This window comes from Hydrocarboniphaga daqingensis, from assembly GCF_900129825.1.
Taxonomy (GTDB): Bacteria; Pseudomonadota; Gammaproteobacteria; order Nevskiales; family Nevskiaceae; genus Hydrocarboniphaga; species Hydrocarboniphaga daqingensis.
In genome coordinates this window covers 1-54,002 of sequence record NZ_FQWZ01000003.1, presented here as the reverse complement: position 1 = coordinate 54,002, position 54,002 = coordinate 1, and the positions used below count along the sequence as shown (strand labels likewise).

Below are 54,002 nucleotides of genomic sequence, written 5' to 3'. Positions count from 1 at the left end.
CACATGGCTCATTCCGCAGACGCCCTCACCCGGCGCGCGCTGCGCGCCGGCCTCTCCCGGGGGGAGAGGCAAGCTTGGGGCTGCTCATGGAACAGGCGGGAATGGGCAATCAGGCGCCAGTTTCCCCTCTCCCTCCGGGAGAGGGGCCAGGGGCGAGGGCGTTGGGGGCTCAGACTGAGTTCGATACTCAGACGCCCTCACCCGGGGGGAGAGGCAAGCGGGGGCGGCCGTGGGACGGGCGGGGCAGGAGTTAAATGCCCTGCTCGGGCCAGTGCCGATGGTTCAGCACTTGGCCGTCGGCGCGCACCTGGCGCACGCGCTCCAGATCGACGGTCGCATAGACCCAGCCGGGCTGGTCGAGCGTGCCGGCGGCGACGATGCCGTCATCAGGAAAGCCGCGATCCGGTGGCCCGTAGACGCCAGCGGCCCCGACATTGACGTCGACGGCCGGCGACCAATCGAGCGTGCCCACCAGCGGCGACAGCAGCACGTAGCACTGCGATTCGAGCGCGCGCGCCGCTGCCGCGACGCGGACGCGGTGATAGCCGGCCGCCGCGTCGGTGCATGACGGCACCAACAGCAGCTCGGCGCCCTGCTCGACCTGCTGACGCACCAGCAGCGGAAACTCCGAGTCGTAGCAGATCGCCACGCCAATACAGCCCAGTTCGGTGTCGAACACGCGCAGCGGCTCGCCTCGGTCGATGTGCCAGACCTCGCGCTCGAAGCGGGTCATGATCTGCTTGTCCTGGTATGCAGTGCGGCCATCGGGATAGCAGAACCACGCACGATTGCAGTAGCGTCCATCGTCAAGCCGCCACGGAAAGCTGCCGGCCAGCAGATGCACGGCGTGGCGCTGCGCCAACTCGCAGTGCAGCGCCAGGTAGTCGTCGCGATAGCGCTGCAGCGCGTCGAGCTGGCCGTGTAGATCACTGCGCAGCGGCTCGCCGAGCAAGGCGGCCAGCGACATCGATGCGTATTCGGGAAACACCAGCAGACGTGCGCCCTGTGCGGCGGCCTCGGCGACCCACTGCGTCAGCGTGGCTTGCACATCGGCCCAGTGCCGCGGCGTCGCCACCGGATACGCAGCCGTGGCCACCGTGTAGCGCCGCAGCGCGGTGCTCATGACGGCGGCAACTCGCGCGACCAGAACGTCATCGTCTTGGCCGTGGATTGGGTCTGGCCAATGTCGGGCCACGAGAACTTCGTCTGCATCGCCGGCAGCCGCTGATAGCCGCGTCGCGCCCAGAACGCGTCGTTGCCGGCATAGCCGGGCGGACGCCGCGGATCATCGGCCGCACGCTCGACCGCGCAGAACGCACACAAAGTCAGCCCATGCAGTCGCGCGTGCGCTTCACGTTCGGTAAAAAAAGCCACGCCAATGCCACGGCCGCGATACGCCGGCAGCAGCACCGATTCGCCGAAGTAGTCGATCCGCGAGCGGTCCATCTGCTGGTCGACGAAAGGCTGCTGCATGTCGTCGGGCGCATCGGCCAGCGGCAGACAGGTCGAGGCACCGACGCACTGGTCACCATCCCAAACCAGCACTGCCAAGCTGCGCGGACACTGCACATAGGCTTGCAGGTACTGCGCTTCGTACTCGGCGGTGCCTTCGTACAGATACGGCCAGTCGCGGAACACGCGGATGCGCAGCGCGGCCAGCGCGTCGATCTGCGTTGCGATCGCCTCGCCACCGAGCCGCTGCAGCCGCAAGCCCTGCATCTACGCGCCCACCTGCCGCAGCCAGTCCTGCAGGTTGTAGTAGTTGCTGATCCGCGCCACCTGGCCATTGCGGATTTCGAAGAACGCGCCGGCCGGCAAGCGGTAGGTCTGGCCGGTGGCCGGCGGCAGACCGTCGTCGGTGGCCTTGTAGGTGCCGAGCACGACGAATTCCGCTGCTGCGCGCGATCCGTCGGCGTTGGTGGTGATCGACACGTCGACGATCTGCTCGCTGTAGCTGCGGTCCATCCGCTGCAGGAACGCGCGGAACGCCTCGCGGCCGATCTCGCGGCCGCCCTGGTTGATGTCGTGGACGACGTCGTCGCTGAGCAAGCTCAGAAAGCCGTCCCAGTCCTGCGCGTTGAAGCGCGCGTAGTAGGTCTGCAGCAGTTGCTCGGTGGTGGTGTTCATCGCCGGCCCCGAATCAGTAGACGACGACGCCGCGGATCGATTCGCCGCGCGCCATCAAGTCGAAGCCATGGTTGATCTGCTCCAGCGGCATCACGTGCGTGATCAGCGGATCGATGCTGATTTTGCCGTCCATGTACCAGTCGACGATCTTGGGCACGTCGGAGCGGCCGCGGGCGCCGCCGAACGCGGTGCCCTGCCAGCGCCGGCCGGTGACCAGCTGAAACGGCCTCGTGCTGATCTCCTGCCCAGCCGCCGCAACACCGATGATCGTCGACACGCCCCAGCCACGGTGGCAGCACTCCAGCGCCTGACGCATCAGCGTGGTGTTGCCGACGCACTCGAAGCTGTAGTCGGCGCCGCCGCCGGTCAGCTCGATCAAGTGGGCGACGACGTCGCCTTCGATCTCCTTGGGATTGACGAAATGCGTCATGCCGAACTGGCGCGCCATCGCCTCGCGCTCAGGGTTGATGTCGACGCCGATGATCTTGTCGGCGCCGACCATGCGCGCGCCCTGGATCACGTTCAGGCCGATGCCGCCGAGACCGAACACGACGACGTTGGCGCCAGCTTCGACCTTGGCCGTGAACAGCACCGCGCCGATGCCGGTGGTGACACCGCAACCGATGTAGCAAACCTTGTCGAACGGCGCGTCGTCGCGGATCTTGGCCAGCGCGATCTCCGGCATCACCGTGTAGTTGGCGAACGTCGAGCAGCCCATGTAGTGGTACACCGGCTTGCCCTGGAACGAGAAGCGGCTGGTGCCGTCGGGCATCAAGCCCTTGCCCTGGGTCGCGCGGATCGCGGTGCAAAGGTTGGTTTTGTGGCTCGTGCAGCTTTTGCACTCGCGGCATTCGGGCGTGTACAGCGGGATCACGTGGTCGCCCTTTTTCAGGTGACGCACGCCGGGGCCGACATCGACGACGATGCCAGCGCCCTCGTGGCCGAGAATCGCCGGGAAAATGCCTTCCGGATCGGCGCCCGACAGCGTGTACTTGTCGGTGTGGCACAGGCCGGTGGCCTTGATTTCGACCAACACCTCGCCATAGCGCGGACCATCGAGCTGAACGGTCTCAATCACCAGCGGTTTGCCAGCCTCAAAGGCAACGGCAGCGCGAACATCCATCGGGTTCTCCATCAGGAATTCAACGAAGGCCCGTATCACGGGCCGAGGGGGCGTCGGGTTCTCACCTCATCGGACGAAGCGGCTGCACCGGCGCGTTCCTATGGTAGCTGGTAAGTCCGACTCACTTAAGTGCAAACCATGGCCGACGATCAGCGTTACCCCACCGAGCGTGTCAGCGTGCAGCAGGCGTTTTCGGGCCTGTCGAACCAGGAAGTCGAAATCCTCGACAACGCCGACCGCTTCGCCCAAGCCGAGATCTATCCGCTGGCGTCCGAAATGGACGACAACGAGTCCTGGCCCAAAGACATCTTCCCGAAGATGGGCGCCACGGGTTACTTCGGCATCACCGCGCCGGAGAACTATGGCGGCTCGGGCATGGACGTGTTCACGTCGGGCCTGATCCTGCAGGCGTTCTCGCGCTGGAACCATGCGCTGGCGCTGGCCTGGGTCGCGCACGAGAACCTGTGCATGAACAACATTCTGCGCAACGGCAACGAAGCGCAGCGGCAGAAGTATCTGCCGGGCATGAACCGCGGCGAGCTGATCGGCGCGTTGGGCCTGACCGAGCCGGGCGCCGGCTCCGACGCGCTGGGTTCGATGCGCACCACGGCGCATCGCGACGGCGATCACTACGTGCTCAACGGCAGCAAGATCTACATCACCAACGGCCCGATCGCCGACGTGCTGCTGGTCTATGCCAAGACCAACAAGGACCTGGGCGCCAAGGGCATCAGCGCGTTCATCGTCGAAAAGAACATGCCGGGTTTCAAGGTGGCGCAGAAGCTCAACAAGATGGGCTTCCGCGGCAGCCAGACCGGCGAGTTGGTGTTCGACAACTGCCGCGTGCCGGTCGCCAACCTGGTCGGCGAAGAGAACAAGGGCGTGCGCATCGTGATGTCGGGCCTGGATCTGGAGCGCGCGATGATCTCGCCGATCTGCCTGGGCATCGCCGAACGCGCGCTGCAGCTGTCGATCGACTATGCCAAGCAGCGCAAGCAGTTCGGCAAGCCGATCGCACACTTCCAGATGGTGCAGTCGATGATCGCCGACATGTACACCTGGGTTGAATCGATGCGCGTGTTCACCTATCAGGTGCTGCGCGCCTGCAACGACGTCAGCGAAGAAGAAGCCGGACGTGGCGAAATCCACAAGCTGACCGCCGCCGGCGTGCTGTACGTGGCCGAAACCACGAACAAGGTGCTGAACCACGCGATGCAGGTCCACGGCGGCAGCGGCTACATCTGGGAAAGCGAGATGAACCGCCTGTATCGCTCGATCAAGCTGCTCGAAATCGGCGCTGGCACCAGCGAAGTCCGCAAGATGATCATCGCCGGCGAACTGCTGGATCTTTGATGAGCCCGACCGACGCACTGGACCCGAACGCACCGGAAGCCTTGTGGAGCGCCGATACCGTCTACCGCTCTGACCTGTTCGCCGGCAAGGTGGCGATGGTCAGTGGTGGCGGTAGCGGCATCGGCCGCGCCACCGCGCTGCTGTTCGCGCGACTCGGCGCGCGCGTTGCGATCTGCGGCCGCACCGCCGACAAGCTCGAGCGCGTGGCTGCGTTCGCGCGCGAGCGCGGCGCGACGATGATCGCGGTGCCGACCAATGTGCGCGAGCCCGAGCAGGTCGACGCGCTGTTCAAGCGCATCCACGACGAGTTCGGCCGGCTCGACTACACGGTGAACAATGCCGGCGGCCAGTTCCCGCAGAGCGCGATCGACTACGCGCCCAAGGGCTGGAATGCGGTCATCAACAACAACCTCAACGGCACCTGGTACATGATGCAGCGCGCTGCGCAGTACTGGCGCGACACCGGCACGCCGGGCTCGATCTGCAACATCGCCGTGGTCATCGAGCGCGGCATGCCGGGCGTGGCGCACACGGTCGCAGCACGCGCCGGCATCATCGGCGCCACGCGCACGGTCGCCGTCGAATGGGCGCCGCTGAACATCCGCGTCAACTGCGTTGCACCGGGGCTGACCGCAACCGAAGGGCTCGATGTCTACCCGCCGGAAGCACGCAAGGAATTCCCGCGTGCCAACCCGATGAAACGCCCCGGCACCGCGATGGAAATCGCCGAAGCCTGCGTTTATCTGTCGGCAAGCTCCGGCAGCTTCATCACCGGCGAAGTGCTGACCGTCGACGGTGGCGGCAAGCTCTGGGGCGAGTTGTGGACGGCTGGGCGGCCGGATTACTTCCGGATCGAAGACTCGCCGTCACCATAGTGGGAGCGCGTCGTCGGCGACGCTGACGACGCACACCACCCGCGCCCGGTGAGCCGCGGCGCGCTCCACCGAGTCGCTCTCGGTTCAGGCATCCCTGCGTAAAGTCGAGCTCACGCCATTACGGCGCGACGACTTTGCGCGGGTGCATTGCCGCATCCGCGCCAGACCAAGGAGCGGTCCGGCGATGTCTGACGGCAGCCAGTCGGGGCTCGGTTTCGCCCCGCGCATCTATTACCTGCACCCGCTGATCGCCGGTCCGCTGTCGCAATGGCCGGCTCATTTCGAACGCATCGCCGCGCTGGGCTTCGATCATGTGCTGTTGCCGTCGGTGTTCGCGCCGGGCCGCACGATCTGGCTGATCGACGACGAAAACCTGCTGCATCCGGCGCTGGCCGACGGCACTGACGCCGACGCGATACGCGGCTTGCGCCGCCTCACCTCAGATGCGCGTCGCGCCGGGCTCGACGTACTGCTCGACGCGATGATCGACCGTAGCGCGACGAACGGCCGCATCGCGCGCGAGCATCCCGACTGGTTCGAGCACGACACCACGCTCGATGCTGCCGCCGATTCGCAGCGCCCGCTGGCCTGGCAAGGCGCGCGAGCGCTGCGCCTCGACGACGCCGAGGTCGCGGCACAGGTCGCTGAGGACTGGCATCGACGCATCCTGCAGTGGTGCGAGGCCGGCGTCAGTGGCGTCTGCGTGCAGACGCCGCAGCGACTGCCGCGCGCCTTGATGCAGACCGTGATGGACCGCGTGCAACAGCGGCACCGGTGCCGGTTTCTGGCGGCAACCACCGGCGTACCGCAAAACCAACTGCCGATGCTGGCCGGCTTAGGCTACGACGCCGTGTTCGGATCCAGCGCCTGGTGGGATTTCCGCAGCGACTGGTTGCTGACCGAACATCAGCAGCTGTCGCGGATCGCGCCGGTCATTGCCTCGTGTGAAGCGCCGTTCGAGCCACGAGGCACTCGGCACCGGGCCACGCTGGACCTTGCATCGCGCGCGGCACGTCGTGCGCTACGCCTCGCAGTCGGCAGCGGTTGTGGATGGCTGATGCCGATCGGCTTCGAATATGGCGCGCTCGACCCCTTGTCGCCATGCCATGGCTCGCCCGACGACTGGCGCCGCCTGCGGCACGACGCGCTGTTTGATCTGAGCGACGAAATCCGCCGACTGAATCAGTGGCTCGCCCGCGAGCCGCGACTGCGCCAGCCGGCGCAGCTGTGGCCGCTGATGGGCGTCGGCGGCCGCGTCACCGCGCTGCTGCGCTGCGACCAAGACCCGCGACAGGCCGACGATGCGCTGCTGATGGCGATCAACGCCGATCTGGAGCACGACGTGCCGCTGTCGCCGGCATCGTTGCTGGGGGCCCAAGCGGGCGGTCTGTCGAAGCTGCTCGGCGACGATGGCGAGCTGTCACTGCAGCAGACCATCACGCTCGATGGCGGCGACCTGCGCTATTTCCGCTTGGCGCGACAGGCTGCAATCGCCAGCACAGCAGCGAGCCGCGCGCGCCGCCTCGTCGAGCAGGCGGTCAAAGCACCGCGCGTCGTGATCGAGGCGATCACACCGGCCGTCGACGGCGGTGAGTTCGCGGTCAAGCGCGTCGTCGGCGATACGATCGACGTGCAGGCCGACGTGTTCATGGACGGCCATGATCACGTCGCCGCACTGCTGTTGTGGCGCCCGGCCGACGAAGCGCAGTGGCACGAGGTCGCGATGCAGCCGCTAGGCAATGATCGCTGGACCGCCGCGTTTACCGTGACGCGCCTCGGTCGCCACCTGTACACGGTCGAAGCCTGGCGCGATGACTGGGCCAGCTACCGGCATGAGATCCATCAGAAGCATCACGCCCGGCTCGCGATCGGCGTGGAGCTGCAACAAGGCTTGCATAAACTCGAGCAAGCCGCGGCACGCAGCACCGGCGACACCGCGCAAGCCTTGCAGGCGCTACACGATGCACTGCTCGACGCCGACGATGCGCAGCGCTACACGCGCCTCATTGCCGACGACACCACCGCGCTGATGCGGGCTGCGGACACCCGCGCCTTCGCAGCGCGCCACGAGCCGGCACTGGCGGTGGAGGTCGAGCCGCCCAGCGCGCGCTATGCCAGCTGGTATGAGTTGTTTCCGCGCTCGATGAGCTTCGATGCCCAGCGTCACGGCACCTTCATCGACGTGATCGCGCAATTGCCGCGGATCCGCGACATGGGCTTCGATGTGCTGTATTTCCCGCCGATCCATCCGATCGGCCGTATCCATCGCAAGGGCCGCAACAACGCGCTGATGGCCAGCGCCGACGATCCCGGCAGCCCGTACGCGATCGGCGCATCCGAAGGCGGCTTCGACGCGGTCGATCCCCGCCTCGGCACGCTGGATGACTTCGACCAACTGCATCGGGCCGCACGCGATCACGGCCTGCAGCTGGCGCTGGACTTTGCCGTGCAGTGCTCACCCGATCATCCCTGGCTCAAGCAGCATCCGGAATGGTTTGCCTGGCGGCCCGACGGCACGATTCAGTACGCGGAGAACCCGCCGAAGAAGTACGAAGACATCGTCAACGTCGACTTCTATGCCGACGGTGCGATGCCGTCACTATGGCTGGCACTGCGCGATGCAGTGCGCTTCTGGTGCGAGCGTGGCGTGCGCTTGTTCCGCGTCGACAATCCGCACACCAAACCGCTGCCGTTCTGGCGCTGGATGATCGCCGACATTCGCAGCCGCTACCCGGATGCGGTGTTCCTGGCTGAAGCCTTCACGCGGCCCAAGCTGATGCGCCGTCTGGCCAAGGTCGGCTACTCGCAGTCGTACACCTACTTCACGTGGCGCAACACCAAGGCGGAGCTGACCGAGTATCTGAGCGAGTTGAACGACACGGCGATGCGCGAATACTTCCGTCCGCATTTCTTCGTCAACACGCCGGATATCAACCCGCTGTTTCTGCAGCACGGCGGCCGGGCCGGCTTTTTGATCCGCGCGGCGCTGGCCGCGACGCTGTCGGGCTTGTGGGGCGTCTATAGCGGCTTTGAGCTGTGCGAAGCCGCAGCGCTGCCAGGACGCGAGGAATACCAGGACTCGGAGAAGTATCAGATCCGCGTCTGGGACTGGCAGCGGCCGGGCCACATCACGCGCGAAATCACGCTGCTCAACCGCATCCGTCGTTTGAACCCCGCATTGCAGACCCACTTGGGCTTGAACTTCCTGCCGTGTTCGAACGATCAGGTGCTGTACTTCAGCAAGGCCACCGCCGATCGCCACAACGTGCTGCTGATCGCCGTGAGCCTCGACCCGCATCAGGCGCAGACGATGGACTTCGAGATTCCGCTGTGGGATTTCGGCTTGCCCGACGACGGTCGGCTCACCGTCGACGATCTGGTCAACGAGCAGCACTTCCTCTGGCACGGCAAGCATCAGCAGTGGCGGCTGACACCGCAGCAGCCGTTTGCGATCTGGCGCATCCGCACGCCATGACGCCCTGCCCCACCGATGTCATGACAGGAGCACGCGATGGCCGATGATCCGCGCCCCGCGCAGCACGACGCGCCCAAGCCCCGAACCCGGCGGCGCAAGCCGTCGACGCTCAGCGACGATCCGCAATGGTATCGCGACGCGGTGATCTACCAGGTGCACGTCAAGTCGTTTTTCGATTCCAACGACGACGGCATCGGCGATTTTCGCGGCTTGATCGGCAAGCTCGACTACATCGCCGACCTGGGCGTCGACACGGTATGGGTGCTGCCGTTCTATCCCAGCCCGCGACGTGATGACGGCTATGACATCGCCGAGTATCGCGGCGTACACGCCGACTATGGCGACATGGGCGATGCGCGCGATTTCATCGCTGAAGCGCACAAGCGCGGCTTGAGAGTCATCACCGAATTGGTGATCAACCATACGTCGGATCAACATCCCTGGTTCCAGCGCGCGCGTCATGCCAAGCCGGGCTCGGCGGCGCGCGACTTCTACGTGTGGTCTGACACGGATCAGAAGTACACGGAGACGCGGATCATCTTCTGCGACACCGAGAAGTCCAACTGGACCTGGGACCCCGTCGCCAATGCCTACTTCTGGCATCGCTTCTATTCCCACCAACCGGACTTGAACTTCGACAATCCCGCCGTGCTCAAGGCGGTGATCGGTGTGATGCGCCACTGGCTGGATCTGGGCGTCGATGGCCTGCGGCTCGATGCCGTGCCGTACCTGATCGAACGCGATGGCACCAGCAACGAAAATCTACCGGAGACGCACCGGATCCTGAAGATGATCCGCAAGGTCATCGACGAGGAGTATCCGAACCGGATGCTGCTCGCCGAGGCCAATATGTGGCCCGAAGACGTGCAGGAGTATTTCGGCGGCAGCGCCGCCGACGAATGCCACATGGCGTTCCACTTTCCGTTGATGCCGCGGATGTACATGGCCATCGCGCAAGAAGACCGCTTTCCGATCATCGACATCATGCGGCAGACGCCGGACATCCCCGAGCACTGCCAATGGGCGATCTTCTTGCGCAATCACGACGAGCTGACGCTGGAGATGGTCACCGACCGCGAGCGCGATTACCTGTGGGCGACCTACGCCACCGAGCGTCGCGCGCGGCTCAATCTCGGCATCCGTCGCCGCTTGGCGCCGCTGCTGGAGCGCGACCGTCGCCGCATCGAGCTGATGAACTCACTGCTGCTGTCGATGCCGGGCACGCCGGTGATCTACTACGGCGACGAGATCGGCATGGGCGACAACATCCACCTGGGCGATCGAGACGGCGTGCGCACGCCGATGCAGTGGACGCCCGATCGCAACGGCGGCTTCTCCCGCGCCGACCCCGAACGCATGGTGCTGCCGGTGCTGCAAGGCTCGCTGTATGGCTTTGAAGTGGTCAACGTCGAGTCGCAGTCGCGCGACCCGCACAGCTTGTTGAACTGGATGCGTCGCATGCTGGCCGTGCGTCGTCGTCACCAGTCGTTCGGTCGCGGGGCGATTCGCTTTCTGCGACCGACGAATCGCAAGATCCTCGCCTACCTGCGCTGCCATCAAGGTGAGACGCTGCTGTGCGTCGCCAACTTGTCGCGCGCTGCACAAGCGGTTGAATTGGACTTGTCGAGCTTCGCCGGCCGTACGCCGGTCGAGTTGCTCGGCGGCACCGCATTTCCTCCGATCGGCCAGCTCAGCTACTTGCTGACGCTGCCGCCGTACGGCTTCTACTGGTTCTCGATTTCGTCGGACGAGCGTTTGCAGATCGTCGGCGAGCGCCCGCCGGAAGCGCTGCCGGAGCTGGTGACGTTCGTGCTGCGCGACGGGCCGGCCGAGATTCTCGACGGCCGACTACGCGGCATTCTGGAAGGCGAAGTGTTGCCCGCCTATTTGCCGATGCGGCGCTGGTTTGCGGCCAAGGATCGCGCATTGGTGTCGGCTCACGTCGCCTATGCGGCACCGCTGCCGGGCAGTGACGTGGCGATGGCCGAAATCGACGTGCAACTCGGCAATGGTGAACACGAACGCTACACGCTGCCGGTCGGCATCGTCTGGGACGAGCCCACGCTGGCGGCCTTGCCGCAGCAGCTGGCACTGGCACGTGTGCGCCGCGGCCGTCGCATCGGCTACCTGACCGATGCGTTCGTCGTCGATGCGTTGGCGCGACGCGTGATCGCGCACCTGCACAGCGGCGTTCCGGTGCCGACTCCGCAAGGGGATCTGCAGTTTCGCGCGACATCGGCATTGGCGGCGCTGAACTTGGCCGACGATGCGCCGATTCAATGGCTGTCGGCTGAGCAGTCGAACAGCTCGCTGACAATCAACGACCAGGCCGTTATCAAGCTGGTGCGGCGCGTGGCGCCGGGTGTTCACCCCGAGACGGAGATGACGCGCTATCTGACGCAACGGGGCTATGCCAATACGGCGCCGCTGCTCGGCGATGTGGTGCGTGTCGACGAGCACGGCGACGAATACACGCTGATGATCGTGCAGGGCTATCTGTACAACGAAGGCGACGCCTGGCGCTGGGTCACCGACTACCTGCAACGGCATGTCAACGAGTTCAGCATCGGCAGCCAGGACAGCAGCGACGGCATCGAGAGTGTCGTGCAGCGCTACGCGGCCTTCACCGGCAATATCGGTCAACGCCTCGCTGAACTGCATCAGGTACTGGCACAGCCGACCGACGATGCCGACTTTGCACCCGAGCCCGCGCAGCCAGATGACTTCGCGCTTTGGGCCGACGACACCGCGCAGCAACTCGGCATCGCGCTCGACCTGCTCGCGGCGCGACGCGAATGGCCGGACGATGCGACGCGGACACGCGCTGGCGTGTTGGTGTCGCAGCGCGACGCGATCCTGCACGCGGTGCGCCGCGTGGCGTCCTTGCGCGGCCACGCCTTACGTACGCGCATCCATGGCGACTTTCATCTGGGCCAGGTGCTGGTATCCAAGGGCGACAGCTACATCATCGACTTCGAAGGCGAACCCAAGCGTGCGCTGGCAGAACGGCGGCGCAAGACGACGCCGCTGCGCGACGTCGCCGGTCTGCTGCGCTCGCTGGACTATGCGGTAGCGTCGGTCGCCGGGCTTGACCTGCGCAGCGATGCCGCGCGGCCAGTGGATGCCTCGCGCGATCGCGCCCAGGGTTTGCTGGCGCGATTCGCAGTCGAAGGCGAAGCGGCCTTCATGGCGCGATACCGTGAGGTCAGCCGCGCCAGCGCAACACCGATCGCCTCGTCCGAGGTCGCCGATGCCTTGCTGGATTTATTCGTGCTGCACAAGGCCGCCTACGAGGTCGGCTACGAAGCCGCCAATCGCCCTGGCTGGATCGGCCTGCCGGTGCGCGGGCTGTCGCAATGTGTCGAGCGCCTGTTGGCGCGATCGTCCGGAGCGTGAACGATGGCCGGCAGCTGATCGATCGCAGCGGCAGGCCAGCCCAAACCGGTCCGCCGCACGACGACGTCGTCTACGGCGACGGTCGCGGATCGCTGCGCAGGAACTGCTCGATCTCGTCGACGCGCGCGTCGGCATCGCGATAGCCGATCGCGATCAGCTCGCGCGTGAACGCCGAGTCGAACAGCAGATAGCTGAGCAGGTCGGCGCTCTGCGCATCGGGCGTGCCCAAGCCTTCCATCGCCAGGCGGATCGTGCGCGGCATCCGGTGCGACAGCGTCTTGGCGACGACGGCGAGGTCTTCGGACGGCGCGATGCTCAACGGGCTGACGATGCGCATCGGCTCGCTGACTTCGACCGCCGCCGCCTTGCGCGACAGCGCTTGATAGGCGCCGATCAGCTCATTCATCCGCGCCAGATGCTCGAGGTCGGCGTCGAGATGGTCGAGGAAGATCGCGTTGAGGAACACGCCGCAGATCTGCGACAACGGCGGCCGCCGCAGTGATTCGCCGGCCAGCGCCGGCGCCAGTTCGGCGCGCAGCAGATCGGTGGCGGCCGATTTGCTGCGGATGCCGATTGCGAACACCTTGTCGGCACCGAGCCGGATCGCCGGGCTCAGCGGCGTGGTCAGCCGCATCGCGCCGTCGCCGAAGTAGGCGGTGGTACCGGACGCGGCCAGCGGCACCGGCGGAAACACGATCGGGATCGCCGCCGACGCGCAGACGTGCTGCGGCGTGATCGACGCGCGCAGCGCCACGCGCCGGCTCTTCTGCCACAGCGGATGGCCGTCCTGGCCTTCAATGAACGTGAACGCGCGGCCCGAGTGATAACCGGTGGCCGTGATCGCCAGTGCGTACAGATGGCCTTTGGCGATCGAATCGCGGATGCCGTTGGGTGGCAGCGCCCCGGTCAGGAAGCGATGCAAAGGTGCCGCGTCGAGCAGCGACTCCGTGCGGCCGGCGCCGATCACCGCGCCGAGCGCAAAGTCGGCCGCGATGCGCGCGACGTTGCCGATCAAGGCCGGCGTGTCGATGCGCACGACGTCGGTCATCTTCAGCTGCGACCACAGCCGCGCCAGCTGGTCAGTGGCCTCGCCGAGATTGCCGGCGTAGGCGGCCATCGCCGCACCGTTGATCGCACCGGCCGACGCGCCGGCAATGATCGGAAACGGCGACGGCTTGCCGCGCAGGCCCGGAATTTCGCCGATGCGCTTGAGCACGCCGGCCTGGTAGGCGCCGCGCGCACCGCCAGCGGTCAGCACCAGGCCGGTCATGCCGGCCGGCACCAGCGGTTTCTTCAACGGTATTGCCATGAGTCGATGTCCTTGCGGCGCCGGCCGCGGCAGCGCCGGGCGACGCCATCGTGGGAGGCGGGAGCCGAATGCCGCGGCGCCGCAAGTTCGGTGCCATGGCCTTCCAAACAAAAGGCCCTCCGTCGAGGAGGGCCTGGTGGACATCGTGCCGGTACGCGGGGCGTCAGAACGGAATGTCGTCGTCTTCGAAGCCGGGATCCTGCGCCGGGGCCGGCGCACTGCGGGCCGGCGGCGCCGAGCGGCTGCTGCCGCCACTCCCGCCACCATAACCACCACCGCCGCCGCCATAACCGCCGCTCGAGGCGCCACTGGAGCCGCCGAACTCGGCCGAGCCGCCACCGCCCTGCTTGCCGTCGAGCATCTGCATCTCGGTGGCATGGACTTCCGTAGTGTAGCGATCCTGACCGGTGGTCTTGTCCTGCCACTTGCGGGTGCGCAGCGAGCCCTCGATGTACACCTTGGAGCCCTTGCGGCAGTACTGGGACACGATTTCGCCGAGCTTGTTGTGGAACACCACGTTGTGCCACTCGGTGCGTTCCTGCTGGTTGCCTTCCTTGTCACGCCAGCTTTCGCTGGTAGCGAGCGTGATGTTGGTGACGCTGCCGCCATTGGCGAAGGATTTGGCTTCGGGGTCTTTGCCCAGGTTGCCGATCAGAATGACCTTGTTGACGCCACGAGCCATGGGACAGACCTCATTGAAAGTTGATTACCGCTGACCGGCCCATTGTAATTGCCTCAAGCCCCGCTGCGCAGGCACGTCTCGCATCGGGTCACTCCGGGCGCCATTGATTCGCCCGCGGTTGCCACCAACATCACATTTCCCCCTTTTTGAGCCGCCGCCCGCTCCTTGCCCGCCGAGGGGGGCTCGCGACGGCTCCCCAGCAGGCCCGACCGGACCCTTATGGACTCCATCCGCATTCGCGGTGCACGGACGCACAACCTCAAGAACGTGTCGCTCGATCTGCCGCGCGACAAGCTGATCGTCATCACCGGACTGTCGGGCTCGGGCAAATCCTCGCTGGCGTTCGACACGCTGTACGCCGAAGGCCAGCGGCGCTATGTCGAATCGCTGTCTGCGTATGCGCGCCAATTCCTCGGCCAGATGGAGAAGCCGGACGTCGACACGATCGAAGGCCTGTCGCCGGCGATTTCGATCGAGCAGAAGTCGACCTCGCACAACCCGCGGTCGACGGTCGGCACCGTGACCGAAATCTACGACTACCTGCGTCTGCTGTACGCGCGCGTCGGCACCGCGCGTTGCCCGGACCACGGCGTAGCGCTGGAGGCGCAGTCGGTCGCGCAGATGGTCGATTACGTGCTGGCCCAACCCGAAAACAGCGCGTGGATGCTGCTGGCGCCGGTGGTGCGCGGCCGCAAGGGCGAGCACGCCGAGTGGTTCGAGCAGATGCGCGCCCAGGGTTTCGTCCGCGCGCGGGTCAACGGCCGCGTCTACGAACTCGACGAGGTGCCCAAGCTCAACCGCAAGCTCAAGCACGACATCGAGATCGTCGTCGACCGCTTCAAGGTACGACCCGACATCAAGCAGCGCATCAGCGAATCGTTCGAAACCGCGCTCAAGCTCAGCGAGGGCCTGGCGCTGGTCGTACCGCATGGCGAGGCAACCGAGCCGGTGCACACGTTCTCGGCGCGGATGTCGTGCCCGCACTGCGGCTACTCGCTCGAAGAGCTTGAACCGCGGCTGTTCTCGTTCAATGCGCCGCATGGCGCCTGCCCCAAGTGCGATGGCCTGGGCACGATGCAGGTGTTCGACGCCGACCGCGTCGTGCATCACCCGGAGCTGTCGCTGGCCGCCGGCGCGATCCGCAGCTGGGACAAGAAAAACGCCTACTACTGGCATTTCATCAACTCGCTGGCCAAGCACTACGGCTTCGACCCCGAAAAGCCGTGGAACAAGCTGACCAAGAAGGTGCAGGACCTGGTGCTCAACGGCAGCGGCGACGACAAGCTGCCGTTCCAGTATCCGGACGAACGCGGCCGGCTGGTGACGCGCGTCCACAAGTTCGAAGGCATCCTGCCCAACCTCGAGCGCCGCTACCGTGAAACCGAGTCGGTGGCCGTGCGCGAGGAGCTGGCCAAGTACTTAAGCAACCGCGCCTGCCCGGAATGCAGCGGCGAGCGCTTGAACCGCGCCGCGCGCCACGTGTACGTCGCCGACACGCGGCTGCCGCAAATCACCTCGCTGTCGATCCGCGAAGCCGAGGCGCTGTTCCAGACGCTGAAGCTGCCGGGCCACAAGGGCGAGATCGCCGACAAGATCGTCAAGGAGATCAGCGCGCGGCTCGGCTTTTTGAACAACGTCGGCCTCGACTATCTGACGCTGGCGCGTTCGGCCGAAACGCTATCGGGCGGTGAAGCGCAGCGCATCCGGCTGGCCTCGCAGATCGGCGCCGGCCTGGTCGGTGTGATGTACGTGCTCGACGAGCCCAGCATCGGCCTGCATCAGCGTGACAACGAGCGGCTGCTGAAGACGCTGTTCCGGCTGCGTGACCTGGGCAATACCGTGATCGTTGTCGAGCACGACGAAGACGCGATCCGCCGCGCCGACTACGTGGTCGACATTGGTCCCGGTGCCGGTGTACACGGCGGCCAGATCGTCGCCGAAGGCACGCCCGAGCAAGTGATCGCCAACCCGGCCTCAATCACCGGGCGCTATCTGTCCGGCAACGACGGCATCGAGATCCCCAAGCAGCGGCGCAAGCCCGATCCGAAGAAAAAGATCGTGCTGACCGGCGCGCGCGGCAACAATCTGAAGAACGTCACCGCTGAGATTCCGATCGGCTTGATCACCTGCGTGACCGGCGTGTCCGGCTCGGGCAAGAGCACGCTGATCAACGACACGCTGCTCGGCTATGCGGCGCGCGCGCTGAACAACGCGGGCACGCGTCACGCCGAATGCGACGAGATCGAAGGCCTGGAACACCTCGACAAGGTGATCGACATCGACCAGTCGCCGATCGGCCGCACGCCGCGCAGCAACCCGGCGACGTATACCGGCTTGTTCACGCCGATCCGCGAGCTGTTTGCCGGCGTGCCCGAGTCACGCTCGCGCGGCTACGAAGCCGGGCGCTTCAGCTTCAACGTCAAGGGCGGGCGCTGCGAAACCTGCGAAGGCGACGGCGTAATCAAGGTGGAGATGCACTTTCTGCCGGACGTGTACGTCACCTGCGACACCTGCCGCGGCCGCCGCTACAACCGCGAAACGCTGGAAGTGAAGTACAAGGGCAAGTCGGTCGACGAAGTGCTCGACATGACGATCGAAGACGCGCTGGCGTTCTTCAAAGCGGTGCCGGCGCTGGCCAAGAAACTGGAAACGCTGATGGACGTTGGTTTGAGCTACATCAAGCTCGGCCAGAACGCGACGACGCTGTCCGGCGGCGAAGCGCAGCGCATCAAGCTGGCCAAGGAACTGAGCCGACGCGACACCGGCCAGACGCTGTACATCCTCGACGAGCCGACCACGGGCCTGCACTTCCACGACGTGGCGCAGTTGCTCAAGGTGCTGGAGCGCCTGCGCGAGCATGGCAACACCGTGGTGATCATCGAGCACAATCTGGACGTGATCAAACGCGCCGACTGGCTGATCGACCTCGGTCCCGAAGGCGGATCCGGTGGCGGCGAGATCATCGCCACCGGCACGCCGGAAGACGTGTCCCGCAATGCGCGCTCCTACACCGGGCAGTTTCTGAAGCCGCTGTTGAAGCGAGCGCGGTAACGAGCCTGCGCGTCAGCGGGTGAACGCGCGGACAAATTCCCAGACCGCCAGCGTGCCGTTGATGTCGTAGGACGTGACGCCCTGTTTGCTGGCGTTGTACGGCGAACCGGGCCAGGTATGGCCGCCGTTGTTGATCGTGTACAGCTGCACCGCGTTGCCCGTGGCGCAGCCGAGCCAACTCGACAGTTGCACCGTGGTGCCGTCGCTGGTGGACACGTTGGGCAGCTTGGTGACCACCGGTGCGGCGCCGCAGCCGTTGATCTTGGCCCAGTGCTTGGCCGAGTCGGGCACGGTGATCGAGATGGCGTACTTGCCCGGCGAGTATTTGACGATCGTATCGGCGGTGCCATTGATCATCGCCATCGGCGTGGCACGCATCGGGCTGCTGCAGACGTTGACCAGATTCTTCAACATCACGCCCGACACGGCGGCGGCCGCCGCAATCTTGTCGGGCCGCTGGCAGGCGTAGCGCAGCGTCATCATCGCGCCGTCGGAAAAGCCGGTCATGTAGACGCGCTTGGCATCGACCGGATACGCAGCGACCGAGCTGTCGATCAACGTGCTCAGAAAACCGACGTCGTCGGTGGTGCTGGTGTCCTTCGGGTCGTCGTGCCAGTCGCCGTCGGCGACCGGCGGCAGCGCCACCCAGATACCGAAGTCACGCACCAACTCCTGCACCTCGGTCAGGTAGGCCATCGCCTCGGGATTGCCGCCCTTGTAATGCAGCATCACCAACATCGGCGCCTTGCTGGTGCTGGCAGCGGTCGGCTTGAAATACAGCGTGGTCCGCGCCACGCCCTGATAGGTGGTCGTGGTCTTGAAGTAGGTCACGCCACTGGTGGGCACGATGTAGGCGTGTGCGACGGTGGACGTGAGCCAGGCCATCAGGGCAAAGCCGACGCGGCAGATGGTGTTGGCGACGCGGCGGTCGATCCCTCGATACATGGCACTCTCCGGTTGACGATGGCTTCAGGCTGACAGACGCGACGCGAGTCCTATCGGTAACATCGATACGCGGCGGCGCATGAGCAGACGACCGGTGATAACGCGGATTATTCGCTCGCGGGCCTGTAAGCGGATTCCTATCGATCTAGACGTGTGGCGCAAACGGCCGCAGCGGATGCCGGCACAGCAGCACGCGCTGCTCGGCAGCATCGTGCGTCTGCCGGTACAGCGGCAGCGCAATGCAATCGGGCTGAACGCGCTCGCAGCGCGCAGCAAACCGGCAGCCCTGTCCGGACTCGTGCGCCAACGTCGGCTGGCCCGGCAATCCGTTCAGCGGCATGCCCGGCGGATGGTGGATCGAGGGACGCGCGCGCAGCAGCGCCGCCGTGTACGGGTGGCGCGGCGCCGACAGCAGTTCGCGCGTCGGGCCGGCTTCGACGAGGTTGCCGGACACCATCACCAGCGTCTGCTCGCACAAGCGCGCGACCACGCCGAGATCATGCGTGATCAGCAGCAGCGCCAAGCCTTGTTCGCGGCGCAACTGGTCCAGCAGTTCGAGAATTTGCACCTGCACGGTCGGATCGAGCGCGGTCGTCGGCTCGTCGGCGATCAGCAGCTGCGGGCCCGCAATGATCGCCATTGCGATCGTGACGCGCTGACGCATGCCACCGGACAACTCGTGCGGATACTGCTGCAAGCGTTGCAGCGGTGAGGACACGCGGACCGCATCCAGCGCCCGCGCTGCCGCCGCCCATGCGGCGCTGCGCGTGGCGCCGCGATGGGTTTCGAGCACTTCGGCCAGTTGCATCCCGATGCGGCGATACGGGTTGAGCGAGGACATCGGGTCTTGGAACACGGTGCCGATGCGTGCGCCGCGCAGGCGGCGGAATGCAGCGGGATCCAGCGCCAGCAGTTCGTCGCCGTCGAAGCGTATCGAGCCCTGCACGCGCGTGCTCGGCCCATGCAAGCCGATCAGCGCCAGCGCCGTCTGCGACTTGCCCGAGCCCGATTCACCCACGATGCCGACGGCGCCGCCGGCCGGCACGTCGAACGCGACACCACTGACGGTTTCGGTCCCGCCATCGGCGGTCGCATGGCGGACGCAGAGGTCGCGCACACGCAGCAGCGGCGACAGGGCCGGCGTCGGCGGGGAGGGGTTCATCGATGCTGCCGCGGGTCGAGCGCGTCACGCAGCGCATCGCCGAGCAGGTTCAGCGACAGCAGGCTCGCACCGAGAAACAGCGCCGGGAAGATCAGCGCTGCCGGTGCGAGTTCCATGTCGCGCGCACCGTCGGCGACCAGCGCGCCCCAGCTGGTCGCCGGCGCTTGCACGCCAAGTCCGAGAAAACTCAGGAAAGCTTCCATCAGAATCACTTGCGGCACTGTCAGCGTGGCGTAGACGACGACCACGCCCAGCAAATTGGGCACGATGTGATGCGCGACGATGCGCGACGGCGATACGCCACTGACGATGGCGGCCGACACGAAGTCGCGCGCTTTCAACGCGCGGGTTTCACCGCGAACGATCCGCGCCATGTCGAGCCAGTTGATCGCACCGATGGCGACGAACACCAGCAACAGATGCCGCCCGAACAGCAGCATCAGCAGAATCACCAGGAACAGAAACGGCAATGCATACAGCACGTCGACGGCGCGCATCATCAGCGCGTCGACGCGGCCACCGACGTAGCCGGCGACCGCACCGTAGGCAACGCCGATCAGCAAGGACACCAGCGTGCCGACCAGACCCACGGCCAGCGAGATGCGGCCGCCCACCAAGGTGCGCACGTACAGATCCCGGCCCAGCGAATCGGTACCGAACCAGTGCATCGCCGATGGCGGCGCCGACCACGTTCCGTCGAAGTCGATCGCATCGAAACGCCAATCAACAAACCACGGACCGGCGATGCACAACAGCGTGATCGCCAGCAGCGCGACGGCCGCGGCCAGCGCCACCGGCCGCTGACGCAGCGCATCAGCAACGGAATGCGCGCGCCGGTTCATAGCCGCACGCGAGGGTCGAGCGCGGCGTGCAGCAGGTCGACCAGCAGGTTGAACACGACGATCAGCACGCCGTACAGCAGCACCACACCCAGTACGACGCCGTAGTCGCGGTTCATCGCGGCGAGCACGAAATAGCGACCGATGCCGGGCAAGCCGAAGATCTGCTCGATGACCACCGAACCGGTCAGCGTGCCGGCAGCCGCCGGGCCGAGGTAGCTGATCACCGGCAGCATCACCGGACGCAGCGCATGCCGCCAGATAATCTGGCGCTCGCTGAGCCCCTTGGCTCGCGCGGTGCGAATCCACGGCGTCTGCAGCACGTCGAGCAATGCGGCCCGCGTCAGCCGCGCGATCGTGGCGATCTGCGGCAGTGCCAGCGCCAGTACCGGCAACACCAGCTGTGAGGGATCCCCGCTCCAACCGCCGGCCGGTAGCCATTGCAGCGTGACCGCCATCAGCAGAATCAGCAGCGGCGCCAGCACGAAGTTCGGGATCGACAACCCGGTGACCGCGAACAGCATCAGTAGATGGTCGCGCGCGCCGTGCGGCTTCAACGCCGCCATCGCGCCGAGCATCAGCCCGCACACCAGCGCCAGCAGCATCGCGAGGCCGCCGAGTAGCGCCGAAAGCGGCAGCCCGGCACCGATCAAGTCGGCGACGCTGCGGTCGGGATACTGGTAGGACGGCCCCAGATCGCCGCGCAGCAACTGGCCGATGTAATGCTGGTATTGCTGCCACAGCGGCTGGTCCAAGCGATATTGCGCTTCAATCGCGGCGCGGGTTGCCGCGGGCAAGGCGCGCTCGTCGTCGAACGGCCCGCCCGGCGCCGCATGCAGCATCAGGAACGTCAGCGTCACCAGCAGCAGCAAGGTCGGCAGCAACTGCAGCAGCCGGCGCAGCAACGCGGGCGTCATCGCGTGGGCGCGCCGTCGAGCCGCAGATCGCGGCTGTAGTGATGGTCGAGCAGGTTGTCCTGCCAACCGCTGACGCGCGACGACACCAGATGTTTGGTTACGTAGAAGTACAGCGGAATCACCGGCGCATCGTCGATCAAGGCTTGCTGCGCATCGACGAGGGCACGTCGGCGCTGCGCGCCATCAACGAGGTTGGCCGCCGCCACGGCCGCGTCATAACGCGCGCTGGCGTAGCCGGTGTCGTTGCGCGGGTTGGTGCCAAGCAGCAGGTCGACGAAGCTGCTGGCATCGTTGAAGTCGCTGACCCAGGAGCCACGAAAGATCTGGGTGCGGCGCGCGTCGCGGCGGCTCTGCAGAAACACCTTGGTCTCCTCGTTACGCAAACGGGTTTCAACGCCGAGGAATTGCTTCCACATGGCGGCGATCACGACGGCGATCTTCTGATGATAGTCGTGGGTGTTGTACAGAATCTCGGTGCGCAGCGGCCGCGCGGCCGAATAGCCGGCCCGCGCGTACAGCCGGCGCGCTTCGGCGAGCCGCTGCTCGCGGGTCCAGCCGGACCATTCGGGCTGCACCGCGGGTGCGCCATTGATGCGCGGCGGCAGCCAGCCATAAGCAGGACGCTCGCCGCTGCCGAGCACTTTGTCGACGATCACCTGGCGGTCGACGGCCAGACTCAGTGCATGACGCAGATCGGCGTTGTCGAACGGCGGCCGTCGCGTGTTGAAGCCGTAGTAGTAGACGCCCAGATAATCGGCAATGCGCAATTGCCGGTGTAGCGCAGCACCCAGTGTCGCCACTTGCGCAGCCGGTACCTGCTCGGTGATGTCGAGTTCGCCAGCGCGAAAGCGCTGAAACTCGGACGCCAGGTCTTCGGTCACGATGTGCTGCACGCGCTCGATATGCGTTGCCGCATCGTTCCAGTAGTGGCGATTGCGGCGCAGCGTCACCTGCGATTGCAGCACCCGGCCCTCCAGTTGATAAGCCCCGTTGGTGACCGCGGCCGACGCGGCCGCAATGCCGCCGCGATACACCGGGAATGCAGCCGGATTGACCAGCAGCGCGAGCAGATAGGGCGTCGGCTGCTGCAGGCGGATCTCCAACTCGCGGTCGGACCGCGCGTCGACCGCCAGTGAAGCCGGCGGCGCCGATCCGTTAATGATCGCGGCCGCACCGGCGATCGGCGTCAGCAGTTGCGCCGACGGCGACCCTGTTGCCGGATCGACGCTGCGACGCAGGCCCGCGACGACGTCCTGCGCCGTCAGCGGCTCACCGTTGGACCAGCGTGCGTTGTCGCGCAGCCAGAAGCGATAGCGACGACCATCGTCGTCGATCTCCCAGCGCTCGGCGACACCGGGCACCAGGCGACCGTCGGCGGCTTCGGTCAGCAGGCCCTCGTAAAGATCGCGGACGACGTTGCCAGCGGCCACGCTGCGGACTTTGTGCGGGTCCAAGGTCTCGACGTCGGGGCCGTTGCCACGGCGCAGCAGCGTCGCGTCGGCCGCAGCCGCAGCAACGGCCGGCGCCGCGCAGAACAGCAGCAGCGCCAGCCAGCACAGCGGGCGATGCGATCGACTCATGGCGACGGCGTCATCCGTCGGCCGGCTTGCGGCGTGCGCTGCCCAGCGTCACCAGCAACACGCCGAGCAGAATCACGGCCGTGCCGATGATCTGCGTGCGGCCGAGGTGCTCGTCGAGGATCCACCAGCCGAGTACGACCGCGATCGCCGGGTTCACATAGGCGTAGGTGCCTAGCAGCGCCGGCGAGACTTCGTGCACTAGATAGAAAAACGCGCCATAGGCGATGCACGAGCCGAACACGATCAAGTACAGCAAGGCCCATCCGCTACGCGGTTCCCAGTGCATTTGCGCCGCGTCGCCGTTGAGCAAGCCGATGCTCGCCAACACGATGCCGGCCACCAGCATCTGCAACGCGGCCGATGTCGCCGACGTGATCGTCACTGGATGGCGCTTGGCGTAGACCGACCCGATCGCCCAGAACATCGGCGCCACCAGCAGCGCGGCATAAGCACTGATCGGGGCGCTGTGCGCCTGCAGGCCGCCACCGACCAGCAGTGCCACGCCGGCAAAACCAGCCGCCAGCCCGACCAGCGTGATCGGCCGCAGCCGCTCACCTTGAGCGCCGATTGTGCCCAAGCCGGCCATCCACAGTGCCGACGTCGCAATCACCAGCGCCGCTTGATTGGACTCGACCCACTTCTCGGCCCAGGTCACCAGGCCATTGCCGCAGACCAGCATCGTCAGGCCGTAGAACGCAACACGCAGCCAGTCGCTGCGCAGCCGCGGCAGCCGACCGCCGCGCAGCAGCGCGTAGATCAGCATCAAAGTACCGGCGACCAGGAAGCGCAAACCGGCCGACAAGGCCGGTGGCAGATGCTCGACGACGATGCGGATCGCAAGGTACGTCGATCCCCAGACGACATAGACCGCTGCGAAGGCCAGCGCCAGCTGTACCGCACGAGCGTTCATCGTCTCTCCGAAAACAAACCGCCCGGCAAAGGCCGGGCGGTGCAAGACGCGATTCTAGCGAGTCGGCCGACGGCTAGCCCGTGCTGGGCGAGGCACCGGACTCTTCGCGGATCTGGCGCAACCACTGGCCCGCCTGGTTGCGCGTGGCGTCGTAGCCGAGCGCCTTGCTGGCGGCCGCCTCGGCGCCCTTCAAATCCTTCAGGCTGTAGTTGGCGACCGCAAGCCGCAGATAGGCCTCGCCGGGACGCACCAACCCGCCCTTGGCAACCGCTTTTTCCAGCATCTCGCGTGATTCTTTCCAGCGCTCGTCGTCGCCGTACATCGCGCCGAGCTTGAAGTAGTACTCGCCCTTTTCGCTGGTACTGGCGAGCTTCTTCAGCGTGGCTTCGGCCTTGGCGTATTCGCGCGCGTTGATCCAGGCATTGGCGATCATGTCCTGGTTCTTTTCGTCGGCCGGCAGGCGATTCTTGTCGATCGCCTCCTGCATCATCGCCGCAGCCTTGTACGGCAGGTCGACGGCCATGTAGATGTTGTAAAGGTTCTTGATCTCGGCAGCCGACGTGATCATGCCCTGGCGATCGGCCAGCGCGAGCACGGCGACTGCTTCCGGGTCCTGCTTGAGTTCGAGGAACATACCGGACAACTGGCGCCAGTAATCGCTCTTGGCGGGAACCAGCGCGATCAGCTTGACCAGTGCATCGGCGCAGCCGCGGAAGTTCTTGGTTTCGTAGTTCAGCGCCAGCTTCAGCTGTAGCCAGCTTTCCTTGGGCGCCTTGGCCTTGGCGATGGCTTGGTCAACCTGCGGCAGCGCATCGGCGAAGCGCTTCTGCTCGGCATAAGCCTGTGCCAAGAAGATGTGCGCTTCGGGCGACACCGTGCTGCAGGCTTCGGCCATGTAGCGTTCCAGCGCACGGCTGCCGGCGGCGTACTGCTTGTCGGCCACCAGCAGCTGGCCGAGGTTGAACATCAGCTGCTCGTGCTGCTGCTGCGGCAAGGCATTAGCGTCGAGCGCCGCCTGAAACGCCTTGGCCGCGCCGCCGAAGTCTTCCTTCGACGTGTAGGCGAAGCCCAGGTTGTAGCTGGCGATCGCCTTTTCGTACTCCGTGCCGCCGCCTTCGGCCATCTTCGACAGCTGCGAGATCGCTTCGTTGTAGCTCTTCTTGGCGATCAGCGCGTTGGCCGCTTCCACGCCGCGGTAATAGGTCTCCGACATCGTGCCGTCGGCCTTGCGCGGATTGGCGCAGTCCTTGGCTTGTGCCAATGCGGCTTCGCTGACCGAGGCAAGGCCCAGCACTGCCAGCAGGGCAATGGTGCGCTTCATGGCTTATTCCTCACCCAAGTTGAAATCGATCGTCTGCACGCCCTTCTGCTCCACCGGCTTGCCGTCGACGACTTTGGGTTTGAATTTCCAGCGCAGCGCCGCCGCAATCGCCGCGGCGTCGAAGATGCCGCGCGGCTTGGCTTCGACGACCTTGGCTTCGCGGACCGAGCCGTCGCTGTTGACGATGAACTGCAGCTTCACGTAGCCCTCGATGCCCTCGCTGGCTGCCTTGCGCGGGTACTGCGGCGCGATGCGCTGCAACGGGATGATGTCGCCTTCGAACATCGACATGCCGGTGGCCGGGCCTGCGCCACTGCCAAGTTGGCCCAGGAACGGGCCACCACCCACGCTGGCCGACAGGCCAAGGTTGGGCATGTTGAACGGCATCGGCTGCACGTCCTGAGGCGTATCGGCTGCGACCTTGAGCTTGGGCGGCGGCGGCGGGTTCTTTGGCGGCGGCGGGGGTGGCGGCTTGCGACGCTCGATCGTCTGCAGGTCGGTCTCGCGCTTCAGGCGCACGAAGTCGATCGTCGGCAGCGTGTCAGCCTTGTCGATGCCGCCGCCGTGGCGGCTGATCAGGCCGAACAGGCCAAGAAACATCAGAGCGGAAAACACCAGACCGGCGACGGCGGCAGGCAGCATCCGGGTGCTGGCGGAGCGGGAGCTTTGCATGGTGTCAGCCACCACCGTGCATGGCCGCGATCGACACGTCGTTGACGCCGCCGAGCTTGACCTGATCCATGACCTCGGTCAGCGCGCCGGTCTGCGACGCCTGGTCGGCAATGATGACAACGGTATCGTCGGGACGCTCGGCATGCAGGCGCTCGACGGCGCCGCGGATGTCGCGCAGATCAACGCGGCGCTTGTCCATCCAGATATCGCCGTTGGAACGGATCGCAATCAGAATGTTGCCGTTGTCGCGGCTTTCGGCGGTTTCGGCTTGAGGGCGCGTTACCGTGACGCCGGCCTCTTTGACGAACGAGGTCGTGATGATGAAGAAAATCAGCAGATTCAGGACGAAGTCCAGCATCGGCGCAAGGTCGATGCCGGTTTCATCGGTCTCTGGGTTGTGGCGACGCGACATCATGTTGGATCAGCCTCCCTTCGCTGCGCCAGAGGCTGCAATGGACACGTTCTGCACGCCGCCCTGACGCACCTGGTCGATCACCATGACCAGCGTACCGGTCGGCGCCTGACGCTCGGCGGCAACGACGACCGCGTCGTCGGGCTTTTGCGCGTGCAGACGTTCGATGTTGGCGCGCACCGCGCGCACGTCGACGATGCGGTTGCCGACGGCGATTTCACCGTTGGCGCGGATCGCGATCACGATCACGCCGCCGTCCTTCTTCTCGGCGGCTGCCGACGTCGGACGGCTGACGGTGATGCCGATCTCTTTGATGAACACGGCCGTGATGATGAAGAAGATCAGCAGGTTCAACACGAAGTCGAGCATCGGCGCGAGGTCGATACCGGCCCCGTCGTGATCCAGATGCTCCATCGAGCGGCGACGCATACGCATGGCAGTCTCAGTACTCGAACTTGTCGGCCAGCAACTCGGTTTCTAGCCGGGCGCGATTGCGGAAGTAGTAAACCGGATACAGGCCGCTGATGCTGACCGACAAGCCGGTCAGCGTGCAGATCATCGCCTCCGACACGCCGTTGGCCATCGAGCGGGCATCGGCCGAACCGCGGGCCGCCATCGCGTCGAACACGTTGAGCATGCCCGACACGGTGCCGAGCAAGCCGAGCAGCGGACACAGCGGCACCAGCACGCGCAACAGTTGCAGGTTGGCGGTCATGCCCGCGTTGAGTCGCGAGATCATCGCCTTGCGGATGCTGCGCGACTTCCAGCTGTGCCGGTCATTGCGCTGCTTCCATTGTTCGAGCATGGCGTTGGCGTCGCGCGGCAGCACCTTCGAGAAGTACCAGTACCGCTCGAAGGTCAGCGTCCACATCGCCAGGCTGGAGAAGAAGATGTAGTCGACGATCGGCCCGCCGAGCTCGCGCATCCGATGGAGCGCGACGAACGGCGAGGCCAGCGCCTCGACCAGCGTCTCAAGCACGGGTCTTGCCCTCGAGACGCTCGGCCAACAGGCCGGTGCTCTGCTCGTCGAGGATCTGCACGATCTGCCGCGACAGCGACGTCAGCCAGGCATTGGCGAACAGCAGCGGGATCGCGATACCCAGACCGAGCACGGTGGCGATCATCGCCGCCGAGATACCGGCCGCCATCAGCTTCGGATCGCTGGAGCCGGATTCGGTGATGCTCTGGAAGGTGATGATCATGCCGATCACGGTGCCGATCAGGCCGAGCAGCGGGCCGGCGGCGACAGCCAAGCGAAGGAACGCCTGGAAGCGCTCCAGCGGCGGCACTTCGCGCAGCACGGCTTCGGAGATACGCAGCTCGACGACTTCGGCATCTTCCTCGACGCGGCTGCCGTCGCCCTTGAAGCTGGCCAGCACGCGACCCAGCGGGTTGTCGGTCATCGGCTGGTTGATCTGCGTCAGCTGCTTCTTGACCTTGCCGCGTACGCCGATCAGGTAGAAGAACTGGTAGACCGCGAGCAGCGCGCCAATGATGCCGACCAGCAGAATCACATAGTTGACGCCTTCGCCGTGCTTGATGCGCTCGGCCCAGTTCGGGCGCTGCGCGTAGATCGTCAGCAACACGCCGCGGGTCGGGTCTAGCTCGGTGGCGACGTAACCGGTCGTGGCATCGCTGAGCTCTTCAGCGGCGGCCGAGAACTTACCGCCCGGCTGGCGCGCCATCACGGCCAGCTTGTGCTCGCTGGGCAGGTAAGCCAGATACTGGCCGTCCGCAACCGCAGTGAACGAGCCGATGCGGGAAACCGATTGTTCGACGGCGGCGCCGTCCGGCTGAACGACCTGGCTCTTGAAGCGCACGACCGAACCGGTTTCGGTCATTTCGCGCTGCAGCTCGAACCAGAAGCGCTCGAGGTCGCCGATCGACGGCAAGGCCTTGGTCTGCGCCAGCTTGCTGACGAAGGCTTCGCGGTCCGGATACTGCGCGCTGATCATCGAGTTGCGCACGACCGACGAGAAGTCGTTGGCGACCTGCCGGACCACGCCGAACATTTCGCCCAAGGTGCCGGCGCGAGCGTCGAGCTGCGCCTGCAGTTCGGTCAGCTTCTTTTCGTTGGAATCGAACGAGGACGACAGCGCAACTTGACGGCGCTGCAGTTCGCTCAGTTCGGCCTTGGCCTGCGCAAGCAGTTCAGCCTGCTTGTTGCGGTCGGCGAGGAACTTGGCCTCGCGCTCCTTGTTGATCTGCGCTTCACGCTCACGCAGCGTGCGGGTCTGTTCGAGCAGTTCGTCGAGGTTGCCGGGGGCCGCTGCATAAGCGGTGGGGAGAGCCGCGACCATCAGCAGCAGGGCGGCGGCAGAGCGAGACATCGCGCGCAACATTACTTGATCTCCTTCGGAGCCGGGACGGGCACCTTGATGAAGTCCGGAGCCGCCTGCTTCTTGGCCACCTTCAGGCCTGCGGTGATCGCGTCGTTGTAGCTGGAATCAATCTTCCAGCTCTTATCGTTGACGTCCCAATAGCCGGTTTCCTTGCCATCGAGGGTCTGGTACAGCAGTGCGACACGGCCGGCGCGCAGGAACTGCACCGTCTTGTCGCCGACCTTGCCTTCATAGGCTTCGAGCGTGCGGCCGTACTCCATCTCGACCTGGTAGGCCTCGACGATGCGGCGGTACTTTTCCGACAGCGACACGTCGGCGCGGGTCATCATGTCCTTGAGCGTGGCGATGCGGTTGGCGCGCTCGTCGGCCAGGAACGGCATATCGAGTTTGACGAACTGCTCGAGCGTGTCGAGCATTTTGGTCATCATCGGCAGCACTTCGCGCGAGGTCGTTTCGATCTCGGCGATCTGCTTGGTCATCGTCGCGATTTCTTCGTCCTGCGACTTGACCTGCGCACCGAGCTGCTCGGTGTAGGCCTTGATGCCTTGGGCCTCGGTGATCATCTGGCGGTAGTCCGACAGCATGCCGGTCGCCTCATCGTCGAGCTGCGTGATCCGCTTCTGCGTCGCCTGCGCGGCCTGCTCGGCCTTCACCTGCTCGCTGATCACGGTGGTGACCTTGCCTTCCTGCGCAAAAGCGGTCGTGACCGCCCACGCAACAGTAACGCCAAGCACAGCACCGACTGAGCGATTCACTCGGCCCGAAGTCGTTATCATTTTGAAATCCAGGTTGGTGGTAAGACGCCCTCGCAAGGGCAACGGCGAGCGGCCAATCGTGGCCGATTCCAGCCGAGTCGTATGCTAGCACCGCGCCTCGGTCCTGCTGGCAATCGGAATTCACTCTTGCACCACCTTGGACTGCATGTTAACGCTTTGTGACCACGGGGCGTCTTGAGTCTGGCGGAGTGGCGTTTGCGGTCGATCCGGTCGACACGACGTTGCCAACACGACGGCCGCGCCCGCCTTGCCGTTACTGATTGGGGCTCCCTTGAGCGCAACTGAATTGTCGAACTTGGTCGACGCCGCGTCCGCGGCCGCCAGCGCGGGCCGCTGGCAAGATGCCGAGCGTCTGTGGAATCAAGTCAGAGCCACCGATCCACGCCACGTCCAAGCGCTCTATAGCCTCGGCGTGCACGCCTTCCAGCGCCGGGATACCGCGAACGCGATTGATCTGCTGCAGCAAGCGCGGGCTTGCGCACCGGCCGACCCGATGATTCCGCTGACCTTGAGTGTCGTGTTTCGCGACACCGGCGACCCGGCGCGGGAGTGGGCCGCAATCGGCGAAGCGCTGACCATCGAGCCCTACTTCTTGCCAGGACTGCTGAGCAAGGCCGAGTTTCTGGAGCGGTCTCGAGGGCGCCGGGTCGCGGCGCCCGCATTTCGCAATGCGCTGAAGGTGGCACCTGCCGAGCCGGCGCATTGGCCCGCTGCACTGCGTCGTCGGCTCGAGCACGCCCTGAACGTGGTACGCGACGATGCCGACGAATGCGCGGCGTTCCTGCAGCAGCAGCTGTCTGCGGATCGCTCGGCATCCGCTGCCGCCCTGGATACGCGATGGGTCGAGGCTGCTTCGATCTTGGCCGGCAAGTCGCGCCCTTATCCGAGCCAGTGCAACGACCTGCACGTTCCGCGATTGGCGGCGCTGCCGTTCTATCCGCGAGAGCTGTTCCCGTGGATCGCGGCACTGGAGTCGAAGACCGAGCGCATCCGCGGCGAGTTGCTGCAGCTGCTCGACTCGCATCCGCAGATGTTTCGACCCTACATCCAGTACCGTCCCGGCGACCCGGTTAACCAGTGGAAGACGCTGAACCACTCGCTGCAGTGGAGCGCATTTCATCTCTGGGAACATGGCAAGCCGGTAGCCGAGCACATTGCGCTGTGTCCGGAGACGACACAGGCGCTGGCGGCGATCGACGCCGTCGAGATCGACGGGATTTGCCCCAATGCGATGTTCTCCGCGTTGACGCCGGGAACGACGATCCCGCCACACACCGGGGAGACCAACGCGCGACTCGTCGGCCATCTGCCGCTGGTGACGCCCGAACGTTGCGCGTTGCGGGTCGGCCACGATTGGCGCACCTGGACCGCCGGTGAAGTGATGGTGTTCGACGACACCATCGAGCACGAGGCCCGCAACGACAGCGATCAATTGCGCGTCGTGCTGATCTTCGATGTCTGGAACCCGCTGCTATCCCAGGACGACCGGCACTGCGTGACGACGCTGGCGCGCGCGATCCGCCGGTTCCGCCAGCCCGAGGGCGCTTGATACGGCCGGTGCGATGTCAGGCCAGCGGCGTATCGGCCGGTAGCGCGTCGATCAGCGGCTGCAGGTGCGCCTGATAGCGCTGCCAACGGCCTGAGGCTTCGGCGTACAGCGGACGGCGCACCTGCCACACGCTTGCCGTCTTGACCGATGTGCTGCGCTCATTGAAGGCCAGGCACGGCGGATGATCGGGCAGCTGTAGAAATCTCAGCACTGCAGCGAGTTGAGGGCCCGGGTCGCGCACGAATGCGTCGTAGCTGAAGTCGTAGATATCACCGGGATAGCACTGTCGCCAGTGATCCATCAGCCGTCGATACTGTCCGATCTGATGGCCGATGCTCGACAACGTCGCCGCATAGCCAAAGCGGCGCGGATTCAGATGCTGCATGTAGATCGACAGGCCGTTGTCCAACAGATGTCGCTGCGTGTGGATGATCTTGGCTGAGGGAAACAGCCGCTTGATCAGTCCGATCAAGCGATAGTTGTCGGGGCGCTTGTCCGTGACATACCGCAGCCCAACAGCCGAAGCGGTCAGCGCAGCCGGTCGTTGTTGGCCGTATTGCTGCGCCAGTCTCCGGGCGTCTGCGGCCGACAGGCGGGCCAAGCTTTGCGGGTACGGACTGAGCTGGTCACGCACCATGCGCGGCAGCAAGTCGAGTTCGCCCGCAGCGGCGATCATCGGATGGCCCGACAGCACCTGCTCGATCAGCGTCGACCCCGACCGGAACAGACCGCAGATGAACAGCGGCGCCGGCGCATCAGCGTCATCGCTGCACGGCGCCTCGCGGTGCGCGGCCGGCGCGGCGATCAACTGGTCGATAAGCTGCACTTCGACCTCGGGCTGATAGGCCGGAGACGATCGATGCGCGATCTGCTTGCCGCGCGCAAACGCGTCCATCGCGCGGTCAACATCACCGATCCGGTCGTAGTGTCGTCCCAACGCGATGTACAGACTGGCGCGCGCCGGATCAAGGCCAGAATCCTCGTGACCGTCGTCGGCTGCTGCATGGAGCGAACGCAGCAGCGTGTCGTCGAGTTGCTCGGGCGCCGATAAAGCCGCCAGCCGAGCCCAGGCTTCCAGGCGCAGTGCGTCAGCGCGTCCCGCCGTCGGCACCACCTGCAGGAGTTTGAGGTAGCACTCTCGAGCAGGCTCGCGCTTGCCCTGCTCTTCATACAAGTTGCCCAGGTTCAACCAAGCCGCGCCATGCATCGGTGCCAGCGCCAGCGCAGCGTGCAACTCGCGCTCGGCGGCGGACTCGTCGCGCAAGTGATCGGAATAGATCACCGCCCGATTCAAATGAATCTCTTCAGCGTGCGCCGGCCGGCAGGCCAGTGCTCGACTGTAGGCTTCGAGCGCGGCAGCGAAATCACCGAGCCGCTTGAGTGCGAAGGCCAGGTTGAACCAGCCATCGGCATGGGTCGGGACACGCGCCAAGGCTTGGCGGTAGATCGGGACCGCCTCGCGGTAGCGCTGCTGCATCAGCAAGTTGGCTGCCGATTGGAACAGCGCATCGACGTTGTCGCGTGGCACGGGCATTTTCACTCCGGACGGGCACCGGGCCGTTGGCAATGGCGGTTCAACACGGGCTCTCCGCTTTGGCCGAGGCGGCAGGCACCGGGAGGCGCAATGGCGTAGCGCTTGCTTGAGGATACGCCATCAGTCCGACGTCACGACGTCGGCCTTCTTTCGTTGCGGGCAGGGATGCATCGCGGACAGGGCATGACGCCCGCCAGCACGCATCTCAAGGTCAGCATGAGCCCGCGACATCAACCGCTAAGCCCCCAGCAGGCGCGGCTCCGTGCGGACGCACTTCAACATCTGGCGCAGGGACAAGCCCAGCAAGCGCTGGCGTTGGCGAGGACACTGGTGGCCAGCGCCGCGAGCTCGGCCGACGCGCAGTTGCTACTGGCCATCACACTGTCCGAAACCGGCGCCGACCGTGAGGCCGAATTGGCCTTCGCGCGCGCCAGCGCCTTGCTGCCCAACAGCGATGTCGTCGCGCAGAACCATGCCGCGTGGCTCGGCCGGATGAACCGCGCTGGAGAAGCCATCGCGTTGCTGTCGCGCTTTCCACGATCTGCCGGCGCATCGAGACAGCTGGGCCTGCTGCTGCAGCAGCAAGGCGACATCAAGCGCAGCGTGGAGGCGCTGCGCCGCGCCGTCACGATCGATCCGGCCAGCGGCGATGCCTGGCGCGCACTGGGCAGCGCGCTGCGGGCCAGCGACAAGCTTGAATCTGCCGACGAAGCGTTTGCCAAGGCCTGCGCCACGCAATCAGCCAACGCCGACAACTGGTTCAACCGTGGCGCCGTGCTACGGCTGTTGGGCCAGATCGAAGCGTCGATGAGTTGTATGCAGCAGGCACGCGCTCTGGGCGACGACAGGCCCGAGCTTCACAACGCGATCAACGGCCTGCTCGCCGACGCGGGCCGCGTCGGCGACGCGCTCGCAGGCGCCAAGCTTGTGGCGCGGCGCTTCCCCTCGTTCGTACAAGGCCTGGAAACGCTCACGCAAATGTCGTGGGAGTACTCGCCCACCGTGTCGACCGCCGACGATGTCATGGCGCCGCTTCGCGCAGCGGCTGCGGCACAGCCAGCGAACCGCTCGCTGTGCCTGGCATTGGTACGCCTTCAGATGCAGGCCGGCCAGTTCGAGCGCGCTCTCGATAGCGTCGAACGATCGCGCCTGCATCCAGCCGATCCGGTGGCCGACTGGATCAGCGCCGAGTGTCTTGGTGGGCTTGGCCAGCACGACGAGGCCGACATCCGCTTTCGGCGCGCCGCGGTCTACTTCGGCGATCAGAACGTGGACTTTTTGAACGCGCACATCCGTCACTGCCTGAACACCCAGCGCATCGATCAGGCAATGTCACTGGCGACGCTCGCGACGAGCCGCTATCCCGATCATCAGGAAAGCTGGGCGCATATGAGTACGCTGTGGCGCCTGGCAGGAGACGAGCGCGAACACTGGTTGTGCGACTACCAGGCCCATGTCGCCGATCTCGAGCTATCACTCCCCAAGGGCTTCGCCACGCTCGAACGCTTTCTCGACGCTCTAAGCGACGTGCTCGATCCTCTGCATGGGGCGTACCGCCAACCGCTCGGCCAGAGCGTTCGCAATGGATCACAGACGTCGGGCCGCTTGCTCGGCCGGAACGATCCGACCTTGATGGCATTTCATGCCGCGATCCAGACGACCGTCACTGGCTGGCTTGCGCGCCTGCCCGACGATGCCCGCCACCCTTTTCTACGACGCAAGCAGCAGCGCACTCGGGTGGTCGGGTCGTGGTCGGTGAAGCTGCAAAGCGGTGGGCATCACAGCCAGCACATCCATCCGGACGGTTGGCTGAGCTCAGCGTTCTACGTCAGCGTGCCCGAGACACCGGCTGACGATACGGCCGGCTGGCTGGCGCTCGGCCAACCGCTCGGGCCGATCGGCGCCGCACTGTCGCCACGGCGCTTGATTCGCGCCGTGCCGGGGCGCTTGGCACTGTTTCCATCATACTTCTGGCACGGAACCATCGCCTTTCGGTCGGCGCAGCCGAGGTTGACTGCCGCGTTCGATCTGCAGCCCGCCGAGCGCTGACGAGACTCGGCAGTCCGCTCAGGGCACCGCGATTCCCGCGGCCGTCAGCGTTTCGATCAAGGTCGCCAGCCCGTCACGATGCTGGCGAGAACGCAGCAGCGAGCGACGGTGCACCGGCTCGCGGACCTGCGCTGCACTGGCCGTTGCAAAGGCGACCGAGTCATCGGGCACATCCAGGACCCGATCGCTCCACGGCAGACCGCACCACTGCAGCACGCGCCGCGCCTGACCTTCGGGATCGTTGACCAGGTCTTCGTAATGCACGTCGAGGATCACGCCCGGCATCACCTCATGCCAGTGCTGCATCATCTGGTGATAGGCGACGTAGTACGCACCCAACTCCTTCTGATCGTACGAGAACGGATACGCGTCGAAGAACAGCGTCTTGAACACGGCATAGCAGGTGTCGAGCGGATCGCGCACCAGGTTGATGATCCGGGCATGCGGCAGTGCCTTGCGGATCATGCCGCAGTACATGAAGTTGACCGGCATCTTGTCGATGAACAGAGGCCGATCTTCCGCTGCCGTGCGGGCGCCCTGCATGTAGTCTCGCCCGAGTTCAGCAAAATCGATCCGCTGCGAGGCTTCTGCCGGCGTCAGCGATCGATCGGCCGTCATGGCGTCGGCGATGGCCTTAGTGAGCAGGTTGCTGAAGTCGAGCAACTCGCCGGCGGAGTGCACCGCACCGCTTCCAACCAGCATGCGTTCGAGCAAGGTTGTACCGGTACGCGGCATCCCGACGATGAAGATGGCGCCCGGCTCCTGATGCGCGGCGTGCTCTGACGCCATGAAATGGCCGGTATAAGCGGAGCGCAGCGCCTGCATCGCTTCGATTTCCGGTGAAACCGAATAGTCGAACGAGCGGCGTCGCGTGGCGGCAGCTCGGACCAACACCTCGAACGACCGCGTCTCGTCGCCGAGGTCTTCAAGCTCCTTGCTCAACGCATACAGCGTTGCCGCTTCTGCCAGCGCGTTCGGGAAGCCGGCCGCGGCTCGCCGTTCCAAGTCCTCAATGTGATTTCGATCGGGGGTCTGTCGGCGCAGAGTCGAGCGCAGGTACAAGCCATGGCCAGCCTGCGGCATGCGCTGAACGAGTCGATCGAGATTGCGCTCGGCATCGTCGAAACGCCCTGCAAAAAACTGCGCGACAGCGAGGTCGTACAACAAGCCCGGCGGCGCACCGAGAGCCGCCAGTGCGGTTTCGTACAGGCCGATAGCGTCGGCGAATTGCTGGGTCGCGGCGCAGATCGATCCGGCTTGCCAGATCAATCGCGGATCGGTGGACGTGATGGCGCCGACTTCCAGCGCCAGCCGTCGAGCAGCGTCGCGTTGACGCAGTTGCAGCAGCAGACGCGCCGTTTTGACTTTCAGCTCAGGATTGCCACCACTGGCATCGGTTGCACTGCGAATCCATTCCAGCGCGCGCGCCGGCTGTCCAGTGGCCAACGCGGCTTCGCTCGCAAACTCGAGCGCGTGTTCGCTTAGCGGATAGCGTTGAGCCAAGGCCTCGGCTTGCGTCATCGCTTCGGCGAAACGCTCGTTTTGCAGCAGCTGATAACCGCTTGCCAGCTGGTTATTCAATTCGGCGGGCAGTTCTCGGCGCCGCGGGCTCGCAATGGACATGGGGTCTGGATCTGCCGTGATGAAGTCGGCGAGCAGCATAGTCCAAGCGGCATGGGCTGCTCACCGTCAAAGATGGGGTAAAAAAAAGCGGCGGGCCGAAGCCCGCCGCTCTTGATCTACAACGTCCTGCAAGGTGTCGCTTAGAACTCCAGCGTCAGGCTGGTGAACAGGTAACGACCGAGCTGATCGTAACCGCCCAGCGCGTTGCCGTTGTTCGTCAGCTGGCTGCCAACGAGCGGCGGTTCCTTGTCGAACACGTTGTTGATGCCCGCGGTGAGCAGAGCCGGACCGAAGCTGACCGAGCCGTTGATGTCGAACCAGTTGTAGGCGTCAACACCACCGTTCTTGACCAGACCCGTATCCGTGGTCAGAGGACGACCCTTGCGGAAGTTACGCGGATCCTTGTAGTCCAGCGCACCGAAGTAGCGCCAGCGCACACCGGCCGTGTAACGATCGATCGAGTAACGAGCCGTCGCGAGGTGACGCCATTCCGGAGCCTGGCTGCACTGCGGGCTGACGTTGCCGGTGCAATCGTATGCAACGCTGCTATCCGACTGCAGAGGCGAGAACGTCTTGTCGAGCAGGTAGGTGCCGGCGATCGACGTCGACAGACGGCCCGGACCGAGGCGCATCGTGTACGAAGCCGACAAGTCGATACCCTTAACTTCGACGCTACCCAGGTTCTGCTGGAAGTTCGTCACGAAGCCGGACGTGCCGCGGAACAAGTCGCCCGTCGTCGGATTACGCGTGATCAGCGAGCAAGCCGAGGACTGACCCGTCAGAGCGCAGATGTCGAGCAGGTTGCGTGCACCCACGCCGCCGATCGCATCTTCGATCTTGATCTGGTAGTAGTCGACGCTGACGATCAGGTTCTTGACCGGCTCGGCAGCGACGCCCAAGGTCCAGGTGTTCGCCTTCTCAGGCGTCAGGTTCGGGTTGCCACCGGCGATCTGGTTGTACTGAGCAGCCGGGTTGGCGGCGATGCTGCCGTACTGGGCTGGCGTAACGCCGGTAAGGGCGCACTGCTCAGCCGTGTACTCCGGCGTGGCGCCGGCGCACGGATCGGTGCCGCCCCACAGACCGATCTGCTGCGGCAGGAACAGCTCGTTGATGTTCGGTGCACGGATCGCGCGGTTGAAGCCGCCACGAAGCTTGTAACGATCATCAAAGAAGTTCGCGCCGAAGCCGATCTTGTAGGTGCTGGCGTCGCCCGACAGTTCGTACTGCGAGAAGCGATAGCCGACGTCGGCGTCCAAACGGCTCAGGATGCCGGCGTTGGTCAGCAACGGAATCGCGCCTTCCATGAACAGTTCTTCGACGCCGATCGCCGCCTTGATCGGCGGGCTCTCGCTGCCCGAGCCGGCAAAGTTGCCGTCGGCCAGATTGGAGTCGGCGGAGTAGGCGTAACGCTCGGTGCGGTTTTCGTAACCCAGCACAACGCTGACGGCCTCACCACCGGCGGTCGGCAGGCCGACGCCCAGATCGCCCGTGACGTAGCCGTTGACAACGCGCATGTCAGTGACGACCTGCTGCTGGCTGATGCCCTGCAGCGCCTGAGCCTGAGCCGGCGTGACCGAGTCGGTGAACACTTCGTACGGAACGCAGCCGTCGAACGAGCCATCCGGGCAGCCCAGCAGCGCATCACGGATGCGCGAGGTCAGGAAGTCGTTGGTGCCAACCGTGGTGTTCGAAGCGCGGTTGTACGTGAACGACGCATCGTAGCTCCAGCTGCCCCAGATCGAGCCGCCGACGCCGGAGGTCACGCTGAAGTTGTTGGACTCGGCTGCGTTGAAGCGCGGGCCGCCTTCAACGTTGCGCTTGGCGACGTAGACGGTGAATTCGTCGTCCGTAATGCCGGTGTCGTTGCACAGCGTGCCGATTTGCGGCGTGTCGCAGTTGACCGTCACGTCGGTGAAGAACGCGCCCGACGGTGCCAGCTGCGTGCTGCTGCGACGGTTGACGAACATCGCTTCGAGGTACGGCTTGGCGTATTCGTTGATCTCGTACTTGATGTTCGTACCGGCGGTATAACGCTCGTCGGGACGCTGGTAGTAGTTGATCGGCGCGAAGTTGTAGAGGTTGGTCGGACCATCTTCGAGCGACCAAGCACCCGCGCCAGCGCGGCTGACGTAGGAGTAGATGCCGCTTTCGGGGGCCACCACGTAGAAGTTGGCCGGATCGGCAGTGGCGGAACCACCGCAGCGGGTCGCGGCCGCGTTCAGCGCGCAGCTCGAGTAGTCACGCTGCGCCTGGAACAGCGGCGCATTCTTACGCCACGTGCCCCAAGCCGTCGCGTGGCCCTTCTCACCGAAGTTGCCACCGATGACGATATCGAGGTTGCGCGAAATGCCGTCAACGCCGGAATCGCCCTTCTCGTAATCGAAGCCGCGCTGATCGAGCAGGCCCTGAATGTAGCCGTTGTCGTTCTTGTGCTGGTAGCCGTTCCAGCCACCGTTGATGCGAACGCCTTCGAACTCGTCATCGAGAATGAAGTTGACGACACCCGCAACGGCGTCCGAACCGTACACCGCGGACGCGCCGCCGGTGAGAACGTCGACGCGCTTGATCAGCGTGGCGGGGATGATGCTGATGTCCGGCAGTTCACCGGCACCCTTCGGAATGCGGCGGCCGTTCAACAGCGCCAGCGTGCGCTCGGGCCCGAGGCCACGAAGATCGACCGTTGCATAGCCGAGCGACGGGTTGTTGTTGACGTTGTCGAACTCGGGCGACAGCTGCGGATACTGGTTAACCAGATCTTCCGCAATCGTCGCACCCGCGTAACGGAACTCCTCACCCTTGATCTCGGCCACCGGGCTGGAAGCGGTGAACGTCTGGCTCTTGATACGGGTACCGGTAACGACCAGCTTGTCCAGATTAACGCTTCCCTCGGCAGCGGCTTCGCCGGCGGCCGGAGCCGCTTCTTGAGCGTAGGCCGTGGTGGCAGCCAGGCTCACGCCGCCAACGAGAAACGCTGTTCGCGCGGCGAGCCGCAGCTTACCTTCTGAGCTTAACCTCATGTAATTCTTCTCCCAAAGTGACCAGCAAGAGAGGCCTTGCATCGTCTGCTTGTAACAGGATGCATAAGCTTGAAACATTGTTGACACCAGCCGAGCGTAGCGACGCGTCCCCGACAATTCAAGAAGGATTACCCCTACTTGAGGAACTACCGCTACATCTCGATGTCTAGGACTGCTTCAGCAACGTTCATGCCCCAGCGGGCGCCTGTCTCGGCACTGGTTACCAATATTCCTCTGATTAGGGGGATTTCCTGACGCCATCAGCGATTGGGCCTGGTTGCGCACCGCCAAACCGCATGTCCATTGGTCGTGGGTCGAACGCATCCGACATCCAGCCGATGCGGCGCTTAGGCGCACCGCAAGGACTCCGGAAGGGCAGCATCCCCAGAAACGGGGGCACGGCTGACATTTACCTCCACTCCAGTTCCCGTCCGATACGCGCCTACGCGATCGACGCCAGAATGCAAAAAGGCGCCCGAAGGCGCCTTTATGAGCAACGACAACAATTTCAGCGTTATTCGGCTGCGGCAACCGCACCCACTGCTTCGCCGCCAACCTTGCGATCAACCAGCTCGATGTAAGCCATCGGCGCGTTGTCGCCGGGACGGAAGCCACAGCGCATGATGCGCGTGTAACCACCGGGACGGCCATTGAAGCGCGGACCGATGTCGTTGAACAGCTTCTGCACCGCGTCGCGATCGCGAAGACGAGCAAAAATCAAACGGCGATTCGCAACGCCATCAACTTTGGCGCGCGTGATCATCGGCTCGACGAGCTTGCGCAGCTCCTTGGCCTTCGGAACCGTCGTGCGGATCAGCTCGTTCTTGAACAGGGCAACGGCGATGCTCTGCATCGTCGCCTTGCGGTGGCTGCTGGTGCGGCCGAAAGCGCGGCCTGCGTTACCGTGACGCATGTTTCTATCCTTCCCGTATCAAGCAGTGTTGGCTGCAGGATCTAATTAGTTAACCGACGACTTCGGCGCCGACCAGTTTTCGAGCTTCATGCCGAGATCGAGGTCATGCGCCTTCAGCGCTTCCTTGATTTCGTTCAGCGACTTCTTGCCGAGGTTCGGCGTCTTCATCAGCTCGGTTTCGGTGCGCTGCACCAAATCGCCGATGTAGTACACGTTCTCAGCCTTCAAGCAGTTCGCTGAGCGCACGGTCAATTCGAGATCGTCGATCGGACGGAACAAGATCGGCGACAGCTCCTTCTTGCCAGCAACCGCCGTCGTCGTCGTCTCGGCTTCGAGGTCGACAAACACGGCAAGCTGATCGCGGAGAATCCGGGCCGCAAGGCGCACGGCTTCGGCCGGATCAATGCCACCGTTGGTGTCAAGATCCAGAATCAGCTTGTCGAGGTCGGTGCGCTGCTCGACGCGAGCACGCTCGACGCTGTAGCTGACGCGGCGAACCGGGCTGTACGATGCATCGAGCTTCAGAACGCCAACCGACGACGTGCTGTCTTCAGCGCCGCGCTGGGCAGCAGCCGGCACGTAGCCGCGGCCGCGGGTCACCTTCAGGCTGACGTTGAGCTTGCCGCCCGTCAGATTGGCAATGACCAGATCCGGGTTGACGATCTCGACATCGTGATCGAGCTTGATGTCGGCCGCGGTAACCGGGCCCTTGCCCGACTTTTCGAGGCGAAGCGTCGCTTCTTCACGCGAGTGCATCCGAATCGCGATGTTCTTGATGTTCAGCAGGATGTCGATGACGTCTTCCTGAACGCCTTCGATGGAGCTGTACTCGTGAACGACGCCTTCGATCTGCACCTCGGTGATCGCCGCACCGGGGATCGACGACAGCAGGATGCGCCGCAGCGCATTCCCCAAGGTGTGGCCGAAGCCACGCTCCAGCGGCTCCAGCGAGACGCGAGCGCGCGAGGCGGACTCCGCCTCGACTTCGACCAGGCGCGGCTTGAGCAAATCAGCGACGAAACCCTGCATATAAGTACCTCGTTAAACGGTCGGAAGTCAGCAGTCGGCAGCGGTGTAACTTGACCTGCCCAGTAAGCACCCTGCCGACCGCAGGGCGCCAACCGCCGACGGACTCTGATTACTTCGAGTAAAGCTCGACGACCAGGTTTTCGTTGATGTCCGGGACGATCTGATCGCGGCTCGGCAGCGCCTTGAACGTTCCCTTCAGAGCCTTCTCATCGACTTCAAGCCACTCGGGGAAACCAATCTGAGCGGCAATCGACAGCGACTCGGCGATACGGCTCTGCGCACGCGACTTCTCGCGCACCGACACCACGTCACCCACCTGAACCTGGTACGACGGAATGTTGACCGACTTGCCGTTGACCAGAACGGCCTTGTGACCGACCAACTGACGAGCCTCGGCGCGAGTACGGCCGAAACCCATCCGGTAGATCACGTTGTCCAAGCGCGTTTCCAGCGCCAGCAACAGGTTCAAGCCCGTTGCCCCCTTGGTGCGGGTGGCCTTGTAGTAGTAGTTGCGGAACTGACGCTCGAGCAGACCGTACATCTGCTTGAGCTTCTGCTTCTCACGCAACTGGGTTGCGTAGTCGCTCAGACGCGGCTTGCGCGCGCCATGCTGACCCGGGGGCGTTTCCAGCTTGCACTTGGTTTCAAGCGAGCGGCCGCGACCCTTGAGGAGAAGATCCACGCCACCAGCGCGGCGGGACAGTTTGCACTTCGGACCAATATAACGAGCCATGATCTTTTCTCTTAGACGCGGCGACGCTTGGGAGCGCGGCAACCGTTATGCGGAATCGGCGTCACGTCGGTGATGTTGGTGACCTTGAAGCCGGCAGCGTTCAGCGCACGAACGGCCGACTCGCGGCCCGGGCCGGGGCCCTTGACGCGAACTTCGACGTTCTTGACGCCGTGCTCGGCCGCAGCCTGAGCTGCCTTGTCGGCCGCAACCTGCGCCGCAAACGGCGTGGACTTGCGCGAGCCCTTGAAACCGGCGGCGCCGGCGGTGGACCAGCTCAGGGTGTTGCCCTGGCGATCGGTGATCAGAATGATCGTGTTGTTGAAGGACGCGTGGATGTGGCAGACGGCGTCAGAAACATTCTTCTTGACACGCTTGCGGGCCTTGGCGGCGCCGGCATTCGAAGTGGCCATAGGACAGCGGACTCAGTTCTTGATCGAGGAGGTGGACAAGAAGGACGACTTACTTCTTGATCGCACGGCGCGGACCCTTGCGGGTGCGGGCATTCGTGCGCGTGCGCTGGCCACGGACCGGAAGGCCGCGACGATGGCGCGTGCCGCGGTAGCAGCCGAGATCCATCAAGCGCTTGATGCTCATGGACACTTCGCGGCGAAGGTCGCCTTCCACGGAGTAGCGGCCGATTTCGACACGCAGCGTTTCGAGTTCGGCCTCGGTCAGGTTACGCACCTGCACGTCGGGCTTGATCTTGGCGGCCGCGCAAACCAGCTTCGCGCGAGTCGGGCCGATGCCGTAGATCGCCTGAAGGGCGATGACGGTGTGCTTCTTGTCCGGGATATTGACGCCGGCGATACGTGCCATGACGCTGGGAACTCCTAAAGAACGGGGCGCGCGAAAAGGGCGCGAATTCTACTGAGACTGCGACGGATAAGCAACCCGACGAAGAACGTCGGGCGAAAGCTTAGCCCTGGCGCTGCTTGTGACGAGCGTCCGAACAGATCACGCGGACAACACCGGCGCGACGGACGATCTTGCAATTGCGGCAAATCTTGCCAACCGAAGTACGGACTTTCATGACGAACCTCTAACAGACCACATTGATGTCGGCGACCGCGCTGGCCTTATAGCCAGCGATGGTCAGCGTTGCGTGCCGGAGTTACCCAGGCTCTTGGATTCGGGCCGGCCCAGAGACCGAGCACCCGGCTTACCGTCGCCGCTCTTACCCAGCGTCTTCAAGTTCGCCTTCTTCAGCAGACCGTCGTACTGGTGAGACATCAAGTGCGCCTGCAACTGCGCCATGAAGTCCATCACAACGACGACGGTGATCAGCAACGAGGTGCCGCCAAACGCGATCGGCACACTCCAATAAGCAATGAACAGCTCTGGCAACAGGCAGACGAGCGTGATGTAGACAGCGCCCGCTACCGTTAAACGCGTCAGAACCTGGTCGATGTACCGCGCCGTCTGTGTACCTGGGCGAACACCGGGGATGAACGCACCCGACTTCTTCAAGTTCTCAGCCGTCTCACGGCTGTCGAACACCAGCGCCGTGTAGAAGAAGCAGAAGAAGATGATCAGCACCGCATACAGCACGCTGTGCAAAGCCTGGCCGGGTGACAGCGCATTGGCCAACTGCGCAAGAAAACCACCACCCTCTTCGCCGCCGAAGAAACGAACAATCGACGCGGGGAACAGGATGATCGATGAAGCGAAGATCGGCGGGATGACGCCCGCCATGTTCAGCTTCAGCGGCAGATGCTGGGTTTGGGCGGCGAACAGCTTGCGGCCCTGCTGACGGCGAGCGTGGTGGACCGGGATCCGGCGCTGCGAGCGCTCAACGAACACGACACCCAGCGTTACGCCCGCGACCAACACCGCGATGGCGATCACCATCAGCCCCGACATGGAGCCTTCGCTGACCAACTGCGCAGTGGCGCCCAATGCCGGCGGCAGGCCCGCAACGATTCCCGAGAAAATGATCATCGACATCCCGTTGCCGATGCCGCGCTCGGTAATCTGCTCACCCAGCCACATCAGAAACATCGTGCCGGTGACCAGCGACACCGTCGCAGTGAAAATGAACCCGAAGCCAGGCGCGATCGCAACGCCGCTCGACTGCAGTGCGGTGGCCGCGCCGATCGACTGGAAGATCGCCAAGCCCAAGGTCCCGTACCGGGTGTACTTGGTCAGCGTGCGCCGGCCAGACTCGCCTTCTTTTTTCAGGTCCTTCAGCTGAGGCACGACGGCCGCCATCAACTGCACGATGATCGATGCCGAGATATACGGCATCACGCCGAGCGCGAAGATCGACAGCCGGTGCAGCGCGCCGCCCGAGAACATGTTGAACATGTCCAGGATCGAGCCCTGCGTGCTGCTAAACAATTGCTCCAACTGGCGCGGATCGATGCCGGGTACCGGAATAAAGCTGCCGATCCGGAACACCACGATGGCACCCAGCAGGAACAACAGCCGACCACGAACCTCTCCGATCTTGGAGAGATCCGGCACCATGCCTGCGCTGGCGGTGGACTTGGCCATGGGTTCCTTGTTACCTGGTACGTCGGCTAGTCGGGTTTATTCGGCAACCGAGCCGCCAGCGGCTTCGATTGCTTCACGCGCGCCCTTGGTGACCAAGATGCCCTTCAGCGAGACCTTACGCGTGAGCTCGCCCGACTTGATGATCTTGGCCTGCTCCGCCGTCGCCGGAACGACATTGGCGATCTTCAGTGCTGCGAGATCAATGTCGCCTTCGATCTTCAGCTTCGACAGCTCCGACAGGCGCACTTCAGCAGTCTTGTTGACCAGCGGGCTGTTGAAGCCGCGCTTGGGCAAACGACGCTGGATCGGCATCTGGCCGCCTTCGAAGCCGACCTTGCCACGACCGCCCTTACGAGCGCGCTGACCCTTGTGACCACGACCGGCGGTCTTGCCCATGCCGGAACCGATACCACGGCCGACGCGGACGCGGACGGTCTTGGAGCCTTCGGCAGGCTTGATGTCATTGAGCTTCATTAGGCGACCTCTTCCACTTTCAACAGGTAGTACGCCTTGTTGACCATGCCCATGTTCTGGGGCGTGGCGGCGATGACCACGCTCTGATGCGGCTTACGCAGGCCCAGACCGTTGACGCATTCCTTGTGGCCCTTGACGCGGCCAAAGATGCTCTTCATCAACGTGACCTTGATTTGCTTCGTCGTGCTCATGGCAGTTCTCAGGCAAGCAGTTCTTCGACCGTCTTGCCGCGCTTGGCGGCAATTTCGGACGGCATGTTCATGCGCTTGAGCGCATCGAGCGTCGCGCGAACCATGTTGATCGGGTTGCGCGAGCCAAACGACTTGGCCAGCACGTTCTGCACACCGGCCACTTCAAACACAGCGCGCATCGCGCCGCCGGCAATAACACCGGTACCGTCGGAGGCCGGACGCATGAACACCTTGGTCGCACCGTGGGTGCCCCAGATTTCGTGCTGCAGGGTCAGACCCTTGAGCGGCACGGTGATCATGTTCTTGCGAGCCTGGTCCATTGCCTTGGAAATGGCCTGAGGCACTTCGCGCGCCTTGCCATAACCGAAACCGACCCGACCGGCGCCGTCGCCAACAACGGTCAGCGCGGTGAAGGCGAACTGCTTGCCGCCCTTGACCGTCTTGCTGACGCGGTTAACGGTAACGAGCTTCTCCTTGAAGTCGCCGCTGCTCTGCGAGTCGTCGTACTGCATGTTCGTTGCCATGACTTAAAACTCCAAACCGGCTTCACGCGCCGCGTCAGCGAGGGCCTTGATACGACCGTGATACTTGAAACCGGCGCGATCGAACGCGACGGTGGTAATGCCGGCTGCCTTCGCCCGCTCGGCGATCAGCTGGCCAACTTTCTTGGCGGCGTCGACATTGCCGGTCGCCTTCAAACCTTCAGCGACCACCTTTTCGACGGTGGAGGCAGCGGCGACGGTCTCGCCCGCATTCGGCGCAATAATCTGGGCGTAGATGTGGCTCGGCGTGCGGTGCACGGCCAAGCGGTAAACGCCCAACTCGCGGATTTTGAAACGCGTGCGACGCGCGCGACGCAGGCGAACTTGCTTCTTGTCTTTCATGGTGCCGGCTCGGTACTACTCAATGGTGGGAAGAAAACGCGGATGCGCGATGGCGCGGGGCGTTACTTCTTCTTGGCTTCCTTCAGCACAACCTTCTCATCCGAATAACGCACGCCCTTGCCCTTGTAGGGCTCAGGCGGACGGTAGCTGCGCAACTGCGCGGCGAGCTGACCGACCATATGCTTGCTCGGACCGGTGATCACGATGTCGGTCTGCGTCGGGCAAACGACACTGATGCCGGCCGGAATCGGATGCTCGACCGGATGCGACAGGCCAACGCTCAGGTTGACCTTGTTATTGGCAACCGAGGCGCGGTAACCGACGCCGACCAGCTGCAGCTTGCGCTCGTAGCCCTTGGTCACGCCCACGACAGCGTTGTTGAGCAGCGCGCGAATCGTTCCAGCCTGCATCGCATTCGACTTGATCGAATCGGCGCTGACGACGGCTTCACCGTTGCCGATTTCAACCACAACGCCATGGCCCAGTGCCACGGTCTGCGACGCCTTGGCGCCCTTGATGGTCACGACACCAGCGTCGCTGGTGATGGTGACGCCGGCGGGGATCACCACCGGCATTTTAGCTACACGGGACATGGCTTCTCGTCCTAGATTCAGTGAGTTCGACGGATGGCTTAGGCGACGATGCAGAGCACTTCGCCGCCCTGACCTGCGGCGCGAGCCGCCTTGTCCGTCACAACGCCATTGGGCGTCGAGATGATCGCGATGCCCAGGCCGCCGAGAACGGTCGGCAGCTCGCCCGACGCCTTGTAGACGCGCAGGCTTGGCTTGCTGATGCGATCGATACGCTCGATCACCGGCTTGTTGTCGTAATACTTCAGCGTCACGGCCAGCGTCTTCTTGCCGGCGCCGGCTTCGACGGTCTCAAAACCGGCGATGTAGCCTTCGTCCTTCAACACCTGGGCGATGGCGCTCTTCAACTTGGATGCGGGGGCGGTGATCTGCTTCTTGCGGGCCTGCTGGCCGTTACGGATGCGAGTCAGGAAATCGCCAACGGGGTCGGTCATGCTCATGGTTCTACTCGTTCCTTACCAGCTGGCTTTCTTGAGGCCCGGCACTTCGCCGCGCATCGCGGCTTCGCGCAGCTTGTGACGCGCGAGACCAAACTTGCTGTAAACGCCGCGGCTGCGGCCGGTCAACGCACAACGGTTGCGCTGACGGGTGTAGCTGGAGTCACGCGGCAGCTTCTGCAGCGCAACAGCAGCGGCCTGCTTCTCGTCGTAGGACGCCGTGGCGCTGACGACGACTGCCTTGAGCGCGTCACGCTTCTTGCCGAGCTTGGCAACCAGCTTCGCGCGCTTGGCTTCGCGCTCGATCATGTTTCTCTTGGCCATGTTGGTCTCGCTCGGTCTTACTTGCGGAAGGGGAAGTTGAAGGCATCGAGCAGCGCTCGGCCTTCGGCATCCGTCTTCGCCGTGGTGGTGAAAGTGATGTTCATACCGCGGAGCGTGTCGACCTTGTCGTACTCGATTTCCGGGAAGATGATCTGTTCGTTGATGCCGAAGTTGAAGTTGCCGGCACCGTCGAAACCACGCGGGGAGATGCCGCGGAAGTCGCGAATGCGGGGCAGCGCGATCACGAGCAGGCGCTCCAGAAACTCGAACATCTGCGGGCCGCGCAGCGTCACCTTGACGCCAACAGGGTAGTTCTCACGAACCTTGAACGCGGCGATCGAGATACGGGTCTTCGTGATAACCGGCTTCTGGCCGGCAATCGCCGTCATGTCCTTGACGGCATGCTCGATGACCTTCTTGTCGCTGGTGGTCTCACCAACGCCCATGTTCAGCGTGATCTTGGTCAGGCGGGGAACCGCCATGACGTTGCAACCCAGCTGCACTTTAAGCGCCGGGGCGATCTTGTCTTTGTAAAGCTGCTGCAGATTTGCCATGACTCGCTCGTTTCCAGTTGTGCTTCCGGTCGGGCTTCCGAACTCTCCAGACAAGCTGGAGCCCGGTCACCTGGGACTGAAAACCGTTTGATTAATCAACCAGCTCTTTGCTGGACTTGAAGATGCGGACCTTCTTGCGGTCGGCACCCTCGCCGACGAACTTGAAGCCAACGCGATCAGCCTTGCCGGTCTTGCTGTTAAACAGCGCAACATTCGAGATGTCGATCGGCATCTCCTTCTCGACGATGCCACCGGCGACACCCGCCTGCGGGTTGCCCTTGGTGTGACGCTTGGCAACGTTGATGCCCTCAACCACCAGCGCACCATCGAGCACGCGCGACACGTTGCCGCGGCGACCCTTGTCCTTGCCGGTGATGACGATGATCTCGTCGCCTTTCTTGATCTTGCTCATAGCAGTTCTCTGGACCCGGCCTTAGATAACTTCAGGCGCGAGCGAAACGATCTTCATGAAGTTCTCGCGCAGCTCGCGCGTGACCGGCCCGAAGATACGGGTGCCGATCGGCTCGCCCTTGCTGGTCAGCAGCACGGCAGCGTTGGTATCGAAACGGATCGTCGAGCCGTCCGGACGACGAACACCGTGACGGGTGCGGACGACGACAGCATCGTGCACTTCGCCCTTCTTGACCTTGCCGCGGGGGATCGCATCCTTGACCGTCACCTTGATCACGTCGCCAATATTGGCGTAACGGCGATAGGTGCTGCCCTTGACCTGGATGACCTGCACGGTCTTCGCACCGCTATTGTCAGCGGCGACGAGGAAGGATTCTTGCTGCATCATGGCGCGTTACTCCTTCGGTCGATCAGGCGTGGGTTTGGATGATCTCGACCAGCTTGAAGCGCTTGGTGCGCGACAGCGGACGAGTCTCAACGATTGCCACCAAGTCGCCTTCCTTGCACTGGTTGGCTTCGTCGTGGGCGTACAGCTTGGTGGAGCGACGCAGGATCTTGTTATAGATCGGATGCTTGACGGTGCGCTCGACCACGACCGTGATCGTCTTGTCGCCCTTGTTCGAGGCAACGCGACCGACGATGCGGCGCTCTTTGTGCTCGGCCGTGGCCGGGCTGGTGTTTTCGACTTCGCTCATGACTTCAAGCCTTGGTCTGCTGCTTAGTGAGGAAGGTCTTGACCTGCGCAATCTTCTTGCGCGTGGCGGCCGCCAGATGCGTCTGGTTGGCCTGACCCATGGCACCCTGCATACGCAGGTTGAACTGCTCGCGGCGCAGGGCCTCGAGTTCGGTCTTCAGACCGGCGCTGTCTTTGCCAACCAGCGACTTGATGTAATCGGTGTTCTTCATTACAGAATCGTCCGCTGAACGAAGGTGGTCTTGACGCACAGCTTGGCGGCGGCCAGCTCGAATGCCTCGCGGGCTTCGGCTTCGGTCACGCCTTCCATTTCGTACAGCATCTTGCCGGGCTGAACCTTGGCGACCCAGTATTCGACGTTGCCCTTACCGGAGCCCATGCGGACTTCCAGCGGCTTCTTGGTCACCGGCGCGTCCGGGAAGATACGGATCCACAGCTTGCCGCCCTTCTTGGCGTAACGCGTGATGCAACGACGCGCCGCTTCGATCTGGCGCGCGGTGATCATGCCGTGCTCGGTGGCCTTGAGGCCGAACTCACCGAAGCTGACCTTGTTGCCGTTCTGCGCCAGGCCGCGGTTGCGACCCTTCATCTGCTTGCGGAATTTGGTTCTCTTGGGCTGCATCATGGCAGCGGACTCCTAAAAAAACGGTTGCGCGAGGGGCGCGTGAACAGCTCAGGCAGTAGCGGCTTCACCCGCTTCATCCTTCTTGCCGACCAGACGATCGGTTTCGAAGGTCTCACCGGTGAAGACCCACACCTTGACGCCAATGACGCCGTACGTGGTCTTCGCTTCCGCGGTGTTGTAATCAACCATCGCGCGCAGCGTGTGCAGCGGAACGCGACCTTCGCGGTACCACTCGGTACGTGCGATTTCGGCGCCGTTCAAACGGCCACCGACCTGGATCTTGATGCCGCCAGCGCCCAAACGCATCGCATTCTGAACAGCACGCTTCATCGCACGGCGAAACATGATGCGACGCTCGAGCTGCTGAGCAACGGATTCGGCGATCAGGCGGGCGTCGAGCTCTGGCTTGCGAATTTCTTCGACCGAGATGTGAACGCTGTCGGTCTTGAGGCCCATTTTGGCCGCGACTTCCTGCTTCAGCTTCTCGATGTCCTCGCCCTTCTTACCGATCACGATGCCCGGACGGGCCGTGTGGATCGTCACGCGGGCGGACTTCGCCGGACGGTCGATCTGGATTTTCGACACCGAGGCGCTAGCCAGCTTCTTGCGCAAGAACTCGCGGACCGCGATGTCCTTGTTCAGGTTCTCGCCGTACGCGCGACGCTCGGCGTACCAGTTGGACGTCCACTGGGTCGTGATGCCCAGGCGGAAACCGTTCGGATTTACTTTATGGCCCATAGGTCTGCCTTACTTCTTCTTTTCGTCCGAAACGCGGATGGTGACGTGGCTCGTCGGCTTGGAGATGCGATCGGCGCGGCCCTTGGCACGCGGCATGATGCGCTTCATCACCGGGCCACCGTCGACAAAGATCTCCGCAACGCGAAGTTCGTCGACATCGGCACCGTTGTTGTTCTCGGCGTTGGCGATGGCCGATTCAAGAACTTTCTTGATCAGTCCAGCGGCGCGCTGGTTCGAGAACTTCAGGATGTTGAGCGCTTCATCGACCTTCTTGCCACGGACCATGTCCGCGACGAGACGACCCTTGAGCGGGGACAGGCGCACAAACTTGAGGACGGCTTGAGTCTGCATGGCGATCTCCTTAGCCCGTCTTCTTGTCGCCACCGTGACCCTTGAAGGTCCGGGTGGGCGCAAATTCGCCGAGCTTGTGACCGACCATGTTGTCGGTGATGAACACCGGCATATGAGCCTTGCCGTTGTGCACCTGAATCGTCAGACCGACGAAATCCGGCGTCACCATGGAGCGGCGCGACCAGGTCTTGATCGGCTTCTTCACGCGGCTGCCCTGCATGTCGGTCACCTTCTTGGACAGATGGTGATCGATGAACGGACCCTTCTTTACGGAACGCGGCATGGCCTAGTCCTTACTTCTTCGCTTTGTGACGGCTGCGGATGATGAACTTATCCGTGCGCTTGTTCTTGCGGGTCTTGAGACCCTTCGTCTGCTGGCCCCACGGCGTAACCGGGTGCGGATTACCCTGGCCAGACTTACCTTCACCACCACCGTGCGGGTGGTCGACCGGGTTCATAACGACGCCGCGAACGGTCGGCCGAATGCCCTTCCAGCGCTTGGCGCCTGCCTTGCCATACTGGCGCAGGTTGTGCTCGTTGTTGCTGACTTCGCCCATCGTGGCGCGACCATCAGCGTGAACCTTGCGCATTTCGCCAGAACGCAGACGGATCGTCGCGTACTCACCTTCGCGAGCAACCAACTGCACGGCCGCACCAGCGGAGCGAGCCAGCTGCGCGCCCTTGCCAGGACGCAGCTCGATGCAATGCACGGTCGAACCCAGCGGGATGTTACGCAGCGGCAGCGAATTACCCGGCTTGATCGGCGCATCCGAGCCAGACTGCAGCGTGTCGCCGGCAACAACGCCGCGCGGCGCGATGATGTAGCGGCGCTCACCGTCGGCGTAGCACAGCAACGCAATGTGGGCCGAGCGGTTCGGATCGTATTCGACGCGCTCAACCTTGGCCGGCACGCCGTCCTTGTTGCGCTTGAAGTCGATGATGCGATACGTCTGCTTGTGACCACCACCCTTGTGACGCGTGGTGATGTGCCCGTTGTTGTTACGGGCGCCGGCAGGGCCGTTCTTCTCGAGCAGCGGTGCGTGGGGTTCGCCCTTCCACAGACCCGGCGTGACCACCTTGACCTGGTGGCGACGGCCCGGCGACGTCGGTTTCATTTGGACCAATGGCATGGTCGTATCTCTCTAGTCTTCGTTTCGCTTAAGCGTTCGCGGTGCCGAGGAAGTCGATTTCCTGGCCGGCTGCGAGCGTGACGTAGGCCTTCTTCCAATCGCTGCGGCGGCCGAAGCTCTGGCCGAAGCGCTTGACCTTGCCCTTGACGTTCGAGGTCTGGACATCTTCGACCGTCACCTTGAACAAGGCTTCGATTGCGGCCTTGATCTCCGGCTTCTTGGCGTCACGCAGGACCTTGAACACGGCCTGATTGTTCTTTTCGGCGGCGCGGGTGCTCTTCTCGGAAACGACCGGCGCCAGGATGATGGCGTGGATGCGCTCGCTCGACAGCTTCACGGGCTTGGTCGCGTTATCGACGATATTGCTCATGACAGCCAGGCCTCCAGCTTCTTGACCGCATCGGTCGTGATTACCACTTTGTCGTGCGCCAGCAGCGTCACCGGATCGAGCGCTGCGACGTCGCACAGGCCGACCTTGTGAAGATTGCGAGCCGACAGGTACAGGTTCTGATCGATCGATTCCGACACGATCAGCACGTCGCTATGACCCAGCGTCGTGAGCTTCTGCACCAGCGACTTGGTCTTGCCGGCTTCGACGGCAAACGCGTCGGTGACCAGCAGGTTGCCGCTGCGAGCCAGCTCGGAGACGATCGAGCGGATCGCGCCGCGATACATCTTGCGGTTGACCTTCTGCGAGAAGTCACGCGGCACGGCGGCGTGCGTCACGCCACCACCACGCCACAGCGGCGAACGGATCGAGCCGGCGCGAGCCTGGCCCGTACCCTTCTGCTTCCACGGCTTCTTACCGCCACCGCGGACTTCGCCCTTGGTCTTCTGTTTCTTGGTACCCGCACGACCACCGGCCTGATAGGCCGTCACGATCTGGTGCACGAGGGCGCGGTTGTACTCGACACCGAAGACCGCGTCAGAGACGGCGACCGTGGTGGAGCTGTTGTGAAGTTGGAGTTCCATGATGTCGTTCTTCTTACTTCACGGTCGGGCGAACGATCACGTTGCCGTTGGCGGCACCCGGAACGGCACCCTTGACCAGGAGCAGGTTGCGCTCGACGTCAATCTTGACGAGGTCGAGGTTGAGAGCCGTAACGCGCTTGTTGCCCATGTGGCCGGCCATCTTCTTGCCCTTCCACACCTTGCCGGGGGACTGGCGTTGACCGATGGAGCCGGGCGCGCGATGCGACAGCGAGTTACCGTGGCTGGCGCGACCGCCACCGAAGTTCCAGCGCTTCTGCACGCCGGCAAAGCCCTTGCCGATGCTGGTACCAGTGACGTCCACAGCCTTGACGCCGTCAAAGGCGCCGACCTTGATTTCGCCACCAACGGCGAAATCGGCACCCTCGGATTCGTCGAGACGAATTTCGCGAAGGAGACGGCCAGCCTCAACGCCGGCCTTCTTGAAGTGGCCGGTGAGCGCCTTGTTGACGCGGCTGGTCTTGACCTCACCCGCCGTCACCTGGACAGCCTTGTACCCGTCGGTGTCGACGGACTTGAGCTGGGTGATGCGGTTGGGGCTGCATTCGATAACAGTGACCGGGATCGATTCACCAGCTTCGGTGAAGATGCGGGTCATGCCGGCCTTGCGGCCAATGATGGCGATTGTCATATCTGAGTCCTCGCCTTAGTTGACTTTGATCTGGACTTCGACGCCCGCGGGGAGGTCGAGCTTGGAAAGCGCATCGACGGTCTTTTCCGTCGGATCCACGATCTGCATCAGGCGCTTGTGGGTGCGAATCTCGTACTGGTCGCGCGCGTCCTTGTCGGCGTGCGGCGATACCAGGATGGTGAAGCGCTCTTTGCGGGTCGGCAGCGGGATGGGCCCGCGCACAACGGCGCCGGTCCGCTTCGCGGTCTCGACAATTTCTTTCGCCGACTTATCGATAAGCCGATGATCGAATGCCTTAAGCCGGATGCGAATGGATTGGCTGGCGGCCATACTGAGGTCTCAGTCTTTAAAGAACGGTGGGAACAAACAGCGGGGCGCGGATTGTACGCGCCCCGCTGATATTTGCAAAGCTTTTTCTGAAACTTAGGCGATGATCTTGGTGACCACGCCGGCGCCGACAGTGCGGCCGCCTTCGCGGATCGCGAAGCGAACCTGCTCTTCCATCGCGATCGGGTTGATCAGCTCAACCGTCACCTTGATGTTGTCGCCCGGCATCACCATTTCCGTGCCTTCCGGCAGGAACACAGAGCCCGTCACGTCCGTCGTGCGGAAGTAGAACTGCGGACGGTAGCCCTTGAAGAACGGCGTGTGACGGCCGCCCTCTTCCTTCGTCAGAACGTACACCTCGCCTTCGAACTTGTCGTGCGGCTTGATGCTGCCCGGCTTGCACAGAACCTGTCCGCGCTCGATGTCTTCCTTCTTCGTGCCACG

Annotated in this window: 58 protein-coding genes; 7 read left to right on the top strand and 51 right to left on the bottom strand. The window is 64.1% G+C overall.

The window, feature by feature from the left end; translation table 11 throughout:
- Nucleotides 1-250: 250 nt before the first annotated feature.
- From BUB09_RS06205 to BUB09_RS06190, 4 genes are read right to left on the bottom strand one after another with little or no spacing between them, the layout of a single operon-like run.
- Nucleotides 251-1,123 carry a carbon-nitrogen hydrolase family protein gene (locus BUB09_RS06205; protein ID WP_072895672.1) on the bottom strand — a complete coding sequence of 291 codons (873 nt, stop codon included), beginning with the start codon at nucleotides 1,121-1,123 and terminating at the stop codon, nucleotides 251-253.
- Complete coding sequence (locus BUB09_RS06200) at nucleotides 1,120-1,719, bottom strand: GNAT family N-acetyltransferase (RefSeq protein ID WP_084083216.1); 600 nt, start codon at nucleotides 1,717-1,719, stop codon at nucleotides 1,120-1,122. Before BUB09_RS06200 ends, BUB09_RS06205 begins: the two co-directional genes overlap by 4 nt.
- Nucleotides 1,720-2,127: a ketosteroid isomerase-related protein gene (locus BUB09_RS06195; protein ID WP_072895668.1), complete on the bottom strand. Its 408-nt coding sequence runs from the start codon at nucleotides 2,125-2,127 to the stop codon at nucleotides 1,720-1,722.
- Between the two features lie 13 nt (nucleotides 2,128-2,140).
- A complete protein-coding gene (locus BUB09_RS06190) occupies nucleotides 2,141-3,250 on the bottom strand; it encodes an S-(hydroxymethyl)glutathione dehydrogenase/class III alcohol dehydrogenase (protein ID WP_072896614.1) in 1,110 nt (369 codons plus the stop codon).
- Nucleotides 3,251-3,388: 138 nt separating this feature from the next.
- Between BUB09_RS06190 and BUB09_RS06185 the strand changes: the two genes are divergently transcribed.
- The 4 genes from BUB09_RS06185 (at nucleotide 3,389) to treS (ending at nucleotide 12,349) form a co-directional block, all read left to right on the top strand.
- A complete protein-coding gene (locus BUB09_RS06185; protein WP_072895665.1) occupies nucleotides 3,389-4,603 on the top strand; it encodes an acyl-CoA dehydrogenase family protein in 1,215 nt (404 codons plus the stop codon).
- Nucleotides 4,603-5,478, top strand: a complete 876-nt coding sequence (locus BUB09_RS06180) for an SDR family NAD(P)-dependent oxidoreductase (RefSeq protein WP_072895662.1) — start codon at nucleotides 4,603-4,605, stop codon at nucleotides 5,476-5,478. Before BUB09_RS06185 ends, BUB09_RS06180 begins: the two co-directional genes overlap by 1 nt.
- Nucleotides 5,479-5,662: 184 nt before the next feature.
- Nucleotides 5,663-8,953: a maltotransferase domain-containing protein gene (locus BUB09_RS06175; protein WP_072895660.1), complete on the top strand. Its 3,291-nt coding sequence runs from the start codon at nucleotides 5,663-5,665 to the stop codon at nucleotides 8,951-8,953.
- Nucleotides 8,954-8,989: 36 nt separating this feature from the next.
- Nucleotides 8,990-12,349, top strand: coding sequence for a maltose alpha-D-glucosyltransferase (gene treS / locus BUB09_RS06170; RefSeq protein WP_072895657.1), 3,360 nt, complete (start codon nucleotides 8,990-8,992; stop codon nucleotides 12,347-12,349).
- 70 nt (nucleotides 12,350-12,419) lie between these two features.
- Here treS and BUB09_RS06165 read toward each other — a convergent pair whose 3' ends face one another.
- Nucleotides 12,420-13,658, bottom strand: a complete 1,239-nt coding sequence (locus BUB09_RS06165; RefSeq protein ID WP_072895655.1) for a patatin-like phospholipase family protein — start codon at nucleotides 13,656-13,658, stop codon at nucleotides 12,420-12,422.
- Nucleotides 13,659-13,821: 163 nt separating this feature from the next.
- On the bottom strand, nucleotides 13,822-14,340 hold the full coding sequence (gene ssb, locus BUB09_RS06160; protein ID WP_072895652.1) for a single-stranded DNA-binding protein: 519 nt from the start codon (nucleotides 14,338-14,340) through the stop codon (nucleotides 13,822-13,824).
- Nucleotides 14,341-14,559: 219 nt separating this feature from the next.
- Here ssb and uvrA point away from each other — a divergent pair, with 219 nt between their 5' ends.
- Nucleotides 14,560-17,391, top strand: coding sequence for an excinuclease ABC subunit UvrA (gene uvrA / locus BUB09_RS06155; RefSeq protein WP_072895649.1), 2,832 nt, complete (start codon nucleotides 14,560-14,562; stop codon nucleotides 17,389-17,391).
- A 12-nt stretch (nucleotides 17,392-17,403) separates the two neighbouring features.
- On the opposite strand, the gene BUB09_RS06150 is transcribed toward uvrA, so the two are convergent.
- From BUB09_RS06150 to BUB09_RS06080, 13 genes are all read right to left on the bottom strand, one after another.
- A complete protein-coding gene (locus BUB09_RS06150; RefSeq protein WP_084083215.1) occupies nucleotides 17,404-18,336 on the bottom strand; it encodes a CE1 family esterase in 933 nt (310 codons plus the stop codon).
- Between the two features lie 145 nt (nucleotides 18,337-18,481).
- Nucleotides 18,482-19,498, bottom strand: a complete 1,017-nt coding sequence (locus BUB09_RS16725) for an ABC transporter ATP-binding protein (protein ID WP_084083214.1) — start codon at nucleotides 19,496-19,498, stop codon at nucleotides 18,482-18,484.
- The gene (locus BUB09_RS06130) at nucleotides 19,495-20,340 is read right to left on the bottom strand and encodes an ABC transporter permease (RefSeq protein WP_072895646.1); all 846 of its coding nucleotides are present in this window, start codon (nucleotides 20,338-20,340) and stop codon (nucleotides 19,495-19,497) included. The genes BUB09_RS16725 and BUB09_RS06130 overlap by 4 nt, the downstream gene beginning before the upstream one ends.
- Complete coding sequence (locus BUB09_RS06125) at nucleotides 20,337-21,254, bottom strand: ABC transporter permease subunit (protein ID WP_072895644.1); 918 nt, start codon at nucleotides 21,252-21,254, stop codon at nucleotides 20,337-20,339. Before BUB09_RS06125 ends, BUB09_RS06130 begins: the two co-directional genes overlap by 4 nt.
- Nucleotides 21,251-22,834 carry a peptide ABC transporter substrate-binding protein gene (locus BUB09_RS06120; protein WP_072895642.1) on the bottom strand — a complete coding sequence of 528 codons (1,584 nt, stop codon included), beginning with the start codon at nucleotides 22,832-22,834 and terminating at the stop codon, nucleotides 21,251-21,253. Before BUB09_RS06120 ends, BUB09_RS06125 begins: the two co-directional genes overlap by 4 nt.
- Nucleotides 22,835-22,844: 10 nt before the next feature.
- Nucleotides 22,845-23,744, bottom strand: coding sequence for an EamA family transporter (locus BUB09_RS06115; protein WP_072895639.1), 900 nt, complete (start codon nucleotides 23,742-23,744; stop codon nucleotides 22,845-22,847).
- A 73-nt stretch (nucleotides 23,745-23,817) separates the two neighbouring features.
- Nucleotides 23,818-25,065 carry a tetratricopeptide repeat protein gene (locus tag BUB09_RS06110; RefSeq protein ID WP_072895636.1) on the bottom strand — a complete coding sequence of 416 codons (1,248 nt, stop codon included), beginning with the start codon at nucleotides 25,063-25,065 and terminating at the stop codon, nucleotides 23,818-23,820.
- A 3-nt stretch (nucleotides 25,066-25,068) separates the two neighbouring features.
- On the bottom strand, nucleotides 25,069-25,737 hold the full coding sequence (locus BUB09_RS06105) for an energy transducer TonB (RefSeq protein ID WP_072896609.1): 669 nt from the start codon (nucleotides 25,735-25,737) through the stop codon (nucleotides 25,069-25,071).
- A gap of 4 nt (nucleotides 25,738-25,741) precedes the next feature.
- Complete coding sequence (locus tag BUB09_RS06100; RefSeq protein ID WP_072896608.1) at nucleotides 25,742-26,149, bottom strand: ExbD/TolR family protein; 408 nt, start codon at nucleotides 26,147-26,149, stop codon at nucleotides 25,742-25,744.
- Between the two features lie 9 nt (nucleotides 26,150-26,158).
- Nucleotides 26,159-26,578, bottom strand: coding sequence for an ExbD/TolR family protein (locus BUB09_RS06095; protein WP_072895633.1), 420 nt, complete (start codon nucleotides 26,576-26,578; stop codon nucleotides 26,159-26,161).
- Nucleotides 26,579-26,591: 13 nt separating this feature from the next.
- Entirely contained in the window at nucleotides 26,592-27,128 is a 537-nt protein-coding gene (locus tag BUB09_RS06090) for a MotA/TolQ/ExbB proton channel family protein (RefSeq protein WP_084083212.1), read from the bottom strand.
- Nucleotides 27,121-28,479, bottom strand: a complete 1,359-nt coding sequence (locus BUB09_RS06085) for a MotA/TolQ/ExbB proton channel family protein (RefSeq protein WP_084083272.1) — start codon at nucleotides 28,477-28,479, stop codon at nucleotides 27,121-27,123. Before BUB09_RS06085 ends, BUB09_RS06090 begins: the two co-directional genes overlap by 8 nt.
- 11 nt (nucleotides 28,480-28,490) lie before the next feature.
- The gene (locus BUB09_RS06080) at nucleotides 28,491-29,246 is read right to left on the bottom strand and encodes a DUF3450 domain-containing protein (protein WP_175550121.1); all 756 of its coding nucleotides are present in this window, start codon (nucleotides 29,244-29,246) and stop codon (nucleotides 28,491-28,493) included.
- A gap of 292 nt (nucleotides 29,247-29,538) precedes the next feature.
- On the opposite strand from BUB09_RS06080, the gene BUB09_RS06075 reads away from it, so the two are divergent.
- The gene (locus BUB09_RS06075) at nucleotides 29,539-30,816 is read left to right on the top strand and encodes an aspartyl/asparaginyl beta-hydroxylase domain-containing protein (protein ID WP_217650248.1); all 1,278 of its coding nucleotides are present in this window, start codon (nucleotides 29,539-29,541) and stop codon (nucleotides 30,814-30,816) included.
- Nucleotides 30,817-30,832: 16 nt separating this feature from the next.
- On the opposite strand, the gene BUB09_RS06070 is transcribed toward BUB09_RS06075, so the two are convergent.
- The gene (locus tag BUB09_RS06070) at nucleotides 30,833-32,350 is read right to left on the bottom strand and encodes a sulfotransferase family protein (RefSeq protein WP_072895625.1); all 1,518 of its coding nucleotides are present in this window, start codon (nucleotides 32,348-32,350) and stop codon (nucleotides 30,833-30,835) included.
- A 183-nt stretch (nucleotides 32,351-32,533) separates the two neighbouring features.
- On the opposite strand from BUB09_RS06070, the gene BUB09_RS06065 reads away from it, so the two are divergent.
- Nucleotides 32,534-34,399 carry a putative 2OG-Fe(II) oxygenase gene (locus BUB09_RS06065; RefSeq protein ID WP_175550120.1) on the top strand — a complete coding sequence of 622 codons (1,866 nt, stop codon included), beginning with the start codon at nucleotides 32,534-32,536 and terminating at the stop codon, nucleotides 34,397-34,399.
- A gap of 18 nt (nucleotides 34,400-34,417) precedes the next feature.
- Here the strand turns inward: BUB09_RS06065 and BUB09_RS06060 are convergent, their stop codons facing one another.
- From BUB09_RS06060 to BUB09_RS05910, 31 genes are all read right to left on the bottom strand, one after another.
- Nucleotides 34,418-36,022: a tetratricopeptide repeat-containing sulfotransferase family protein gene (locus BUB09_RS06060; protein WP_072896603.1), complete on the bottom strand. Its 1,605-nt coding sequence runs from the start codon at nucleotides 36,020-36,022 to the stop codon at nucleotides 34,418-34,420.
- Nucleotides 36,023-36,162: 140 nt separating this feature from the next.
- Complete coding sequence (locus BUB09_RS06055; protein ID WP_072895621.1) at nucleotides 36,163-39,039, bottom strand: TonB-dependent receptor domain-containing protein; 2,877 nt, start codon at nucleotides 39,037-39,039, stop codon at nucleotides 36,163-36,165.
- 514 nt (nucleotides 39,040-39,553) lie between these two features.
- Nucleotides 39,554-39,952 carry a 50S ribosomal protein L17 gene (gene rplQ, locus BUB09_RS06050; protein WP_072895619.1) on the bottom strand — a complete coding sequence of 133 codons (399 nt, stop codon included), beginning with the start codon at nucleotides 39,950-39,952 and terminating at the stop codon, nucleotides 39,554-39,556.
- Between the two features lie 45 nt (nucleotides 39,953-39,997).
- Nucleotides 39,998-40,981, bottom strand: coding sequence for a DNA-directed RNA polymerase subunit alpha (locus BUB09_RS06045; RefSeq protein ID WP_072895616.1), 984 nt, complete (start codon nucleotides 40,979-40,981; stop codon nucleotides 39,998-40,000).
- 109 nt (nucleotides 40,982-41,090) lie between these two features.
- Nucleotides 41,091-41,714, bottom strand: a complete 624-nt coding sequence (rpsD, locus tag BUB09_RS06040; RefSeq protein WP_072895614.1) for a 30S ribosomal protein S4 — start codon at nucleotides 41,712-41,714, stop codon at nucleotides 41,091-41,093.
- Nucleotides 41,715-41,725: 11 nt separating this feature from the next.
- Nucleotides 41,726-42,124, bottom strand: a complete 399-nt coding sequence (rpsK, locus tag BUB09_RS06035; RefSeq protein ID WP_072895611.1) for a 30S ribosomal protein S11 — start codon at nucleotides 42,122-42,124, stop codon at nucleotides 41,726-41,728.
- A gap of 49 nt (nucleotides 42,125-42,173) precedes the next feature.
- A complete protein-coding gene (gene rpsM, locus BUB09_RS06030; RefSeq protein WP_072895609.1) occupies nucleotides 42,174-42,530 on the bottom strand; it encodes a 30S ribosomal protein S13 in 357 nt (118 codons plus the stop codon).
- A 100-nt stretch (nucleotides 42,531-42,630) separates the two neighbouring features.
- Nucleotides 42,631-42,744, bottom strand: coding sequence for a 50S ribosomal protein L36 (gene rpmJ / locus BUB09_RS06025; protein ID WP_072895606.1), 114 nt, complete (start codon nucleotides 42,742-42,744; stop codon nucleotides 42,631-42,633).
- A 62-nt stretch (nucleotides 42,745-42,806) separates the two neighbouring features.
- Entirely contained in the window at nucleotides 42,807-44,207 is a 1,401-nt protein-coding gene (secY, locus tag BUB09_RS06020; RefSeq protein ID WP_072895603.1) for a preprotein translocase subunit SecY, read from the bottom strand.
- Between the two features lie 36 nt (nucleotides 44,208-44,243).
- Nucleotides 44,244-44,681: a 50S ribosomal protein L15 gene (gene rplO / locus BUB09_RS06015; protein WP_072895601.1), complete on the bottom strand. Its 438-nt coding sequence runs from the start codon at nucleotides 44,679-44,681 to the stop codon at nucleotides 44,244-44,246.
- Nucleotides 44,681-44,872: a 50S ribosomal protein L30 gene (gene rpmD, locus BUB09_RS06010; protein ID WP_072895598.1), complete on the bottom strand. Its 192-nt coding sequence runs from the start codon at nucleotides 44,870-44,872 to the stop codon at nucleotides 44,681-44,683. Before rpmD ends, rplO begins: the two co-directional genes overlap by 1 nt.
- 8 nt (nucleotides 44,873-44,880) lie before the next feature.
- Nucleotides 44,881-45,396, bottom strand: coding sequence for a 30S ribosomal protein S5 (gene rpsE / locus BUB09_RS06005; RefSeq protein ID WP_436232903.1), 516 nt, complete (start codon nucleotides 45,394-45,396; stop codon nucleotides 44,881-44,883).
- Between the two features lie 3 nt (nucleotides 45,397-45,399).
- Nucleotides 45,400-45,756, bottom strand: coding sequence for a 50S ribosomal protein L18 (gene rplR, locus BUB09_RS06000; RefSeq protein ID WP_072895595.1), 357 nt, complete (start codon nucleotides 45,754-45,756; stop codon nucleotides 45,400-45,402).
- 62 nt (nucleotides 45,757-45,818) lie between these two features.
- Complete coding sequence (rplF, locus tag BUB09_RS05995) at nucleotides 45,819-46,349, bottom strand: 50S ribosomal protein L6 (RefSeq protein WP_072895591.1); 531 nt, start codon at nucleotides 46,347-46,349, stop codon at nucleotides 45,819-45,821.
- Between the two features lie 38 nt (nucleotides 46,350-46,387).
- Nucleotides 46,388-46,786 carry a 30S ribosomal protein S8 gene (rpsH, locus tag BUB09_RS05990; protein ID WP_072895588.1) on the bottom strand — a complete coding sequence of 133 codons (399 nt, stop codon included), beginning with the start codon at nucleotides 46,784-46,786 and terminating at the stop codon, nucleotides 46,388-46,390.
- Between the two features lie 15 nt (nucleotides 46,787-46,801).
- The gene (gene rpsN, locus BUB09_RS05985; RefSeq protein ID WP_072895585.1) at nucleotides 46,802-47,107 is read right to left on the bottom strand and encodes a 30S ribosomal protein S14; all 306 of its coding nucleotides are present in this window, start codon (nucleotides 47,105-47,107) and stop codon (nucleotides 46,802-46,804) included.
- A 17-nt stretch (nucleotides 47,108-47,124) separates the two neighbouring features.
- On the bottom strand, nucleotides 47,125-47,661 hold the full coding sequence (gene rplE / locus BUB09_RS05980; RefSeq protein WP_072895582.1) for a 50S ribosomal protein L5: 537 nt from the start codon (nucleotides 47,659-47,661) through the stop codon (nucleotides 47,125-47,127).
- 91 nt (nucleotides 47,662-47,752) lie between these two features.
- Nucleotides 47,753-48,073: a 50S ribosomal protein L24 gene (gene rplX / locus BUB09_RS05975; protein ID WP_072895579.1), complete on the bottom strand. Its 321-nt coding sequence runs from the start codon at nucleotides 48,071-48,073 to the stop codon at nucleotides 47,753-47,755.
- Between the two features lie 21 nt (nucleotides 48,074-48,094).
- Nucleotides 48,095-48,460, bottom strand: coding sequence for a 50S ribosomal protein L14 (gene rplN / locus BUB09_RS05970; protein WP_007185060.1), 366 nt, complete (start codon nucleotides 48,458-48,460; stop codon nucleotides 48,095-48,097).
- Between the two features lie 22 nt (nucleotides 48,461-48,482).
- Nucleotides 48,483-48,767 carry a 30S ribosomal protein S17 gene (gene rpsQ, locus BUB09_RS05965; RefSeq protein WP_072895577.1) on the bottom strand — a complete coding sequence of 95 codons (285 nt, stop codon included), beginning with the start codon at nucleotides 48,765-48,767 and terminating at the stop codon, nucleotides 48,483-48,485.
- A gap of 4 nt (nucleotides 48,768-48,771) precedes the next feature.
- A complete protein-coding gene (gene rpmC, locus BUB09_RS05960; protein WP_436232906.1) occupies nucleotides 48,772-48,960 on the bottom strand; it encodes a 50S ribosomal protein L29 in 189 nt (62 codons plus the stop codon).
- A gap of 17 nt (nucleotides 48,961-48,977) precedes the next feature.
- Nucleotides 48,978-49,391 (bottom strand): 50S ribosomal protein L16, encoded by a 414-nt coding sequence (gene rplP, locus BUB09_RS05955; RefSeq protein WP_072895571.1) that lies wholly within the window; start codon nucleotides 49,389-49,391, stop codon nucleotides 48,978-48,980.
- 48 nt (nucleotides 49,392-49,439) lie between these two features.
- Nucleotides 49,440-50,129: a 30S ribosomal protein S3 gene (rpsC, locus tag BUB09_RS05950; RefSeq protein ID WP_072895568.1), complete on the bottom strand. Its 690-nt coding sequence runs from the start codon at nucleotides 50,127-50,129 to the stop codon at nucleotides 49,440-49,442.
- 9 nt (nucleotides 50,130-50,138) lie between these two features.
- The gene (rplV, locus tag BUB09_RS05945; RefSeq protein WP_072895567.1) at nucleotides 50,139-50,480 is read right to left on the bottom strand and encodes a 50S ribosomal protein L22; all 342 of its coding nucleotides are present in this window, start codon (nucleotides 50,478-50,480) and stop codon (nucleotides 50,139-50,141) included.
- A 10-nt stretch (nucleotides 50,481-50,490) separates the two neighbouring features.
- Entirely contained in the window at nucleotides 50,491-50,763 is a 273-nt protein-coding gene (gene rpsS, locus BUB09_RS05940; protein WP_072895564.1) for a 30S ribosomal protein S19, read from the bottom strand.
- Nucleotides 50,764-50,773: 10 nt separating this feature from the next.
- The gene (gene rplB / locus BUB09_RS05935; RefSeq protein ID WP_072895562.1) at nucleotides 50,774-51,610 is read right to left on the bottom strand and encodes a 50S ribosomal protein L2; all 837 of its coding nucleotides are present in this window, start codon (nucleotides 51,608-51,610) and stop codon (nucleotides 50,774-50,776) included.
- A 28-nt stretch (nucleotides 51,611-51,638) separates the two neighbouring features.
- Nucleotides 51,639-51,980: a 50S ribosomal protein L23 gene (rplW, locus tag BUB09_RS05930; protein ID WP_072895560.1), complete on the bottom strand. Its 342-nt coding sequence runs from the start codon at nucleotides 51,978-51,980 to the stop codon at nucleotides 51,639-51,641.
- A complete protein-coding gene (gene rplD, locus BUB09_RS05925; RefSeq protein ID WP_072895557.1) occupies nucleotides 51,977-52,582 on the bottom strand; it encodes a 50S ribosomal protein L4 in 606 nt (201 codons plus the stop codon). Before rplD ends, rplW begins: the two co-directional genes overlap by 4 nt.
- A gap of 13 nt (nucleotides 52,583-52,595) precedes the next feature.
- The gene (gene rplC, locus BUB09_RS05920; protein WP_072895555.1) at nucleotides 52,596-53,231 is read right to left on the bottom strand and encodes a 50S ribosomal protein L3; all 636 of its coding nucleotides are present in this window, start codon (nucleotides 53,229-53,231) and stop codon (nucleotides 52,596-52,598) included.
- A gap of 15 nt (nucleotides 53,232-53,246) precedes the next feature.
- Nucleotides 53,247-53,561: a 30S ribosomal protein S10 gene (rpsJ, locus tag BUB09_RS05915; RefSeq protein ID WP_072895552.1), complete on the bottom strand. Its 315-nt coding sequence runs from the start codon at nucleotides 53,559-53,561 to the stop codon at nucleotides 53,247-53,249.
- Between the two features lie 93 nt (nucleotides 53,562-53,654).
- On the bottom strand, nucleotides 53,655-54,002 hold a 348-nt coding region (locus tag BUB09_RS05910; protein ID WP_494546059.1), incomplete at its 5' end, for an EF-Tu C-terminal domain-related protein.

Coding starts and splice junctions, on each gene's coding strand:
- BUB09_RS06205 (WP_072895672.1), bottom strand. CDS start 1,123: ATGAGCACCGCGCTGCGGCGCTACACGGTGGCCACGGCTGCGTATCCG.
- BUB09_RS06200 (WP_084083216.1), bottom strand. CDS start 1,719: ATGCAGGGCTTGCGGCTGCAGCGGCTCGGTGGCGAGGCGATCGCAACG.
- BUB09_RS06195 (WP_072895668.1), bottom strand. CDS start 2,127: ATGAACACCACCACCGAGCAACTGCTGCAGACCTACTACGCGCGCTTC.
- BUB09_RS06190 (WP_072896614.1), bottom strand. CDS start 3,250: ATGGATGTTCGCGCTGCCGTTGCCTTTGAGGCTGGCAAACCGCTGGTG.
- BUB09_RS06185 (WP_072895665.1), top strand. CDS start 3,389: ATGGCCGACGATCAGCGTTACCCCACCGAGCGTGTCAGCGTGCAGCAG.
- BUB09_RS06180 (WP_072895662.1), top strand. CDS start 4,603: ATGAGCCCGACCGACGCACTGGACCCGAACGCACCGGAAGCCTTGTGG.
- BUB09_RS06175 (WP_072895660.1), top strand. CDS start 5,663: ATGTCTGACGGCAGCCAGTCGGGGCTCGGTTTCGCCCCGCGCATCTAT.
- treS (WP_072895657.1), top strand. CDS start 8,990: ATGGCCGATGATCCGCGCCCCGCGCAGCACGACGCGCCCAAGCCCCGA.
- BUB09_RS06165 (WP_072895655.1), bottom strand. CDS start 13,658: ATGGCAATACCGTTGAAGAAACCGCTGGTGCCGGCCGGCATGACCGGC.
- ssb (WP_072895652.1), bottom strand. CDS start 14,340: ATGGCTCGTGGCGTCAACAAGGTCATTCTGATCGGCAACCTGGGCAAA.
- uvrA (WP_072895649.1), top strand. CDS start 14,560: ATGGACTCCATCCGCATTCGCGGTGCACGGACGCACAACCTCAAGAAC.
- BUB09_RS06150 (WP_084083215.1), bottom strand. CDS start 18,336: ATGTATCGAGGGATCGACCGCCGCGTCGCCAACACCATCTGCCGCGTC.
- BUB09_RS16725 (WP_084083214.1), bottom strand. CDS start 19,498: ATGAACCCCTCCCCGCCGACGCCGGCCCTGTCGCCGCTGCTGCGTGTG.
- BUB09_RS06130 (WP_072895646.1), bottom strand. CDS start 20,340: ATGAACCGGCGCGCGCATTCCGTTGCTGATGCGCTGCGTCAGCGGCCG.
- BUB09_RS06125 (WP_072895644.1), bottom strand. CDS start 21,254: ATGACGCCCGCGTTGCTGCGCCGGCTGCTGCAGTTGCTGCCGACCTTG.
- BUB09_RS06120 (WP_072895642.1), bottom strand. CDS start 22,834: ATGAGTCGATCGCATCGCCCGCTGTGCTGGCTGGCGCTGCTGCTGTTC.
- BUB09_RS06115 (WP_072895639.1), bottom strand. CDS start 23,744: ATGAACGCTCGTGCGGTACAGCTGGCGCTGGCCTTCGCAGCGGTCTAT.
- BUB09_RS06110 (WP_072895636.1), bottom strand. CDS start 25,065: ATGAAGCGCACCATTGCCCTGCTGGCAGTGCTGGGCCTTGCCTCGGTC.
- BUB09_RS06105 (WP_072896609.1), bottom strand. CDS start 25,737: ATGCAAAGCTCCCGCTCCGCCAGCACCCGGATGCTGCCTGCCGCCGTC.
- BUB09_RS06100 (WP_072896608.1), bottom strand. CDS start 26,149: ATGTCGCGTCGCCACAACCCAGAGACCGATGAAACCGGCATCGACCTT.
- BUB09_RS06095 (WP_072895633.1), bottom strand. CDS start 26,578: ATGCGTCGCCGCTCGATGGAGCATCTGGATCACGACGGGGCCGGTATC.
- BUB09_RS06085 (WP_084083272.1), bottom strand. CDS start 28,479: ATGTCTCGCTCTGCCGCCGCCCTGCTGCTGATGGTCGCGGCTCTCCCC.
- BUB09_RS06070 (WP_072895625.1), bottom strand. CDS start 32,350: ATGCCCGTGCCACGCGACAACGTCGATGCGCTGTTCCAATCGGCAGCC.
- BUB09_RS06065 (WP_175550120.1), top strand. CDS start 32,534: ATGACGCCCGCCAGCACGCATCTCAAGGTCAGCATGAGCCCGCGACAT.
- BUB09_RS06060 (WP_072896603.1), bottom strand. CDS start 36,022: ATGTCCATTGCGAGCCCGCGGCGCCGAGAACTGCCCGCCGAATTGAAT.
- BUB09_RS06055 (WP_072895621.1), bottom strand. CDS start 39,039: ATGAGGTTAAGCTCAGAAGGTAAGCTGCGGCTCGCCGCGCGAACAGCG.
- rplQ (WP_072895619.1), bottom strand. CDS start 39,952: ATGCGTCACGGTAACGCAGGCCGCGCTTTCGGCCGCACCAGCAGCCAC.
- BUB09_RS06045 (WP_072895616.1), bottom strand. CDS start 40,981: ATGCAGGGTTTCGTCGCTGATTTGCTCAAGCCGCGCCTGGTCGAAGTC.
- rpsD (WP_072895614.1), bottom strand. CDS start 41,714: ATGGCTCGTTATATTGGTCCGAAGTGCAAACTGTCCCGCCGCGCTGGT.
- rpsK (WP_072895611.1), bottom strand. CDS start 42,124: ATGGCCACTTCGAATGCCGGCGCCGCCAAGGCCCGCAAGCGTGTCAAG.
- rpsM (WP_072895609.1), bottom strand. CDS start 42,530: ATGGCACGTATCGCCGGCGTCAATATCCCGGACAAGAAGCACACCGTC.
- rpmJ (WP_072895606.1), bottom strand. CDS start 42,744: ATGAAAGTCCGTACTTCGGTTGGCAAGATTTGCCGCAATTGCAAGATC.
- secY (WP_072895603.1), bottom strand. CDS start 44,207: ATGGCCAAGTCCACCGCCAGCGCAGGCATGGTGCCGGATCTCTCCAAG.
- rplO (WP_072895601.1), bottom strand. CDS start 44,681: ATGAAGCTCAATGACATCAAGCCTGCCGAAGGCTCCAAGACCGTCCGC.
- rpmD (WP_072895598.1), bottom strand. CDS start 44,872: ATGAGCACGACGAAGCAAATCAAGGTCACGTTGATGAAGAGCATCTTT.
- rpsE (WP_436232903.1), bottom strand. CDS start 45,396: ATGGCAACGAACATGCAGTACGACGACTCGCAGAGCAGCGGCGACTTC.
- rplR (WP_072895595.1), bottom strand. CDS start 45,756: ATGAAAGACAAGAAGCAAGTTCGCCTGCGTCGCGCGCGTCGCACGCGT.
- rplF (WP_072895591.1), bottom strand. CDS start 46,349: ATGTCCCGTGTAGCTAAAATGCCGGTGGTGATCCCCGCCGGCGTCACC.
- rpsH (WP_072895588.1), bottom strand. CDS start 46,786: ATGAGCATGACCGACCCCGTTGGCGATTTCCTGACTCGCATCCGTAAC.
- rpsN (WP_072895585.1), bottom strand. CDS start 47,107: ATGGCCAAGAGAAACATGATCGAGCGCGAAGCCAAGCGCGCGAAGCTG.
- rplE (WP_072895582.1), bottom strand. CDS start 47,661: ATGGCAAATCTGCAGCAGCTTTACAAAGACAAGATCGCCCCGGCGCTT.
- rplX (WP_072895579.1), bottom strand. CDS start 48,073: ATGAGCAAGATCAAGAAAGGCGACGAGATCATCGTCATCACCGGCAAG.
- rplN (WP_007185060.1), bottom strand. CDS start 48,460: ATGATGCAGCAAGAATCCTTCCTCGTCGCCGCTGACAATAGCGGTGCG.
- rpsQ (WP_072895577.1), bottom strand. CDS start 48,767: ATGAGCGAAGTCGAAAACACCAGCCCGGCCACGGCCGAGCACAAAGAG.
- rplP (WP_072895571.1), bottom strand. CDS start 49,391: ATGATGCAGCCCAAGAGAACCAAATTCCGCAAGCAGATGAAGGGTCGC.
- rpsC (WP_072895568.1), bottom strand. CDS start 50,129: ATGGGCCATAAAGTAAATCCGAACGGTTTCCGCCTGGGCATCACGACC.
- rplV (WP_072895567.1), bottom strand. CDS start 50,480: ATGCAGACTCAAGCCGTCCTCAAGTTTGTGCGCCTGTCCCCGCTCAAG.
- rpsS (WP_072895564.1), bottom strand. CDS start 50,763: ATGCCGCGTTCCGTAAAGAAGGGTCCGTTCATCGATCACCATCTGTCC.
- rplB (WP_072895562.1), bottom strand. CDS start 51,610: ATGCCATTGGTCCAAATGAAACCGACGTCGCCGGGCCGTCGCCACCAG.
- rplW (WP_072895560.1), bottom strand. CDS start 51,980: ATGAGCAATATCGTCGATAACGCGACCAAGCCCGTGAAGCTGTCGAGC.
- rplD (WP_072895557.1), bottom strand. CDS start 52,582: ATGGAACTCCAACTTCACAACAGCTCCACCACGGTCGCCGTCTCTGAC.
- rplC (WP_072895555.1), bottom strand. CDS start 53,231: ATGACAATCGCCATCATTGGCCGCAAGGCCGGCATGACCCGCATCTTC.
- rpsJ (WP_072895552.1), bottom strand. CDS start 53,561: ATGGCCGCCAGCCAATCCATTCGCATCCGGCTTAAGGCATTCGATCAT.